Origin of the sequence: Enterococcus sp. AZ141 (genome assembly GCF_051714385.1) — a bacterium.
GTDB classification, from domain to species: domain Bacteria; phylum Bacillota; class Bacilli; order Lactobacillales; family Enterococcaceae; genus Enterococcus_D; species Enterococcus_D entomosocium.
On the sequence record NZ_JBIORT010000001.1, the window covers coordinates 3,436,201 to 3,493,871 of the forward strand.

Genomic DNA, 57,671 nt, shown 5'->3' on the forward strand with positions numbered 1-57,671 from the left:
TATCATGCATTGGAATTGCTTGCGGAAACGGAAGAATAGATGGCTTCAACTCTCTTCGAAAAGCCATGCCTGCTCCGATGTACTTATTTTTAAGTAAATTTCGTAAAAATCCGACTTTCACATTCCGATAGGCAAAATAGGAGGGTTCAATCAGTTCAAGCTGCTCATCGACAATTCTCAAATCAGAAATGACTACCTGTGTCTCTTTTTTTTCATTAAATTTTGCTTTTGTATCAGCAACTTTATCGGGAAGCCACACATCGTCTTGGTCGGCCAAAAAAATCAGATCGCCTGAAGCCTGGTTAATTGCGTGTTCAAAATTTTTGATAATGCCTTTTTGCGGTCCTTCCAAAAGTTTGATTCGGGGATCTGCGCGATAAGAATCGAGGATATTTCTTGTCTTGTCAGTAGAGAAGTCATCCGAAATAATCAGCTCATCATCAGGTGCAAGTTGAATTAGAATGCTGTCCAGCTGTTCTTGAAGATACTTTTCTCCGTTATAAGTGGCTACACATACTGATATCATAAATGATCCTTCCTAAATGACAAGTATTCTTTCCATGTTCTTCGACTGAATCGGCACATTTTGGGTGAAAGTGCTTGTTTTATTGTTCGAAAAAAAAGCTGTTTTTCATGTTCCTTTTTCTTTTCTTTATCGAAATCCCTATAGAATTTCGATTCACTGGTAAGAATCTGATCATATCTTTCCCTAGTCATCGTTTTATAATGCATGACTGAAAGATCATGATTCAGCTTTTGGTTTGCAATCAAAAACCGAAAGCCTTCTTGATGTAAGCGAAGAAAAAGCCAATGATCTAAAAAATCCAGTGGAAAAGCATCATTGAATCCGCCGATTTTTTTTATAGCCGCGAGAGTGACTGCGGTGCCGGAATTGATTGCCATAATCCGCTGTTTTTGCTCACCAATAGCAGGATATGCCAGATTTCGATTGATGTAACGATCAGCTAAGACCGGCGATACCTGTGTTGTGCCACTGTAAATCAGCGGCACAACAGCACCTATTTCAGTTCCGATCGTCTCAGCCATAAGAAAGTTTAGGTAGGCTTCTGTCAGCTCCGTATCTTGGTCCAAGAGAAGCAGCAAATCAAAATCGCCCCTAGACGCAGACTTAAACCCTTTATTGTATGCTTTGGAGAGACCGGGATTGGCTGGATCATGGAAATAGGTCACTAATGGATGCTGAAAAAAAGGCTCATCATGACTTTGTGGACTGTTATCATAAACCAGCAATTGGATCTGCTGGTTCTTCACCGCTTTTTCCAAAAGCGGTGAAGCCGACGCTTCTTGCCAGCTTCTTTCATACATTACGATCGTCACAAATAAACGGTTCATCAAAACAGCCTCCAACCCCATTTATTAAAAAATTTCATCATCGAATGCATAAACACCAAAAAGAGTTTTGCACTTCTATGAGCTCCTTTACCGTATAAGTGCACGACTTTTTCAAAGGGCGTATACAAAATGCGGTACCCCGCTTTTTCATATCTCAAACACAAATCATTGTCTTCAAAATACATAAAGAACTGTTCGTCAAAGCCGCCGATTTCTTTAAAGTGAGCGATTTCTACCAACATAAAACAACCAGAGCCCATTCGGATATAACTGGTTTGATCTTGTGGAAGGTCACGGCACTCATAAGCAGACAGTCTTTTTTTAAATACTTTTTTTACCCAATGAAACGGAATAAATCGCAAGAAATAATCGAATACAGCTAATCGTTTTCTTACTAAATACTGAATAGAGCCATCTTCGTTCAAAACCTGAGGAACTACGACAGCTGCTTCATTCTCTTGAATTCTTTTTAATAATCCTTCAATTGATTCTTTCGTGACAAGAATATCAGGATTGCAAATAAATCCGTATTCTTGCGTTGCATTCATTAATAATTGATTGTGTCCATGACCAAATCCAAGATTTTCATTGGCTGAGATGACAGTGACAAATGGATAGTCTTGCATTTTAGCAATGTATTCTGCTTTCGAATTATTATCAAATATTTTCACTTCAAAGCGTGGATCCTCTCCTATCTCTTTCTCCAGATGATCCAATGTTTTGAATATATCACGACTATTATGTGTCACAATACTGATGATTATTTTATTCGTTTTTCTATTATCCATAGTGTATTGTCCTTAATGTTATAAAATGAGAGATACTAGTCAATTTGTTATTATATCACATCCCCGCGCGTAAAAAAAGCACACTCGGCAAGCAAAGCGATTTCTTCTGTTCAGTCCCAGCCGCCCGTTGGATTGCTGCTTGCTTCTTTTCTGAAGTAATCCCTCATCATCAAGAGCAGATAAAAACACCAGCCCCGCTAGAGACTTTCTAGCAAGGGATGGTGTGATGAGTGAATCGTTTACGCTTTTGCACAAAATCTTTTTAAATTACGGATAAATCCGATTCAACAACCGTGGAAACGGAATGGATTCTCTTACGTGCTCGATTCCTGATAACCAGGTAACGGTCCGTTCTAGTCCAAGTCCAAAGCCGGTGTGAGGAACTGAGCCGTACTTGCGTAGGTCTAAATACCATGAGTATTCGTTTTCGTCTAAGCCGTGGGCGCGGATTTGTTCTAGCAGGTATTCATGATCGATAGCACGTTCAGAACCGCCTATGATCTCGCCATAGCCTTCTGGTGCGATCATATCGGCACAGATCACGACATCTTCTCTCGTTGGATGTGGCTTCATATAGAAGGGTTTGATGGCTTTTGGATAGTTTAAGATAAAGACGGGCTGATCGAATGAATTGGCAATAAAGGTCTCATGTGGTGAGCCAAAGTCATCGCCCCATTGAATATCATCAAAGCCGTTCTTTTGTAATAATTCCACTGCATCATCGTAAGAGATTCGTGGGAATGGTAATTTGGTGTATTTTTTCAAGACTTCACGGTCACGACCTAAGACGTCTAACGCATAGTCACAGTTATCGAGCACATTTTGCACTAAGAATGCCACGTACTGCTCTTGGACTTCTAAACTTTCTTCTTGGTGCATAAAGGCCATTTCTGGTTCAATCATCCAAAATTCAATCAAGTGACGACGTGTCTTTGATTTTTCGGCACGGAAGGTTGGTCCAAAAGAAAAGACTTTGCCAAACGCCATAGCGGCAGCTTCCATGTACAATTGACCGGACTGAGATAGATATGCTTTTTGATCGAAATAGTTGGTTTCAAATAAATCGGTCGTTCCTTCTGGTGCTGATCCGGTTAGGATCGGTGGATCGATTTTGATGAAGCCATTCTTGTTGAAGAATTCATACGTTGCCCGGATGATTTCGTTTCTGATTTGCATGATGGCGTGTTGTTTTGAGGAACGCAACCATAAATGACGATGGTCCATCAAGAAATCTGTTCCGTGTTCTTTTGGTGTGATTGGGTAATCATGGCTTTCCCCAACAACTTCTAAACCAGAAATGCCAATTTCATAGCCAAATTTTGAGCGGCTGTCTTCCCTGATTTCCCCAGTGACCAGTACGGCAGTTTCCTGATTTAAATTTTTCGCTAATTGGAAAACTTCTTCCCCTACTTCACTTTTCACAACGATTCCTTGGAAATACGCTGTTCCGTCGCGAAGTTGTAAGAAGGCGATCTTGCCGCTGGAACGTTTGTTAGCAACCCATGCGCCGATTTGAACGGTTTCGCCAACGTGTTTTTTTGCATCTAAAATTTGAATAGATTCCACTTGATTCTCTCCTATCTAATTAATAAAGGCACCATAGAGCATTTTAAGCTTTTTGGCGCTTCTTTTCAACAAAATCATGGATTCGTTTGGTAGCTTCCGCTAACGTGTCCCAATCAGTTGCATAGCTGATTCGTAAATAATCCGGTGTGCCAAAACCAGCACCAGTCACTACTGCCACGTGGGCTTCCATTAGTAAAGCTTCTACGAAGGCATCAATGGTTTGATAGCCGCACATTGTCATGGCTTCTTTGACATTTGGGAACAAGTAAAACGCGCCTTGGGGTTTCGTCACCTGAAAACCAGGAATAGCGGCAATTAGCGGATATAGTTTGTTCAAGCGTTCTTCGAAGGCCTGACGCATCACTTCGATCGATTCTTGATTACCAGTCAGTGCCTCAACTGCAGCGTATTGGCTAGCAGCCGGCGGGTTGCTGGTAGCTTGGGAAGCGATATCGACCATCGCTTTGATGATTTTTGCATCGCCGACAGCAAATCCGATCCGCCACCCAGTCATAGAATAGGTTTTAGAAACGCCGTTGATCACGATGGTTTGTTTGCGGATCTCTTCTGATAGACTAGCGATTGATGTAAAGGTATTGCCGTTATAAACCAAACGACCATAGATATCATCCGCTATGATCCAAATATTATTTTCCACTGCCCAGTTGCCGATTGCCGTTAATTCTTCTTTTGAGTATATCGCCCCTGTTGGGTTGGCAGGCGAGTTTAAAATGATGGCTTTCGTTTGCTCTGTACGAGCGGCTTCTAATTGAGCAACAGAAACTTTAAAATCTGCTGATTGCTTAGCTTCAACAAACACAGGTGTCCCTTCTGCTAAACGGACTTGTTCCGCATAACTGACCCAGTAAGGAACTGGAATAAGTACTTCATCCTCTTCATCAAGAAGCGCTTGAAACAACGTATACAAAGCAAATTTCGCGCCATCTGTCACGATCACTTGGTTTGAATCATAGTCAGCACCATAAAACTCTTTCATATAAGCAAGAATCGCCTGTTTTAGCTCTGGAATCCCAGCAGTTGCTGTATAAAAACTAGCTTTGCCGCTCTCAATCGCTGCAATCGCTGCTTGGCGAATGTTCTTCGGGGTAATAAAGTCGGGCTCACCGACGGTTAGACTTAATACGTCTACACCTTGGTCTGCTAATGCTTTTGCCTTAGCAGATGCCGCTAACGTAGCGGAGGGTTCTAATTTTTCTGCTCTTTTTGAAAGTACCATGTTTATCATCCTTCCTACGATCCAAATTTCTGTCTATCAAAAGCGCCTTTTTATAGTTCAGTGACCGCTTTGATTTCTTCTCCATCTTTGAAACCAATCAAATAATAGTTCAAGCGGCCTTGGTCGTCTTTAGTCATGACTTCCCAAGCGGGCTCGCCTTTAAAAATACCCAATGCTGCTTTTTGGATTTCCTGCCCTTGATGGTTGTCGCGAACGAAGGCCTTGGCCTGTGCTTCCGTCAATCCATCCCCTTGATTAAAAACGGAAACCTTTTCGCCGCTTTTAGGAATGATCACGACGATCTCATTGTTATTCGTATCTTTTCCAACAATGCTAAAAGATGTTTCCTCACGGGTGAACCAATAAAATTGTTCGACCTCTGCTAAATCGGTGTATCTTTCTGCTATTTCGATCGCTTCGTTTCTTGCTTGCCGCATTGGACGAGAAGAACGGAGATAGAAAATAGAAGCGAAGAGAATAACGACCAGTAAAACCGTGATCGCACTCAGCAAAATAATCACTCGCCGATGTTCTTTGTCTTTTGTTTTCACACTTCGTACTCCAATCTTAAATAAAACTCATTATATCAGATGTTCGACTCATTTTTCAAAATCAACCGCCGCTTTTTCCTCTTGCGCAAAAAAATGTTGAATATCTTCGGCAATTTCGGTTGGACTAGCTTCAATCAGAGGTAAGTTTTTAGGTAGACCTTTGACCATCCGTTTGCCATACTTCGTTGATAACAAGCGTCGATCAAGGACGACCATCACGCCTGTATCCTCTTCAGAACGGATCAAGCGCCCCAACGCTTGGCGTAGCCGTAGAATCGCTTTAGGTAAGGCATCTTCTTTGAAAGAATCGATGCCTTCTGCTTCCAAGAAGGCATGCCGTGCTTGGACCATTGGTTGCTTAGGATTCTCAAAAGGTAAGCGAGTCACCACAGCGATCTTCAAGGCCTGACCTGGTAGGTCGACCCCTTCCCAAAAACTGCTAGTCCCTAATAAGATGCCATTTTCCGCTAATAAAAATTTCTTTAAGATTTTCTCACGGGTTCCGCCAGTTCCTTGAGCAACGATTTCTCTGCCATAATGCAGGGCTTTTTTATTCAATCGATCATAGACATTTTTCAAAGTTTCGTGCGCCGTAAACAACACAAGCGCTGGTTGCGGATTGTCAAACAAAATTGGGACTAACGCTTCGACTAAATAATCCGCGTATTCAGCAGCTGATGCTTGTTGGATCGAGAGTCCTTTTTTAACTACATAGAGTCGAGTTTGTTTGCTGTAGTCATAAAAAGCGGGGATCGTTTTGACTGGCACATCGGTCAAGCCGATCTGATGGGCAAAATATTCTTTTTTTCCTGGGATCTTCAATGTCCCCCCAAGATAAATGATGTGCTGATAGCGTTGATACCACGTGCTTTCCACGATCGAATGCCCTTCTAGATCAGCTAATTCAATCACAGCATTTCCTGACTGGGGATGCTTTTTCAACCAATGAACGTAACGAGGATGCCACCAAGTCAACCATGCGGTCACCGTTTGTTCCTGGGTTTCCATTTGACCAAAGAAATCAAACAAACGAGCAATCACGATTCGTTGTCTTGCATACCACCGATCATTGGTCAACTCGAATCGCTGACGCAACTGTTGTTGGATCTCATTGATTTCTTGATAGTAAAGGCTCAATTTCTGATGCAGCTTGTCTTGTTCTAACGTGCCATCATAGAGGTCGTCATGGTGCACGACTTGTAGCTCTGGCGCATCGATCGACAAACTGCGAAAATACTGTTCTTGTGTTTCGACCAAGATCGACAACGCGTTTCGATACAACGAGAACATCCGTTGCAGAAAGTCATCCTCGGTAATGATTTGGGCAATTTCTTCAAATAGGCCTTCTTCATTTAGCTGTAAAAACTGCCGCTTGAAGTGAGCAGAGTCAAAGACATGTTGACTAAAGCCTTCTGCTTGCTGCGGCAACTGTTGGGCTTCATCAATCAATAAGTAATCACTCGTTGGCAACAGTGGCTGCGCTCGCCGGTTTTCCTGCATCAAAAAGGCATGGTTGACGATCAAAACATTGCTTTGCGCCATCCGCTTATATAAATGTCGAACAAAATCTTGTTCATAGAAGGGTTGATCTTTGGCTAAAAAAGCAACGCCGCGATGGCGGATGTCGGTAAATAAAGGATGATCAAGTCGAACCAAGTTCAATTCATCGAAATCCCCCGTTTCTGTTTTAGTCAGCCAAACTAAGATCCCCATTTGGTATTGCGCATATTGCTTTTGCTCTATCGGTTGATCAAGGGTCGCTTTAAAACGCTGCAAATCAATGTAATGACGATGACTTTTGACCAAAACTGCTTGCAAAGGTTGCTGCAGTACTTGGTTTACCAAAGGAATGTCTTTGTTGATGATTTGATTTTGCAATAGAATTGAAGAGGTACTAACGATCAACGGATTTTCTGGTGTCACTAAATAGGCGGCTGGAAACAAGTAACCAATGGTTTTCCCCATGCCTGTTTCTGCTTCAATGATCAGATTTTTCTCTGGCTGGGTGTAATGCGTATACACTGCATTCATCAAGCGTGCTTGTTGTTTCCGATAGACTAAGTGCTGGCCAAAGCGCTGTTCTTTTTCCGTTTTAACTTTCGGATACGTTTCTTGAAAATGCGTAGATTCAAAAAGCGGGACGGTCTTTTTCCGCAATACGATACCGTCGATCACTTCTAAATCTTCTGCCAACTCTGGGCCTTTTTCTTTTAAGATTCCATGGATATAGTCACTCGTTTGCATGCCCATTTGACCGCTTAAAAGCGCAATTTGTTTAAGGGTCGTTCGGGGCAGTTCTCGCATGATCGCTTCGATATACAAAAATAAAGCTGCGGTCACTTCTGCATCACTATCAGCTTGATGCGGGTTATCATGACGAAAGCCGATGCTATCTGCCAGATCGCCTAAACGAAAGCTGCTTTCTGTTGGTAGAAACACTTGCGCCAATTCCACCGTATCGATTCCGGGAAGTGATAAAGGCGGTAGCCCGCAACGCACAAATTCATTGCTTAAAAAATGATAATCAAAATAAATATTATGCGCCACAAAAATCGTGTTGCTGAGTAAGTTATAGATCGTATCAGCTACGTCTTCGAAATATGGCGCTTTGCTTACTTGTTGGTTTGTGATGTGTGTCAATCGTTGAATTTGCTTAGAAATTCTGCGGTCAGGGTTGATATCTGCGGCAAAACGATTGATGATCTTGCCATCTTGGACTAAGACACAGCCAAATTGAATAATTCGATCAATCGTCGAATCGGTTCCTGTTGTTTCAAGATCCACCACAGCGTATATGGGTTTCATTGTATTCCTCCTTGCACACTGTCTGCATTATACTACAAAATCAATGGCGATTACATCTGTTTTCCCACTAGATAAGAGGGTTCTCGGGAGGTAAAATTAGAAAACCAACCATTGGCGTTTCCTAGCTGAAGAAGTTTGTTGCTGTTCGCTGATCGCTTTTTTCGACAAAAAAAGGGATCTTTTTTATAATTTACTGTAAGGAGGCGAAAAAAATGAATGATTTCAAAAACAAACGAGTGATTATAACGGGGGCTGCTTCAGGGATTGGAAAAGCGGTGGCAGAACAATTTCTAGCACAGGGCGCACTTGTTGGGTTAATTGATCGCAACGAAGAAGAGCTGCAGGAGTTTCTTGCTGACTATCAAGCACAAGCCCATTATCGAGCGGTTGACGTCACTGAAGCGGATAAGCTGCAAGAAGCAATGAGTGGTCTTGTAGAAGAACTAGGCGGTCTCGATGTACTCCATGTCAATGCCGGCATCAACGGTACCTGGACACCGATCGAAGAGCTGACAGTGGCAGAATGGGATCAGACGATCAACACAAACTTACGTAGTACCTTTATTACCGTCAAAGCAGCCATTCCCTTTATGAAAACGAACGGTGGCAGCATTGTCATTACGAGTTCAGTCAATGGAAACCGCATCTTCAGCAATTTTGGTGCGACTGCTTACAGTACGTCTAAGGCAGGTCAAGTCGCCTTTACAAAAATGGCTGCGCTGGAACTTTCTGGTTATAATATTCGGGTCAATGCCATCTGCCCTGGGGCGATCGCGACGAATATCGATGCCAGCACAGAAATTGAAGAAGAGGTTGCTCGCGTTGAGATCCCCGTCAAATATCCAGAACGTTCTCGACCATTAAAGCAAGAAACAGGCGTGCCAGAACAAGTCGCCAACCTTGTGCTTTTTCTATCTTCAGAGGCTGCCGGCAATATTTCTGGAACGGAAGTCTATATTGATGGAGCAGAATCTTTGCTTTAATCCAACAAAAAAACGAAAAATCAAACCTGATCCCCTCACTTGTTTCATTGAAGCCCTTGAGATGGATCATTTCTTGATTTTTCGTTTTTTCGTTTGGGTTATTTTTCCACCAAAGCCGCGATTTCTTCTAGAAAAGCAGTCTTGCCATAAAAATCTGCATTTAGTAACTCTGGAAAAATGGCTTCAAAGAAATAAGTGACACACGGACGATGCTGAAACTCTTTGACGGTTAAAACGGCCTCTCGAAACATTTCTTTGTATACTTTATCTGGGTTGCTTTTTGAGATCTCTTCAAAAGATTCATACAAAAGATCGATCTTATCCGCAATTGCTAATAGCTGCCCTTCAAGGCTGTTGTCTTTGCCATCCGCTAAGCGTCTGCGATACGTTGCTTGAAAGCTTCCTGGAATTTCTTCTTCGATGAAGGCATCGGTCATTTTTTCTTCAACGGTTGATAACATTGCCCGCAATTCTTTGTTCGCATATTTGACCGGCGTTTTGATATCACCGATGAAACGTTCAGTGTAATCATGATTCAAGGCTTTTTCGTAGAGAATTTGCCAATTGACTTGATTCCCCGCCTTTTCTTCGATATCAGCTAAGGTCTGGGCAATCATCGTTACTCGAAATGAATGAGCAGCTACACTGTGCTCAGTAAACTTAAAAAAACCCGGCGCTCGTTGGATCTTCTCTAAATTAGCCAATCCGAGAATAAATTCATTCAATCCCATAAATGTGCCTCCTTTTTTTAAGAGTATAACAACTCCTTTGTCTGCAAGCAACTATCTCGCGCACAAAAAAAGAGCAGCTAAGCTGCTCTTAAAAGGCATTCACTAATTATGCTTTGTTAACGTTAGTCGCTTGAGGGCCACGTTGTCCGTCTTCGATATCGAAAGTCACTGCTTGACCTTCTTCTAAAGTTTTGAAGCCTTCGCCTTGGATAGCTGAGAAATGAACGAATACATCGTTACCGTTTTCTGCAGTGATGAATCCAAAACCTTTGTCTGAGTTAAACCATTTAACTGTACCTGTTTCCATAATAAAAATCCTCCTTGTGTTTATACACATATTTTGCAATTACTTGTATAAGGTGAAAATGTGGAAGATGTTTAAGATGAAACAAGCTACCATAATTTACCGTAACAAAAACTACACTTTGTATTATAGCACATTATCTTCATTATGACTAATAGAAAATCAAAAAAAATGAAAACGCCTTTATTTTTTTATAATTCGCAAAAAGACTGCTGCATTAAAGATCTGCAACAGCCTTCTCTTTTTTGGAAACGATTTATTGGCTAACGACGCAACTGCGTTTAGTAGCGCAAAATCGCCGTCAAACTTTTTTCTCCAGGGGCATCTTTTTGTTCCAAGATAGATACCTCACCGCCGTTCTCTAAAACATCGATTGCCAGTGTATTTAACACTTGCCGCCGATCGTACTCTGTATCAGGATCTTCTCCAAAACCATCGGCGAGATTTGAGGTAGCCACAAACAGATAGGCGATCCGGCCTTCTTTGGCTGCAGGCACGATATCAACCAATTGGTCAATAAATTTTCGATCCAACAGCTTGCCGTATTCCCCAACTTCTTTTTGTGTCAACTCCGCAATCAGCTTTTGCGTACACGTTTGGATCTCTTTCAAGGATAACGATGCTGGGGAAGAGGAAATACTTGGTTCTGCTTTGAAAAAGTTCGTTTTTGCCACTTTTTTAAACAGCGTTTGATTTTCTGGTAATGCAAACAGATACATTGGTAAATGCTCTTCATTTGAAAAATCATTCTTGAAAAATGCATCAACTGCTTGGTAGTAGTTGACGTGATCGATCTCGACTTCTTCATCTTTGGCACTAAAGCCGTGATAAGCAACGCCTTCTCCCCCTGAGTTAGGGCCACCTTGAGCACTGTAATTAAAGTTACCACCACCAGTGACTTCTTCCCCCAGCGCTTTTTCAATCGTCGTCGGTGCCTCTTCTGGCAACTCGACTTCACGCACTTGATTGTTTTCAACTTGATAGACTTGCATTGAATCGCGATTCAACGCTAAGAGATAAAATGGGTAATTAAATTGTGCATTTTTGATGACAGCTAATACATAAGGGGTTTCCCCTACGTAATATTGATCATCCACACGAATACTTAACCGATGGACCAGTACCTCTTCTGGGGTGATAATCACCGCCACACTTGTTGTACTGTTGCGCCAAAATGATTGATCTGCAAGCAGTTCATCAATTTTCATTTGAAAAAGATCCCAAGAATGTTCTGGGTATTTCTTTTCAAAGCGGCGCTTCGCATCTTTGGCAAAGTTCTTAAATTTGATTTGATCCTTTTCGACATTCTGGTGGCCGACATGCGTATTGAGCATGATCGTGACAAATGGTCCTTTGATTCCGTCAGATATTACCTGCGATAAAAAACTTTTTCCAAATTTTCCCATTCCACATTACCTCCTGCTTAATCAAATACAAATAAAGTGTACCATGCTTATTTTCTTCCATAAAGTAAAACGATTGCACGCGTTTATTTCCTCATTCGTTTTTCTGATGACTCACTATACTGGCTATTTTTCAGCGGATCAGCCAATGTATTTCTGGTGGCCCATAGAAAGCCTCGTTTGGTCCAAGTCTGAATGGTCGGCTCTTTCAGCTCTTTTAGACTGTGTCCAACGGATTGGAAAAAGACTCTGCCCTTGCCCCATTTTTTGATCCACATCATTGGCAGTATGACTTCTTGGTTAGCTGCATTCGGATGATCTTTAGCGGCAAATGTTGAGGTAGCTAACACAGTGACGGCTGGATCAACCAAGCAATAGTATTGCTCCGTCGTCAACTGAGGGATCGATTGCGTATTTGCCGTAATATAGTGATCTGTCGTAAGATCGATGCTATAGGTCGTTTCCAAGCCACCAGGATGTGCCAAAAAACAGCCACCAGTCAGAAACAACCAGCCTTTACTGGCTTGAAAAGCCGAAGCAAAGCCGCCATGAACTCCTGCTAATCCTAATCCTTCTGCTACAGCCTGAGTAACATTTTGCAGCGGCTCATCAGGCAATTCTCCTCGCGTCCAATTCATGATCAACAGATCCAGCCTTTTTAATTCTTCTTTATGATAGAGAGGTTCAAAATCTGAGGCGAGTGTCACCTGATATCCTTCTGACTCCAGCAACGTTTGGTAAAACTGACTGGTCTCTTTTGGGGCGTGTCCTTCCCAACCTCCATAAATGATCAATGCTTGTTTCATTTTGTGTTCCCTCCTTTCTTTCTAACTTAGCGAAAAAAATGCAAAAAGCGAAGCAGAACGATTCTTCGCTTTCCTTCGCTAGTATTTTTTTCTGATTTAACGGTTGATTGAACGCCCGACACGATTGATCGTATGGCGCATGCCTCTAATCGCAACCGATGTTTCAAAAATATTTTCGGTCGGTGCCATGCCGCCATAGCCGGCATCACCGATATGCTGCAGATCGACCCCACAGGTTTTGTTGATAATGGCTAATTGCCACAACGTTTCTGGACGTGCGCTTTCTTGACTCGTTCCGATCGCTGACATCGTCAATAAGTCATATTGTTTGGCAATTTGAACAGCTTCAATCAGATCCTTTTCTAGAAAGCCTTGAATCGAGCCAACGGAAGGCAGTAACAAAATATCTGCCCCAGCTTCAGCGTAAGAAATGATGGCTTCTCGATCAACCACAGGCTCATCTGAGCCGGCACTGTGCATTTTTCCAGCGATGATCAACCCAGAGAAATGTTCTTTTGCCAATTTTACTGCTTTAGCGATTTCTCGGTTGGTCACACCTGTTCCAGGATTGCCTGTAAAGCAGAGAAAGTCCACCCCGAGTTCTTGGGCTTTTTTGATGGTGTCAACCGAACTTGTTCGGCCTTGACTGATGCTGATCTTTTCACTCATCATCTCCGTCGTAGCTGGGATCGGCTCAAGATTGATGCCGACAGGTCGTCCAATCAGTTGTTTTAGTTGAGGAATCGGGTTTTCAATCGGTTGTTTAGGATCAAGCAGCTGCTCCAATGTGATACCAGGCATCCCAAAAATAGCTGGGCGATAACAATCAAACCCATTCAACAAAATTAAGTCAGCCCCAAAAGCTGCCGCGACTTCTGCGTTGGTGATATCGCCAGCTTGCGGCATGGTTTGAACCACCGTTTCACAGACGATTACTCGTCCTTCGCTCGCTTTAATGGATTGTTTCAATTCTTGCGCCGACATTTCTTTGATTTCACTATAGTTTGCACTTATCAATCGTTTGACCATGTTTTTCTTCCTTTCTTTTCCTTCTCATCTTGCGAGAAACACGAATAACAGGTAAAATATAGCTATTGTGTTCCCTTAGTTAAATGGATATAACAAGTCCCTCCTAAGGATTAGTTGCTGGTTCGATTCCGGCAGGGAACGTTTTTTGAAGAAAAAGATTCCTTATTTTTAAGGAATCTTTTTTTGTTAGAAAGTGAATGCGTCTGTGTCGATTTGCTTAGAAATAGTCTTCCAATAGTGGTTTTCCTGTTGGCAAGTTTTCCTGAATCAACACTGCAGCTTCCTGGTCCGTTTCCATTTGCTGGAAAAAGACCAGAGAATCGAGGGATTGTGCCTGCAAGAACAGCTGCACAAAACGCTGAATCGACAAGGTTGCTTTTGGCAGCTTGGTGGCCGTCGTTTTCGTGACCTGATGCTGAGCGTTTTCGATTGTCACTTCATAACACCCATTATTCCATGGGGCATATTCATCCCCTTGAATTTCTATGGCAAAACGACCAGCTTTTTTCATCGTAAATGGATAACTTTTTAGAAACCCTTCCACATCGATGACGCGCGCCATCATGTCCGGGCGCACTTGGTAGTGAGACAATGGTTTGGCCGCGTTTGCTTGTAGGACTTCCCCATCAAACCCTGGTCGATAGTTAATCTGTGCTACTGAATCTGCATGGGAGACGATAAACCGATTAAATCCTTGGTAAGCATTCGCAGTCAAATAGCCCCACTCTTGAATATCGAAACGTCCTCCCTCGATAAAGTAAATCAAGTAGCCTTCAGGGACCCCTGCTTCATTGCGATAAATCGCAAACGTATACGGTCGGCGCAAAACAAACTTGATTTCTTCCCACCAGGGTTGGCGAATCAGTCCGCCCTTTTGATGGCGCGGCAATTGATGATAAATCTCGTGAATGATCGGCTGTGCTTCCTCCCAATTCATGCGTTGAATCGTTCCATTCACTTTCTTGCCATCGGGCCATTGATGCGCATCGACTTCATAAACCGCCCGTTCAAAAGTATACTCATACCCATATCTGCGATAAAACGCAAAGGAGAAAGGTGCCAGATAGGAAAGAACGATTTTTTGTTCATAGCAGTCCTTAATGATTTGTTTCATGATCCGATCGATCCGACCTTGGCTGCGATACTCTGGATACGAAGCCACAAAACCGATCCCTGCCATCGGATAACTCGTTCCATGAAAGTTCACATCAAAAATCGTTGCCATGATTTGGCTCGCCAATTTTCCATTCCCATCGTAGGAACCATAATTCCAAGAATTTTCCGCAAGCTTGCGATAGCGCTTGATATTTGTTTCATTCAATTCCCACTGAAAGGCATAAGAAACCAAGTCCAGTCCTTCTTGCGAACCAAATTCGGTCATTTTTTTGACATCTGTCATTCCTTCATCTCCTCTACTTGAAAACACGCAAGAAACGCAAAAAAGGCGTCAGTCGACCCCTTAATATGCTTCTTCCATCATACTCAACATTTTTTTAAATTGCTTGCGTTTGAAATATCCTAGAATCGTACCTAAGAGCATGTCATTTAATTGCTGAATCATGCCTTCAGAAGTCATTTTTTCTTCATAATGCAAGTTGCAGTGCGACTCGTCTATCGCTTCGATCTGATAGTGTACACGGAAGGTATTTTTTTTCGTCGCCGTTTGGAACGCATAGGCTTGATTCTTCTTGACCGTTTCGATTGTTATGGTGGCATTACTATCTTTATAAAACTGTTTAAGATAGCTGTATCCTTCTAATTGCTCTTCAGTAAGTGTTTGATCTGTCGCTTGTTTAATATCATGTAAAACGGAATCGATGATCGTCTTATATAAAAAGTCAGCGGGTACATTCATTTTTTTAGTGATTTCCATCTTGCGCCTCCTTGTCTTTCTTGTTGCGTTTGTGTCCAATTGAAGCCATGATTCCTCCAATAGCCATTAGAATGACTGACGTGATGAGATTCACCCAGTGGTATTCACCTGACTGCGCGTTAGCGCTGTATATAAATAACATACTACCGATGCTTATAAAAAACAATCCATTTTTAAACATGATATCACCTCACTATTGACTAACGACGTTAAAGTATAGTACTCGACCCCAATCAGTATTTTTGATTGCGTCTTTGGCAAGTTTCGCTGCTTTTTCTTTGTCTTCTGCCGTTGTTTCAAAAATCAACTGAATCCCTTTTTTTTCTTTAAAGGTATACTTGATCTCACCTTCTGTCAAAGACTCAAGTAATGCTTTGATGTTGTCTTGTTGCATCGCGGAATTTACAATAATCATTTTTTCTCCTCCTAAAAAAGATAGCTAGATGGGTGAAGCCACCCATCTAGTTTATTTGATTAGTTCTCTTGGTCTGCTGGATTGATTTTGTTGGCAGCAATAATAAATGGTGCCCAGATCAATAAAGCTACAGCCAAATTAATAATTGTCAAGATGATCGCACGCCAGTCTCCACCGGTAGCTAAGAAGCCACTTAGGATCGTTGGCATTACCCAAATCACATTTACCACAACTGGTGCAACTAACCCTAAAGTTGTTGCAAAGTAAGCAATCGTTGCTGTAACTAACGGTGCAACAATAAATGGAATGATAAACAATGGGTTTAACACGATTGGTAGACCAAACATTACTGGTTCATTGATATTGAACAACCCAGGTCCAATCCCTAGTTTACCAACTGTCTTATAGTCGGCACGTTTAGAGAATAGCAAGATTGCGATCAAGAGCATTAAAGTCACACCTGCTCCACCAGGCCAAACAAATGCTTCGAATGAACCTGCTACCCATTTATAAGGAACAGCTTCCCCTAATTGATAAGCATTAGTATTTTCAACCATTGCCACACCATAGATCGATTGTAGAACAGGTCCCATGATATTTGTTCCATGTAATCCAAAGAACCACAAGACATGGACAAGTAAAACAATGATAAATACGGCAAAGTACCCTTGAGAGAGACCCAATAATGGTTTTTGGATCGATTCGGAGATCCAGTCAATTATCGGCATACCGACAAAGCGTTCAAATAGATAGTAAATCAAACCTGAAGCATATAGTCCGGCAATCCCAGGGATAATCGCTGCAAAGGCACGGGAAACTGCTGGTGGCACTGAATCTGGCATTTTGATAATAATATTTTTTTGCATCAATTTTGCAAAGATAATAACTGAAACGAAACCAAAGATGATTGCCGTGAACAATCCAGAGCCACCCATATAGGCGCTAAATGGGAAGTAGCCCCAGCCTGCAGCGCTGATCGTTGAACCATCTGCTGCAAATCCTGATGTAGCACTTGTACTGTTGATCATGTCTACCACGTTTGCTGGTAGTGCTTCTTCTAACGCTAAAGAAAGAGAAGCAGATTGTGGAATACCCATAATAAATGCTGCTAAAGAGACCAACGCACCTGATAGTGCATCAACATTGTAAGCCTTCGCTAAATTATAACCGAATGAAGCTGAGAAGATAACCGCCATAATTGCTAAGGTACCTGTCCAAACTAAACCATTGACTGCGATCACTGGCGTGAAAAATTTCGTGATTGCATTGTCCGCACCAAGATAAGTGTTTGGAAAATCACGCATGAAGGCGTTCAATAATACTGCAATTGCCCCAGCCATCGTTGCTGGCATCATTCCGATAAAAGCATCCCGCAAGGCAACCAAATGCTTTTGCGCACCAATCTTAGCTGCAACCGGGAGAATGTGTCTCTCCATCCAACTTGTTAATCCATCCATTCTTAATTCCTCCTATAAGTTCTATTCGTCAAAGAAGATTTTTTGATTCATCGACAATAACTACTTCTATCCGTTCAAAGATTATTCGTTATTTAGACGTCGATAGACATCAATGATTTCTTTCGCTAAATCGGTAAATGCGATTGATGTCATTAGGTGATCTTGTGAATGCACGGTCAACAATGTCACGGTCATATGATTGCCTTGCGCTTCTTGTGTCAACAATCCTGTTTGCGAATGATGCGCTTCCACAAGAGATGCTTCAGCATCTTTGATTTTTTGGTCAGCTAATTCGAAGTTCCCTTCTTTTGCTGCCGCGATTGCTTCCATTGCGTCACTTTTTGCATTACCACCATACATGATCAATCCCATAATGGCTTCCAAATTTTGCTCATCCATCTTTAAAAATCCTCCTTACACTTCGATCCTAAAAAATCTTAGTTCATTAATGTTTCTGCTTGTTGCAATACTTTTTCGCCGTTCATCATGCCATAGTCTGCCATGTTGATCACGTCCAAAGGAATGCCTTTTGGTGCTAATTTTTGTTCAAATTGTGATTTCATGAAACGTACTTGTGGTCCTAACAATAGAACATCGACTGGTTTTGACTCCAAATGTTGGTCGGCTTCTGAAGCTGAAACAGCAAAGATATCTGCTTCCATTCCTTTAGCTTCGGCTGCTTTTTGCATTTTTGTCACCAATAGACTGGTACTCATTCCTGCTGAACAAACCAGCATAATCGTTTTTTTCGCCATCGCGCATCTGCTCCTTTCTGTTGTAAGTTACACTTTACTATAAAGCAAAAAGCGTGCCAAAAAAAAATAAGTTCAGACCTTTATTTATCAATGGTCTGAACCAATTTCTCATTTACACACTCGCAGTTTTTTCATTACACACTAAAATTGTGTGCGGATTCATCATAATTTTTGATTTTGTTTTCTAAAAACATTTGGGTTAAATAGGCGATCTCATCTTCAGAAAATTTGATTTGATAATTTTTTTCAATTTGTAATAAATGGGTTCGTAAAACATCCATTTCAATTCGGTACCGTTTTTGGAAAGTAGCTAAGTTGACGAAAGTACGGGAAGGCTCCTTCTTCAATAAACTTTCTACCAAAAAGGCTAAATGAATGACTAATCCTGCATCGACGGTTGGTTCTACAATCACATGCAATTGATTTTGAATCTGATGAACGATTCGTTGCAGGCTTTCGATCAGATGATAGACGGACCCAACATGAGTTATCGTATTTTCCAATGAACGCACGATCTTTTCGATCGGCACTTCATCTGAAGCGATTCGTTTTAGCACATTCAAGCGATTGTCATCAAAAACATCATAGGCGGAGAAAAACGGAATGTTTTGATAATCGATCTCGACGGTGCCGGCAATAGCTTTGATCTCATATTCTTCTAGCAAGCCGTCAATATGTTTTTTGAAGGTTTCTTTTTCAATAAATTGCATTTGGATGATCTCGACTTTTGATTGATCGACGACGGGATAAATTCGTTGATAAAGTTTGGCAGCGACACCTTCCCCAGTAAAGCAAGTAACGATGACTGCCTTTTTATTTCCTTTTGCTTCACGAACCGTACGGAACTGTTCTTGTACGATGGTTTCAAAAGAACGCTGAATGTTTTGGTAGATATCTTCTAAACTGCGCCCACTCTCTGCCATCCGCAAAGCTTCTAAAACAATCATCGTGCTGACCATCGAAATAGCTTTCGTACGAATCCCCGTCTCTTCGGAAATCAAATTCGCAAATGAATTGAGGGAGCCCATATCGGTTAAAAGCAATAAGCCATTGCTCATCTTCTCTTTGTTTTCATTGATATAATTCAACAGCTGGTCATACATTTGCCCGACTTCCATATCCAAAGACATATTCATTGCCTTGCCATGGTCGGTCTCCAGCAGCTCTTGGGCTGTCTCCAGCATACTGCTGGCAGTTGCCTTGCCATGCATCAAGACAATGATCTCGATTTTTTCAAGGGGCAATGGCGAAGGCTGTTTGACTTGAATCGCTAAAAACATACTGATAAAGCCGATTTCATCAAATGGGATCTCGACATGACGTTCCTCTTCAATGATCGTCGATAAATCCATTGCCACTTGAAATTCGGATTTTAAGTTTTTTCTAATCGTGTTCAAATCCGGATGAACGATCATATGTCCCTCTTTAACACGTTCCAGCGTACTTTGCAAATGCAACGCAAAGGCAAAACGGGCTTTTTCACTATAAGTTCGATCTAACCTCTGACCTGCCAAGTCATAAAGAACATTGGTCAGTTTCCAAATGTCTTCTGGAATCAACTCTTTATGAACAGGGTTTTGGATCAATTCTTCGACATATTTTTCAAAGTAGGCATCCACATCCTTAGAGATCAAGTTTTCTAAATCAACATTGGCTACACCGGTTTCAATCAGTGTGCTGACTTTTTCTTCGATCTCATTGTACACCTGCATATTCCGTTGCGGATCACGAGACCAGACAACATCTGGGTCGCCGGGTTCGAAACTCAGAAAGTCGCCTTTGCCATCTAAAAACCGATCCAAGCGTTCTGACATTTCTTTGATCTTCAACAGCCCTTTTTGAACTTGCAGTGAGCAATCGCCTTTTCGAATCAGGAGGTGTTTTTTCCCATAGGTCCGATAATGTAAGAATGCCTTCGCACAGACGAGTTTCAGGTCTCGCTTGATTTGACCGATGTTGCCTTCTGCATCATAGAGCATAAAGGCCAATATCGCATCTCGCTCGACATCGATCCGCTGATTTAGACGGGTCGCCTCTTGCTTGATAAACAAGGAAATGATTTCATACCGTTCATCTAGCGAACGACTTTCCACATTTGGCAAAGTAATAGCCATGGGAATTCGCCGATTGAAGGTCGTCAAAAAGGTTTCTGATGATTCAGTGGTGGCACCAATGATCTGCACGGCGGCTTCATGAACTTGGTTGCTTTCCCCTAATGGGCGGTAGATCCCTTTGTCAATGAAGGTAAAGAGCATTTCTTGGCCTTCTGGCGGCAGTCGATGGATCTCATCCAAGAACAATATGCCGCCATCGGCTTTTGCCATAAGTCCTGGACTATCTTCTGCAGCACCTGTGTAGGCCCCTTTTTTGATGCCAAAGATGTGACCAAACAACAACTGCGGATTTTGTGCATAATCCGCACAATTAAACGATACGAAAGGAGCATCTTTTTCTAACATATTTGATTCAACCGCAAAGTGATACATACATTCGGCAAATAAGGATTTACCGGTACCTGTCTCTCCAAAAATAATGGTATGGAGTCCTCTAGGCGGATATAAAATTGCTGCTTTGGCTTGCTGGATACTTACTTTTAAAGAAGCTTGAACCCCAACAAGACTTTCAAAACTCACTTCAGAGGAAACATCCACATGCACCGTTTCTTCTAATGGCTCATAAACGACCGGACGGCCGGAACGTTTGCCGATTTTCTTTTCTTTATAAAGCTCACTGAGATAACGGCTTGCATTGCTGCGATCGATTTGTAAGATTTTAGCGACGTCAACTGCGGTCAACCCTTGCTTATGCAGTTCGATCGTTTGAAAAATCTCTTCTTTTCGCGAATTCATTCGATAGCCTCCTCATTTTTTTACACACTAATAATAAACAACGTTAATGGTAACACAAAAAGACGCTCAATGGCGTCTTTTTCCTTTGTCTTTTTGCTTTTTCGTCTTTTTCTTGGTCTTTTTAACAGGAGTGTGTAATTTTTCAGATGTTTTCTTGGAAATTTTCTGCACACTTACTATTTTCGTTTCTTTCTTGCTTTCCTTTTCGATAACAGGTGCTTCTGTGTGTAATTGTCCCCCATGCAGATAGACTTCCTTGAGTTCTATGGACAATTGATTCGCGATTTTTTTCAAATCCTTCAACGAATGGTCTTGAACGATCGTGACGACGGTTCCTTCTTTGCCCATTCGTCCAACACGTCCTGCCCGGTGCAGATAGGATTCTTTTTCTAACGGGACTTCCGTATTGATGACATAAGGCAAATCCACCACATCTAAGCCGCGAGAGGCGACATCGGTCGTCAATAATTCTACTAGTTTTCCTTGACGGAAGCTCTCCAGTGCGCCTTTTCGGGCAAGTTTGTTTTGGTCAGATGCTAATGATGCCACCGGCAAGCCGTGAAACAGCAGTTTTTCTTCTGCATTTCCCATTGCGCTTAATTCATTGAAGAAAACCAAGGCTTGAAAGCTTGGTAAATGAGCAAAGCGCCTTAAAGCATCCACGATTCGTCGTTGCGGATAATTCAAATAGTAGTGATGGATCACGCCTTTGCTCTGATCTTCTTGGGTAACATCAATGATCAGCGGCTCTTTTGTCACCAATGGTCGAATCTCATCAATCACTTCGTTAGCGGTTGCTGAAAAGAAACTACGCTGGATTTGTTTTGGCAATGTTTGATTGATCTTGGCAGCCAGTGTGAAGGCCCCTTCTTTCAATAATTGGTCAACCTCATCTAATACCAACGATTGCAACTGCTGGGTCTTGATTTTTTTTGCTTTGATCAATTCTAACACTCGGCCTGGGGTGCCAATCAAGACCTCGGGCTTGTCTTTCAGTTTTTCCACTTGGCGTTTTGTACTTGCGCCACCAATTAGGGGCAGAACGGTCAAACCAATGGCTTGGGCCCATTCCCGGGCCACTTCTGTGACTTGCATCGCTAATTCTTGTGAAGAAGTCAAAATCAACAACTGATTGCCTTGCTTTACCTCGACTTTTGTTAACAGTGGCAAGAGGTACGCCAATGTTTTACCAGAACCGGTCGGTGAGACTCCAATGACAGACTCACCATCTTTTAAAGGGCCAAAGGTTTTCTCTTGGATCAGGGACGGTGCGTGATACCCTGCCGCTTGCCATTTTTCCTGCCAGATGTCTGGCAATTGTGTCAATTCAAATACTGTCATAAATGTTCCATTCCTTATTTTTTATCTGCATCAAAAATGATGCCTGCTTGTTTACGCATAAGAGCGATGGTTTCATTGACACTGCGAGCAAGTTCCACCCATTCCTCATACCGTTGTCCTTGTTGGGGATCATTTTTGTTTTCGATGATGTCTGCAAAGTCTTGTGCTTCTTCGATCATCGGGTTTTCTAAAGCACTTACTGCTAATGCCTGGGTTTGTTTTGTTTTTCGCTCATAAAACGCGGCTTCTTCGATGGCATTGACGGCATTTAGGTCTAATGTACCGTCTTCAAAATAGATTTCTGAACGCAACTCTGAATCAGCAATTTTTCCTGTTTGGATTGTGACATCAAAGTCAGCATAGCGCAACACTGCGGTCCCGATACCATCTACACCAGTCGGTAATTTACGAGCAAAATAATGAACATCTTGCGGTTTGCCAAACCAAGCGACCGCCGCATAAATCGGATAGACGCCCAAATCCGCTAAGGCACCGCCAGAAAAATGTGGAGAAAAAATATTTGGTTCCTCCCCAGCTAGTACAGCGTCATAACGAGACGAATATTTCATATAAGAAAAGGTCGCCCCAAGAATGACACCGCGTGTCGGTAAGAATTCGGCTACAGTAGAAAAACTTGCTTCATGGATGTTGCGAGCTGCTTCAAAGAATAATACCTGTTGCTGATTTGCCAATTCGATGATCTCCGCCATTTCCTCAGGCGTTGAAAAGGCTGGCTTCTCCACAATGACATTTTTTCCTGCTAAAATACCTTGCTTGGCTTGTTCAAAGTGCAAACTATTCGGAGACGCGATGTAGACCGTGTCCATATGAGCTAAGCCAAAAAAAGTGTCCAGATCGGTCGCATATTCGATGTCCCCATATTTTTCTCCAAAACGTTGTGCCGTTGCTAACTTTCTTGAGTATACGGCAACCAATTGATAGCGTTTGGTTTCGTGGGCTGCTTGTACAAATTGATCGGTGATCCAATTTGTGCCGATAATCCCTAAATGAATCATGTTTTTTCCTTCTTTCTTCTATAGATTAGGGTCGTCAAAGACGACATTCAAATCAAAAGGGATTGGTTCTTTGACCGTGATCATCCCTTGGTTTACTTGGCAATTATAGGCAAACACTTCGACACCCTTGCTTTGCGCTTCAGCGATTTTAGTGGCCAGATCCGGTTGCATCTGTCGATGGATCGTGGCGATTTGCACCGCTTCAAATTGGATCATAAACAAAACCGCCGCATAATAGCCAGCTTCTTTGGCATGGATCAATTCATTGACGTGTTTCAAGCCACGAATGGTTGGTGCATCTGGAAAAGCACCGACTTGCTTGTTTTCAAGGGTCATTCCCTTGATTTCTAAAAAGCCTTTTTCTTGTTCATCTGTTTCAAAATAAAGGTCGAATTTTGATGTCCCATAGACAACTTCCCTTCGCAAAAGCGCGATTCTCCCTTTGATATTTGGCAACTGGATCGTGCCATCCAAGAGGCCTTCATAGCCTAAACGATTCGGTACTTGACTATCGATGTTGATCCATTGGTCTTGTTTCTTGACTGAGATCAAGTCGTAATTGGTTTTGCGTTTCGGATTGTCCCAATATTGCAGGGTAACAAGCGCACCTTTGTGCAAGAGCTCTTTTCCTCGTCCGGTATTTTTTACATGGACGATTACTTCTTGACCGTCAACGAGACATCGGGCAATGAACCGGTTGTCTCGCACGAGAAACGTGGCTAAAAGGGTATTCGGATAATTCATTTTCTCACCTGCTCTTTTGAATCATAGCATATTTTGATAAAAACTTCTAAACTTCAAACTAAAGTACCATGCTTTTTTACCTTCTCATGGTATACTTATGGCAATTATTTTCTAGTGCGAAAAAGTGGACACCTGTCCACAAGGCACAACTTGATGAATCCTAAATGATAGGACGTGTATAAATGAAGAAAAGGTCTATTTTGATTGGTTTATCTCTTGCAACGGGCGTGGTCAGCTCCTTGCTGTTGCGAAAAGAAAAACAAAAAAATGAGAATCGCCAGAATTTCATTGGTAATTGGCGTTTTACTTCCAAGACAAAAGAAGATGTCACGATAGAAATAGCCAATGATTATTCATTGACCATCGAAGGCAAGCCTTTGACTGCTTCCATCGTTGAATTGACTCCGATGCGGTTAGTTTTACTGGACACATTTGGCTATCATTTAGTTCTTGAACAAAAAGGCTCCGTCATTACTTTATATGATGAAGCAGAAGATTGCCACTATTCTTTGACAAAAATCATCTAAAATCGCTGAGAAAGCCAAGTTCATGTTTTCTTCACATTTTCTTCGGTCAATTCTCAGACTTTTTATCAGCATTTCTTGGCAATCCATGCTATCATTAACTTAACAAGTGGTTGAACAAGGTGTTCCGTTGAGTGATGTTTGATCGTTCATAGATTAAGGTGTAGGTTCGATTCCTACCTTCCACATTTATTTTAAATAGAAAGAAGGGATTTTTATGTTAACGACCTTTATTTCACTCTTTTCCATCTTTGCTTTAGCTGCATTGTTAGCTGGGACATTCTTTTTAGCAAAATTGGCTATGCAACAAGAAACGAAGGCGGTGAAAGTTCCCGTCAGAGTCCAAAACCAAAACCCGAGAATCCATTCCAATCGTCGCTAAGTGAATCAGTTTGACCCTATGTCAATTCACAAAAACTTGCCTTCTATTTTATAGGAAGGTAAGTTTTTTTGTTAGCTATTATTTACAGTAAACAACCTTAGTCACGTAACGTCTCAATTTGTCTACTGAGGGATCGGTCTTACGCAATTAAATGCTAAGTTTTCTCTTAGAGTATTGCAACGGTGGATACTCTTTGTTAAAATTTTTGCTTAGATACAACTTTAAAGGAGCTACTACATATATGCAGAAAATAACCAAGTTCGGGTATTCCATCGTTGCTGCTTTGGCAATCCTCTTTGCTGCTGCCGGCTTACCCGTCGTTTCGTATGCTGATGATACAGCTATGAGCGCCGAAGAGATCCAAGATTTTTCAGTCGATGCAAAAGCCGCTTATTCCATTGATTTTGACACAGGCAAAGTGTTGTATGATCAAGATGGTGAGACCGCCATGGGCATCGCCTCCATCACCAAGATCATCAGTCTCTACCTTGTAGCTGAGCAAGTAGAGCAAGGAACCATCGCTTGGGATGATCCTGTCCCTATTTCAGATTATGCCGCGAATCTCAGCGTGTCGCCAAACTTATCGAATGTCCCTTTGCATCAAGACGTTACCTATACAGTAAAAGATTTGTATGATGCCAGTTATATCCAATCTGCAAATGCTGCAATCGTAGCGCTCGCGGAGCTGATTGCTGGGTCTGAAAGTGCCTTTGTTGATCAAATGCAAGAAAAAGTGCAATCATGGGGCATTACCGATGCAAAGATCGTTAATGCTTCTGGCTTGAACAATACTTATTTAGGGGACAATATCTATCCCGGGTCAACTTCCACTGACGAAAACGAACTATCCGCAAAAGATGTCGCCCTGATTGCTCGCCATTTGCTGCAAGACTTTCCAGACGTTTTAGAAGTAACAAGTCTTTCCACCAAACAATTTGGCGAAGGTTCCTATTCGCCTGTCGAGATGGTCAATTGGAACTGGATGCTTCCAGGTTTTACGAATACTAAAGATGGTGTTGACGGTCTTAAGACTGGTACGACAGATATGGCAGGCGCCTGCTTTGTCGGAACCGCCGTCAAGGATGGTCAACGAATTATCACCGTCGTGCTAAACGTCAATGGTCATGCGGAAAATCCAAGCGTACGTTTTATCGAAACAGGTCGGTTGATGGACTACTCCTTCGATGCTTGGGAACAAGTAGAAATTCTACCAGAAAATGCACAGTTAGAAGATACACAGACGGTGTCAGTCAAAGATGGGAAAGAATTGAGTGTTCCCGTTGCCTTAAATCAAGGTTTGACCTTATGGGTACGTGGAGATATGGATGCAACAGCCTTTGAAACAACCATTGACTTTAATGAGCATTATCGTGATTCTGCCCTGCAAGCGCCATTGACTGAGGGCACAGAAGTCGGTACTGTAAGTGCTTCGATTCCAGCTGATACGCTTGGTTATATTGATGCTTCTGATCATGACGAAACTGCAGGATTGGTCACAACACAAACGGTAGAAAAAGCCAACATCTTTGTTCGTGCTTGGCGCGGTGTGTCTACCTTTTTCGAGAATCTTTTTTAATCCAAACCAAAGAAAAAATCTGTCCTGAGCAAAGATTGCTTCTCGGACAGATTTTTTTTATTCTACCGTTTCCACCGTTGCTGCTGCCAAAGGCTCAACAGGGAAAAACAATTCAACTTCCCCTTCTTTAAAATGAGGAAGATATCTTTCTTGGATCGCTGCTGACAAGTGGACGTTATTTTCTGGTAAAACTTCCATCAACATTTTTTCAGTCATCATGGTCAAGTTTTTTTCATCCGTTTTTACAACGAGATAGGTCATTGCGGGCATTTCCCAACGGACCCAACCGACGGGAGGAAAATTTTCTGTATGGACTTGAACGCCTGCCAAATAACGGCCGGTTTCTTGCCAAGGCTCTAACCAATTGGTGCCATCACTCATTAAGCCCCAAAATTCCAGTTCTTCTGCCTTTTGATCGCTCACTAGAAATTCGATCTCTTCAAAATCCTTTGTTGCAAGTTCCCATAGCGCTGGTACCCAAGAAGCTCCTTCTTCCGCTAATCCCTTGCCTTCTTTTCCGATCACATAAAAAGCGGGCCGTTCAACGCGAATCACTTCACCTAATTGCATGTTCCTTCCTCCTTCTTTTCTTCATTTTAGCGAATTGCAAGAAATTCAGCAACTTTGACCTTAGCAACAAGCAATTTTTGTCATTTTTCGGTATACTAGGTGTATCGTTAAAGGAGTGAAAAACATGGATTTTACGCAATTGCTGATTTTTGCCATCAGCTATTTGACGGGTGTGATCGTCGTTCAAAAGTGGCGCAAGAGTAAAGATGAGCCAGATATTTTCTTTTTTGAGTGCTGTTGGACGATTTTAGCCCTGCTGATTTATTTAGCCGTCTCAGAATTACGGACAGGCAGTTTCTTTATTCTAATACCAGTCGCCTTCGCCGGCCTTTTTTTATTTTCTTATCGGCGCAACAAGCACCGACTCGTAAATGGCTTGCTCTTTAATTTGTTTGTCTTAGCATTTGGTGGCTACCTAGTCATTAATCTATACCGAACACAAGATATTCTTGTAGGTGGTCTATTGGCTGTTTTGCTAGCGATCTTCTTTGCTGTATTATTATTCGGCTTAGCCATTCTCGTGGTCTTTCTTTACTGGAATTCCATTATTGTTTTACGAAGAGAGTCGCGATCAATCGCCAATCTATTGACCCTGATCTTAGCAGTGGTTTTGACCGTTTTATTATTTTCAGATACCCTTTTGCACTTTTTCCCGGATTGGATCCGAACCTTATTCGGCGTTGTTCCCCTAAGTCTGATGTATCTATTTGTGGTCTTTTTGAACTTTTTATCGATTTCAGTCATTTATCAGTTCAATCATCCTCGTTACAATCAAGATTTTATCATCGTCTTAGGAGCAGGTCTTTTGAATGGCACCACGGTCTCCCCTTTATTGGCCAAGCGTATCAATAAAGCAATCTCGTTCTACGAAGCGCAATTTAAAGCGAAAAAAACCGCTCCTCGGTTACTGATGTCAGGCGGCCAAGGAAGCGATGAAAAGCTGCCAGAAGCTGTCGCGATGAAAGAATATGCAGTTGCGCAAGGAGTGCCCGAAGGAGAGATTTTAGTAGAAACAAATTCCACGACTACTTATGAAAACATGAAGTTTTCGAAAGAAATCATGGATTCCTTAAAGCCAAATGGCTACAAAGTTATTTTTTCCTCCAACAATTACCATATTTTTCGTGCCGGTCTCTATGCAGATCAAGCACAACTTAAAGCGGATGGTATCGGAGCACCCACCGCCTTTTACTATTTACCAAATGCCTTCTTACGAGAATTCGTAGCGATCCTTTTTATGCACAAAAGACGACACTTAATGGTATTGATCACCTTACTGATCCTTTATGTAGGCGCAGCGATCCTCCAACTTATTTTTGGCTAAGCAAACAAAAAAAGTTCTTTGAACCGGCTGGTTCGAAGAACTTTTTTCTTATTGAATCGTACGATGTTTCTTCCAGAAACGTTGTTGCCATTTTTCTTTCATACTTTCTGTAAGTGGTTCTGATGCTTCTTTGATCGCACAATATTTGTCAACCATTGTGACAATATAGCTTTCTTTATAACGTGGCGGCGCAATCGTTGCTCCCCACATATGTTTCAAGATGATATCTTTTTCTAGATCACTTAGTTCAGTGATTTTTTCAGCATTTTTTACTGCAATTCGTGGATGCATATACGCATGGGTACCTTCATCAAACTTTGTGGTACGCCAGTCATAGTAGAATAAATCATGAAGGAGTCCTGCACGAGCTGTTGCACGAGCATCACCGCCCCATTTCTTGGCCAATTTGTAACTATAATAAGAGACGCTGATCGAATGTTCCAAACGTGTGGAGTTCATATGCTGCACAAAGTTGGCTAATTTTTTTACAGCTTCTGTTTCTAACAGGTCAGCCACGTAAGACATATATTCGCTATCTTCTTGCCATTTTTCTGTCATAAATTTTTGTCTGCCACCTTTTTTTGATCTGCTTGATTGTTACAAGACAAAGTATAGCACCTATTCATCGAAGATTCTAGGTGAGGTGCAATAGATTCAAATAGTTTAACAGTTCCTTAAAAATCTATCTGACAGAAAAATACATCAAAATTCCGGCTGCAATGGCGACGTTCAATGATTCCGCCTGACCATAGAGGGGAATATACACATTTTTGTCAGTCAAAGCCAACAGTTCTGGGTGAACCCCTTGTCCCTCGTTACCTAAAATGAAGGCAGTTGTTTGTTCTTTAGGAAGCTCGGTATAAGGAACGGCTTCTTTATTTAATTCGGTGCCATAAATCGTCACGCCAGCTGAGCGTAGCTGCTTTAGAAATGGCGGGATCGCTCCTTCTAAAATCGGCAAATGATAGTTGCTTCCTTGCATGCTGCGTAAGACTTTTGTGCTGTAAAGATCTGCTGTTCCTTCGCCGAGAAACACCCCGCTAAATCCAGCAGCATCCGCTGTTCGAATCATGGTACCAACGTTCCCGGGATCTTGCACATTATCTAAAATCAACCAATTACCCGTCAGTGTCTGTAAGTTTTGCTCTTGCTTTTCCACCACGGCAAAAATTCCTTGTGGTGTTGGTAAATCAGAAAGCATCGCTGCGATCTCCTCTGTGATCAAATAGCTTTCTTCCTGATAATCATCGAGCTGCCCGTTGGCTTCGCTTAACCCTCGCGGTGTCACCAACAACGCTTTGATAGGTACTTTGGCCTGCAGCGCTTCTTGCACTAAATGCCAGCCATCGATCAAATACGTATTGGTCTGTGTACGGTGTTTTTTTTGTGTTAGTTTTTTGATTTCCTTGATAAAGGTATTTTTTTTCGATTGAATTTCTTTCATGTGGTCACCTCGATTTATTATAGCATGAGTCAATCGATCTAACTTGTTCTTTTACTGAAAAAACGCTATCATTATAAGCAGAGGAGGGATTGTCCATGAAGAAACTACGAATCCATGTTCAAGGGCGTGTCCAAGGTGTCGGCTTTCGTTATACCACGAAAATGCTTGCCGATCAGTTAGGGGTCACAGGATCTGTAAAAAATGAGGCAGATGGTTCTGTTTCGATTGAAGCAATGGGAGATGAAAAAATCATCGATGCCTTTGTTGCCGGAGTGAAAGATTCTCCTTCTCCCGCTGGAAAAGTGAACCAAATCGACATCCAACCAGACGATACCATTAAAGAACGTACTAGCTTTGATGTAGTCTATTATTGATAATTGAATGTTTTCTAAGTCGAAAGATTGATTTTTCAATGAATTTCTCTTTGTACATTGAAATAGTCGGTCTTTTTTAGTATAGTTATTTTTGTCTAAATTTATTGTGAAGAGGAAGAATAGAATGTCTAAAATGAATAAATGGCTGCTTTCATCAGGATTATTTGGCCTGTTATTAGCATTATCAGGCTGTGTCAGTACCAATGCTGATGGTACGCCGAAAGAAACAGGAATGATTTATCGCTTTTTGGTGAAACCTTTAGGTGATATGATCACGATGCTCGTTGAAAACTTCAACTGGTCTTACGGCTGGGCGATCATCGCCGTAACGATCGTTGTCCGCGTCATTATCTTACCATTAGGGATCCATCAGTCTCGAAAAACGATGATTCAAAGTGAAAAAATGCAGTTTCTGAAACCTCAAGTGGATATTGCACAAGCCAATTTGAAGAAAGCAACCACTCGGGAAGAACAAATGCAAGCGCAAGCGGAGATGCAAAAAATCTATTCTGAAAACAACGTCAGTATGTTTGGCGGTATCGGTTGTTTGCCTTTACTGATTCAGATGCCGATCTTCTCTGCCCTCTACTTCACCGCCCGTTACACACAAGGAATCCAAAACTCTGAGTTCTTTGGCGTATCATTAGGTGACCCCAGCATCCTCTTTGTGGCGATTGCTGGTATTTCCTACCTGGCACAAGGATACATCTCAACCATTGGGATTCCGGAAGAACAGAAAAAAACGATGAAAACCATGTTGATCGTTTCTCCATTGATGATCGTTTTCATGTCAATGAGTGCACCAGCTGGTGTGACGCTTTATTGGGTAGTCGGTGGGGTCTTCAGTTGTATCCAAACATTTATCACGAATGTCATCATGAAACCAAAAATTCGTGCCCAAGTCGAAGCAGAAATGAAAGCCAATCCGCCAAAAACGGTGGTTACGCCTCGCAAAGATGTAACTCCTGAAAAAACAGAAGCTGTCAAAAAAGCGTTGAACACGACAAAGCCTAGTGGAAAAGGTCGTAACGCAGGCAAGCAGCAACGTTAGTAATTCTTGACCAAATCGCTCAATGAGTGGTTTGGTTTTTTGTTGTTTTCAAATGGGAATCAGTTGCTTCTTCTTCTGCCTTTCGCTATAGTAAATGAGAGGTGAGCACATGTTTCAAGCATATATCAATATTTTTGTCATTTTCAGTCTCATGTTTATCGGTTATTGGTTGTCTTACAAACAATGGTTTTCTAATCGAACCGCCGATACGTTTTCAAAATTGGTATTAAATGTCTCATTACCAGCCAATATGTTTTTAACGATTATTAAAAATTTTACGAAAGATGAATTTCTTTCATTGGTTTCGGGGATGATCATCCCATTACTTTCCATGATGATCACTTACTTCGCTGGTTATTTATGGCGACGTTTCGCGCAAATTGAAGCCAAACACCAAGGCGCATTTTCCGCCATGTTTACCTTTTCCAATACGATCTTCATCGGCTTACCGATCAATTTAGCTATTTTTGGTGAAAAAGCCGTTCCTTATGTGTTGTTGTACTATATTGTAAATACGACATTATTTTGGACCATCGGTATTTTTGAGTTAGCAAAAGACAATCCTGATTTTGGTGAAGCCCGGATTTCCTTTCATCCATTGGTCATGCTAAAAAAGATTTTTTCACCAGCCTTGATTGGTTTCATCATCGGTTTAATCTGGATGCTATTCACCTTACCGCTGCCCTCATTTGTTGATGGCCTTGGAAGCTATCTAGCAGATTTGACGACACCCTTATCAATGTTTATTATCGGAATCATCGTCTACTTTGGGGGACTCAAAAATTTGCGAATGACGAAAGACATTGTCGGTGTTTTGTTTGGTCGTTTCGTTCTTTCGCCCCTCGTTGTGTGGCTGTTAAGCAGAATCATCCCTGTTCCTGAATTGATGCTTTCTGTGTTTATTATTCAAGCCTCTATGCCCGTCCAAAACTCTGTCCCGATCCTTGTACGAAACTACCAAGGGGATGAAGAATTTGCAACTTCATGTCTAGGCTATTCCGTCTTACTGTACATGGTGTATTTGCCTGTTTTGCTTTTTTTCTTTTTTTAGCTATTTAAAACTTTGTCGAAAAATACTCGTTACCAAAGGCATTCGCTTCTTTCGGTAACGAGTATTTTTCTCCTCTTTGTATGGTAAAGGTTCGATTGATTCGCTACCAAGGCTGGCCCCTATGATTTCCCACAATAGACCACGATCTTTCTGATTTTCGTCAGATTGTGGCTGCTTAGATCGATTTCACAAACAAGACAAAAAAGCACATCATGCAGAAACTAGCTATACTAGCCATTATGATGATGTGCTTTTTTTTATCTTAAGTGAACAGCCGGTGGTTTACAACATATCAAACAACGACAACTGATTTTCATCAGGTAAATCTTTTAGAACACCGTTATCCGTCATGTATTCAATCAAAGTCTTAGAAACTTTCCCGCGATTGGCGAGATCTTCTTTCGATAAGAAAGGACCATTTTTCCGTGCTTCCACGATTTGTTTCGCTACGTTTAGTCCCAAACTCGGTACTGCTCGAAATGGTGCGATCAATTTTTTTCCGTCGATCACGAAGTTTTCCGCATCCGATTTATACAGATCGATCATCCCAAATTCATAACCGCGCTCTAACATTTCATTGGCTAACTCCAGAACGGTTAACAGATTCTTTTCTTTCGTTGACGCATCCAATCCTTTGTCAGTGATTTCTTGCATCCGTTCTTTTACGGCGTCTTTTCCTTTTGACATGGCAATCAAATCAAAATCATCCGCCCGGACAGAGAAATAAGCACAGTAATAGAGAATTGGGAAGTACACTTTAAAGTAAGCCACCCGCAACGCCATCAAAACATACGCCGCCGCATGGGCTTTCGGGAACATGTACTTGATCTTCGAACAAGAATCGATATACCATTCAGGGACATTGTTCTCCCGCATCGCTTGCAAGTAAGTGTCCCGCAAGTCGTCAGGGATCTTGTTCCATTGCCCTTTACGAACCGTCTCCATGATTTTAAAGGCCATCCCGTCATCTAAGCCAGCATGGATCAAATACACCATGATATCATCCCGACAGCCGATTACTTCTGCTAGACTGGCATCTCCGCGACGAATCAGTTCTTCGGCATTACCCAACCATACATCGGTACCATGGGAAAGACCAGAGATCTGCAAGAGCTCTGCAAACGTCGATGGATGGGTTTGATCCAACATCCCCCGCACAAATCGGGTCCCAAATTCTGGGATGCCTAATGTACCTGTTTTGGAGTAGATCTGCTCTTCAGTCACACCTAGCACGTCCGTACCACCAAAAATACGCATCACTTCCGGATCATCCGTGGGGATCGTTTTAGGATCGATTCCTGATAAATCCTGCAGCATCCGAATCACCGTTGGGTCATCGTGTCCCAGGATATCCAGTTTTAAAATATTGTCATGAATGGAATGGAAATCAAAGTGGGTCGTTTTCCATTCTGAATTTTGATCATCTGCTGGGTATTGAATCGGCGTGAAATCATAGACATCCATATAGTCTGGAATAACGATGATTCCCCCCGGATGCTGACCAGTTGTCCGTTTGACGCCAGTTGCACCCTTAGCCAATCGATCGACTTCAGCTGCTCGATAATGGAGATTATGATCGCGCTCAAAGCCTTTTACGAAACCGAAGGCTGTTTTATCGGCTACTGTACCGATCGTTCCGGCACGATAGACATATTCTTCGCCGAAGAGCACTTTCGTATAGTTATGGGCCTCTGGCTGATATTCCCCAGAGAAGTTCAAATCGATATCGGGGACTTTATCGCCATGGAAACCAAGGAAGGTTTCAAAAGGAATATCATGGCCATCTTTGTTCAGACGTGTGCCGCATTTTGGACATTTTTTCTCTGGCATATCATAACCAGAACCATACGAGCCGTCTTCGTAAAACTCAGAATACTGGCAATCGGGACAATAATAATGAGGGGCTAATGGATTGACCTCAGTGATCCCAGTCATCGTTGCTACGAAACTAGAACCGACTGATCCCCGTGACCCTACTAAGTAGCCGTCTTGATTGCTTTTATGAACCAGTTTTTGTGAGATCAAATAGATCACGGAAAACCCATTCCCAATGATCGAATCAAGCTCTTTTTTCAAACGTTTTTCCACAATTTCTGGTAATGGATCACCGTATAGCTCTTTGGCACGGTTGTAACTCAAGTCGGTGATCTCTTGTTCAGATCCGGGAATCTTTGGTGTATACAGATCATCTTTTACCGGAATGACTTTTTCACAGAGATCAGCGATTTTATTTGGGTTCGTCACCACAATTTCTTTCGCTACTTCCGGACCTAAAAACTGAAAAGCGGTCAGCATCTCATCGGTTGTTCGGAAGTGTACATCCGGTAAACTATGTCGATTCAAGGGATTGGCGCCCCCCATCGAATTGATCAAGACCTTACGATAAATGGCATCTTCTTCGTTCAGGTAGTGGGCATTCCCAGTAGCAACAACGATTTTCCCTAACTCCTCACCCATTTGGATCAAATTCCGAATAATGTCTTCTAGGTCTTTTTCGCTTTTCACGAGCTCCGTTTCTAGGAGATGGGCATAAACTGCTTTGGGCATGACTTCGATATAGTCATAAAACTTAGCAAGTTCCCGCGCTGCATCAACCCCTTTTTGCATCATTGCGACAAAGACTTCCCCTTTATCACAAGCGGTTCCGACTAACAATCCTTCCCGCAATTTCACCAATTCTGAGCGCGGGATCCGCGGGACTTTATCATGGAAGTACTTCACATTCGACATCGAGATCAGCTTGAATAAATTCTTCAATCCCGCCTGTGTTCGGGCTAAGATCGTGGCATGAAAAGGCCGAGCTGCTTTATAGGAGTTCTCGCCCCCAACGTGTCGGTTCAAATCTTCGTGCAGCAGCATGTCATGTTTTTCCATCGCTTCTTTGACAAAGATCCACGCTAAATGACCGGTTGCCTCGGCATCGTAGATCGCTCGGTGATGTTGCTCCAAACTAACGCCGAATTTTTTGGAAAGGACACCTAAACCGAATCGCTTAAACTCTGGATACAAATAACGAGCGAGTTCCAATGTATCAATGACGGGATTTTCTGCTTCTGGAATACCGTATTTTCGATAACTTGTATTTAAGAAGCCCATATCAAATGACGCATTGTGGGCAACTAGAATGGCTCCTTCAGAAAACTCACGGAACAAACGTAAGACTTCTTCTTCCGATTTTGACCCCCGAACCATTTCATCGGTGATCCCCGTCAATTCTACGGTCGTTCGTGATAAAGGATGGCCAGGATCGATGAATTCATCAAAGGAGCCTTCCACGTTGCCTTTATGCATCCGCACAGCGGCCAATTCAATGATGGTGTCGTACACTGCAGACAATCCGGTGGTCTCCACGTCAAACACGATATAAGTGGCATCAGTCAGTGGGACAGGCTTCGGATTATAGGCAACCGCTACCCCGTCATCCACGATATTGGCTTCCACACCGTAAAGAATTTTTACCCCGGCTTTTTCTCCGGCGTGATGGGCATCAGGAAACCCTTGTGCGCCGCCATGATCGGTGATCGCAATCGCCTTATGGCCCCACTTGCCAGCTTGAGCGACAAAGTCTGCCACATTGTTGGTTGCATCCATCGTACTCATATTGGAATGCAGGTGAAGTTCGACCCGTTTTTCGCCTTCAGGTGCATAATCTTTGCGGGCCTCGTGTTTGACTTCCAGCAAATCTTGCGCATTCATAACGAGATCTCGCATAAAAGTATCTTCTTGAACACTACCACGCACTTTGACCCAACTACCTTTAGCAATGGCATCAAAGACTTGTTCATCTTTTTCATTATTGGAGAATTTTTTCACACTAAACGACGACGTATAGTCGGTGATTTTCAAAATCAAAATCTTCCGTTTTGAACGCAATTCTCGAACTTCTTTATCAAAGACATACCCTTGGATCGTAACTCTGCGTTCTTCCTCAATGATATTGATCATCGGTGTCACAGGTTCATCGGCAGGAATATTACGTCCCAAGGCAATTGGTCCGTCAAATTCGACTGTTTTGACTTCTTTTTTGCGTTGCTCGTGGGCCATTAAGTTCTCAGCGGCTTGCAATTGGAAGGCTGCCGTTTGTTCTTCTTTTCGTGCTTCAAGTTCTTTCAAGGCTGCCTCAGCCTGTTCTTTGTCTAGCTGCGGCAAGATCCGAAATTTTTGAAACCCGAAAGTCCCATAATTTTCCTCAATGATCGGTAAGTACTGTTGCTGCAAAATCGTGATGACCGCATCATTGTTGACGGGTAAAATCACTTTGTTCTCTTGAATCATAGGCATTTGATTTTTAATCACTTGATGAACTAACGGCCGATCACAATTTTGATTGGCTAACGCTAATGGCCAGTATTCTTGAATGAACTGCTCATCGAAGGAACCATCTTGAGCTTCAATGACAATGCGAACTTCCGCGATCTCTTTAAACGCTAGTTCAATGTGTTGTTTAAAGGATTGATACACCATCACCGGTAATAAACGTTCAAATTGGAAATAAAACGTCCACGCTTTTGATTGTCGATGCACGGTTACTTGTCTGATTTGGGCAGTCTGCATCAACGGATGCTGCCGAAGATTTGGGGCAGCTGCAATTTGGTCTAATAATATCTCAAAGGTCTCTCTTTCTTTTGACAATTGAAGATCCTCCTTTTCTCAGTACTCACTAGTATACCTCTTTTTGTCTTCACTTTCATTAAAAAATCGAGAAAGGATTTCCTCTCTCGATCTACCATTTGTTCCGATTTATTCTTGGTTGGCTAATAAAATCGTCAAGGTCGAAGCGACTTCTTCTTTCCTCACTTCAACGGTTGCGCCAGTATGCTTGATTTTGATCTCCACGATGCCTTCTACGGCTTTTTTACCGATGGTCAAGCGAATCGGACAACCAATCAAATCGGCATCTGCAAATTTGACCCCTGCACGTTCATTGCGGTCATCCACCAATACTTGATAGCCGACTTGGTTCATCATTTCTTCTACTTCTTCACTTAAGGCATTTTGATAGCTATCTTCAATCGACGTTTGGATGATATGCACATCAAATGGGGCAATTTCTTGGGGCCAATCGATCCCAAACTCATTGCCGTATTGTTCGACGATTGTTGAAAGCAGCCGAGAAACGCCCAGACCATAACAGCCCATGATGATTGGTTGTTCATCGCCATTTTCATCGACAACCGTCGCTTCTTGGGCCTCGCTGTACTTGGTTCCTAACTTGAAGATATGCCCAACTTCGATTCCTCGCGTAAAGGTTAAGGTTCCTTTTCCATCTGGGGAAGGATCGCCTTCTTGAACCAAGCGAAAATCGGCAAAGGCTAGTGGTTGAAAATCACGGCCTACATTTGCATTGAGAAAATAGCTCTGTTTTTCTGCAGCTGGTACGATCAGATTCGCCATATCTTGGACATGCTGATCCGCATACAATTGGATCGAATCAGCAAGCTCAATGGGGCTGCGAAGTTGTGTGTCACTGGTCAGATAGGACTCGGCTTCTTCAGCAGTCAGGACCTTCACTTGATCAGCCGCTAAAAAATGCTTGATTTTTGTTTCATTGAGACTGTGATCACCTCGAAGCAATACCATAATGACTTGCTCGTCAACGAGCAGCAAAAATACTTGAACGATTTTTTGCAAATCCGTATCGTGTGTTTTCGCCAGTTCCTCTAACGATAATGATTCTTTATGAACGACTTTTTGTAACTCTAAGTAGGTCTCATGAGATTTTTTAGCGATATACTGACTAGTTGCTAGTTTCCAATTGGCGACATAGTCGCTTTCAGTCGAATAACAGATCAGCTCTTCGCCGATTCCAGACAATGCCAAAAACTCTTTTGAATCTCGGCCACCCATCAAGCCATTATCCCCGACCACTGCCCGATACTCGATCCCACAGCGTTTCAATATGGCATGGTAAGCCATTTCGTAGCGATTATAGGTTTGATCTAAGCTGGCTTCATCGGCGTGAAAAGAATAGCCATCTTGCATGATAAATTCACGGCTGCGAATCAATCCAAAACGCGGCCGCTGTTCGTCCCGATATTTCGTTTGGATCTGATATAAGCTCAAAGGCAGTCGCTTATAAGACGTGATCTCGTTTTTGATCAATGTCGTGAACGGCTCTTCGTGAGTGGGCCCTAAAACGATCTCTCGTTCGTTTCGATCTGTCAACCGATACAAAGACTCACCATACAGTGAGGCCCGTCCAGACTCCTTCCATGGTTCATACGGAAGCAAAGAAGGCATCGCCATCTCCACAGCATCGATTTCTGCCAGCTCCTCACGAATGACCCGTTTGATCTTTTCTAACACCCTTTGTGCTAATGGCAAGTAGACATAGATGCCTGCCGCCACTTGTCGAATATACCCTGCCCTAACTAACAGTTGATGACTTAACGTCTCCGCATCGCTGGGGGTTTCCCTCAATGTCGGAATCAAACATTTTGACTGTTTCATTTTTTTCTCCTTTGCTACAAAAAATCATGTTCACCCGATCAACAATTGATTTGCTTGTGCGTCTTATTTTTAAAAGAAGAAACGTTGGATATCATTCCAGGTAACGAGAACCATCAGCAGCATCAAAAACCCAAACCCAATCAGGGTAATGATGCCTTCTTTTTCTTGACTGATTGGCTTGCCTCGCACACCTTCTAAAATATTTAAAACCAGTTTCCCACCATCTAATCCAGGAATCGGCAATAAATTAAAGATCCCCAAATTGATGGAAATCATCGCCATCATGGCGATCACCGTTGTGACACCTTGCGATGCGGCTTGAGAAGACAGTTGGAAAATCGCTACCGGTCCGCCCAATTTATTGATATCTGGTTGGGCGATCAAGTTGCCGACTGCTCTAAAAATAACCAGCGAATTGTCAATGGTCGTTTGTAAGCCACCCAGTAAGATGTCTCCGATCCCAGTTTTTAACGAAGCCGTGATCCCTAAGAAACCGATCGTGGTCTCCCCTGATTCTTGACTCGCAGGAGTTGCTGTCAAATCAAGTGTTTCCGCTCCTCGTTTGACTTCTAGAGTAATCTGAGTAGCTGGGTACTTTTGGATCTCTGTCGTCAATTCTGACCAGTTGGAAACATCGACGCCTTCAACTGCTAGGATTTCGTCGCCATTTTGCAGCCCGGCTTCAGCAGCCGGGGTTCCTGCTTCGATTCCTGTCACGACGGTTGCATCTTGATTCGCGACACCACCTTGCGCAAACACCAACCCAGTGAATAAAACCAAGGATAAAATAAAGTTATTCATCGGTCCTGCAAAATTCGTCAGCATTCGTTGCCACAGCTTTGCAGACTGGAATTGAACGTCTTTTGGTGCGATCCGAACTTCAACGCCATCTTCATGAATGATCGTTGCGTCATGATCCACAGCGTACGTAACCGCTTCTTGTTCATTGCCGTTGATGAAGCCAGTGATCGTCAACTTCTCCTCCAAGTCAAAGTCGGTCACTTCCATGGGGATCGCTTGCGGCAATTGGATCTTTTTGCTTGTATTGATTTTGGTGACTTTGCCAGTTGCATCTTGAACCAAGGAGACTGGCATGCCAGGCGTTAATTCGGTCTCATCTTCGCCCCAGCCTGCCATTTGGACATACCCGCCTAATGGCAGCATCCGAATCGTGTAGGTCGTCCCATCTTTCGCTTGATGCGCGAACAATTTAGGCCCCATACCGATGGCAAACTCTCTTACTAAAATACCTGCCCGTTTTGCAAAGAAGTAGTGTCCAAATTCGTGAATCACTACCACCACGGAAAAGATAATGATAAATACAAGTATCGTTTTCATGCTCGTTCCTCTCTTTCACAGCATCCCTCTCATTCAGGGCAGCCTTTCCTTATTTTATCACACCGGTTCCCGTTGAGGAACTCACATTCCCGTTGTAACAAGAATTTAAAAAAAGAAGCGCAAGCCAAGCCTGCACTTCTTAAAAATTTTCTAAAAGACACCGAATAAATACATGATTGGAAACACAAACAACATGCTGTCGAAGCGATCTAAGATTCCTCCGTGACCTGGCAGGATATTCCCTGAATCCTTCACGCCATAGTGACGTTTGATCGCGGATTCCACTAAATCACCAAATTGCCCAGCGATCGAAAAGAGGACCGTCAATAAAATCATGATGGCACTACCGTGTCCAAAATAATCTTTCCCAGGAAATGCTAATAGATACAAACCAGCTACGACCACCGCAGCAGCAATCCCGCCTAGGGCCCCTTCGATGGTTTTATTAGGAGAAATCTCCGGCCATAATTTTCGTTGGCCGTAACGCCGTCCCACCATGTAAGCCCCAATATCCGTTGCCCACACGATAAACAGCCCGAAAACTAAAACAACTAATCCATCCGTTGCTGACCGTGCCGTCAAGAAACGTTCAAACCCGACACCGGTATATAAGCTAACGATCACCGGAAACCCAGCTTCATCGATGGTATACGTATTTTTCGAAATAACCGCGATCCCTAGTAACAAAAGAACGATCAGATAGTACAAGGCACTTTTATCTGTCCCCTCTGGCAAAAAGAAAAACCAGCGTTCTTGAGGCAAAACTAAGATCACCGCTCCGAGGATTGAAAGAATTCCTTCAAAACTGAAAATAGCTAGTCCTTTCATCCGAAATAATTCATAAACACCAATTCCTGCCATTGCTGCTGCCAGCAATTCGACGGCAATGCCGCCAACATAAATAATTGGCAGGAAAAAGGCTAATGCGACGACCGCAGTGATTACACGTTGTCTCACTCTTCTTCCTCCTCTGTTTTCAAACCGCCAAAACGCCGGTTTCGTTGTTGAAAGCTCCCAATCGCGTCCTCTAATAACGCAGCATCGAAATCAGGCCAGAGCGCCTTCGTAAAGAATAACTCGCTGTATGCAATCTGCCATAACAAGAAATTACTGACACGTTCCTCACCACTCGTTCGAATCACCAATTCAGGATCCCGCAAAGGGCTTGGTAAAAAACCAGTCATCAAATGCGTCCCCAGCATGTCTTCCGTGAGCTCTGGTAGGGCTTCGCCGGAAGCCGAGAGTTCTTCATAAAGCGCTTGGACAGCTGTCAAAATTTCTGCGCGGCTGCCATAATTCAAAGCAAAATTCAAGATCATTCCCGTATTGTCTTTGGTTTGGTCGATCGCTCGCTTGACCGCTTCTTGCGTGTGTAGGGGTAAAGAATCCGTGAACCCCATCACTTTGACTTGAACATTTTCTTTGATTAGCTCAGGAACAAAGGTGTCGAAAAAGTCGACTGGTAGTTGCATCAAAAAGTCTACTTCCTCGTTCGGCCGTTTCCAATTCTCTGTCGAAAATGCATAAAGCGTCAATACCTTCACACCTAAGTGTGAAGCGTGTTTCGTGATTTTCTTTACCGTCTCCATGCCTTCTTTGTGGCCAGCTACTCTTGGCAAGCGCCGATTTTGCGCCCATCTGCCGTTACCATCCATAATGATCGCGATGTGTTGGGGAATCGGCAGTGATGGATCAAATTCATGTTCAGCCGCTTCTTTGATATATTTGTCTTTTTGTGGAAAAAAACGCAGCATCGTATTCGCTCCTCTTCCAATTCTTGAAATTCATCTTTTACATTATAACAATAATCAGATTTCTTGCCTATGAAAACCAAGAAAAGATTTCCATATTAAGAAAAAACAAAAAAACAGCTGTCATATTCAAGTACATGAGATAGTTTCGCCCATAAAAAAAGAGCCGCTGAAGCGACTCTTCGTCATTCCTTTTAAACTTCAAGTAATTCTTGTTCTTTTTCAGCTGCGATGGCATCGATTTCTTTGATGCTGTTATCTGTAGCAGTCTGCACTTCTTTTTCAGATTCCCGCAAATCATCTTCTGTGATGTCGCCAGCTTTTTCTTGTTTCTTGTAAGCTTCCATGGCATCCCGACGAATGTTACGGACGGCGATTTTCGCATTTTCAGCTTCTTTTTTCACGTCTTTTGCTAATTCTTTACGGCGTTCTTCCGTTAATTGAGGAATCACCAAACGAATCACTGTTCCGTCATTGGCAGGCGTGATACCAATATCACTTTGCATGATGGCTTTTTCAACTTCTTGGATCATTGTTTTGTCAAAAGGTGTGATCATCAAAATTCTTGCTTCTGGAATCGTAATTGAAGCCATTTGGTTCAAGGGTGTTGGTACACCATAGTAAGTAACCATTACGCGGTCTAAGATGCTCGCGTTCGCGCGGCCAGCACGGATTTGTCCTAGTTCCCGCTGCAAGTTTTCTGCTGCTTTTTTCATTTTGTCTTTTGCTTCTGTTAAAATTTTGTCAGCCATGTTATTTCCCCCTTACTGTCGTTCCAATATGTTCACCTAAAATGGCGCGGCGAATGTTTCCATGCTCATTCAAGTTGAATACGACTAATGGAATATCGTTGTCCATACTTAATGAACTTGCGGTTGAATCCATTACTTGCAATCCTTTGGAAATGACTTCTAAATGAGTCAATTCTTCAAATTTCACAGCACTTTGATCCGTTTTAGGATCTGCTGAGTAGACGCCATCAACATTGTTTTTTGCCATCAAAATGACATCGGCGTTGATTTCAGCTGCCCGTAAGGCTGCGGTCGTATCAGTTGAGAAATAAGGATTCCCGGTTCCGCCAGCAAAAATGACGACCCGTCCTTTTTCTAAGTGGCGTTCTGCTCTACGACGAATATAAGGCTCAGCGATTTGACGCATCTCGATTGAAGTTTGGACACGCGTTGGTACACCAGCGTTTTCTAGTGTATCTTGTAATGCTAAAGCATTCATCACAGTCGCTAGCATGCCCATGTAATCAGCTTGGGCTCTTTCCATCCCCATTTGCGCACCGATTTGTCCACGCCAAATGTTTCCGCCGCCGACCACGATCGCCATCTGTACACCTAATTCGTGGACTTCCTTGATCTCTTTAACGATCTCCTGGATGGTCGGTGGTTTGATCCCAAAGCCTTCGTCACCCGCTAATGCTTCACCACTTAATTTTAATACAACACGTTGATATTTTGGTTTGCCCATCATGATTCCTCCGTACATTCTCCAATACTATTGTAGCATATTGGTGCTCTTTCGTTGAAAATTATCTACACTATTTCTTCAAAAACCGTTTTTGCTTAAAAAAAGGGAGCGCACTTCCATGCGTTCCCATCTGTTCGAGGAACAGAATTATTTTTTCACTTGGCTCATTACTTCTTCAACGAAGTTGTCTTCGCGTTTTTCGATACCTTCGCCGACTTCAAAGCGGACAAAAGATTTCACAGTTGCGCCTTTTGATGCAACATATTTTTCAACTGTCATATCTGGGTCTTTAACGAATGGTTGGTCAACCAAAGCGATTTCTGCTTTAAATTTCTTCAAGCGTCCTTCAACCATTTTTTCAACGATGTTCGCTGGTTTGCCTTCGTTCAATGCTTGTTCTGTCAAGACTTGTTTTTCATGATCCAATTCTTCTTGAGAGATTTGTGCTTCGTTCACGTAGCGAGGGTTGATCGCTGCAACGTGCATTGCAACATCTTTCGCAACTGATTCGTCAGTTGTTCCTTCAAGAACAGTCAACACCGCAATACGTCCGCCCATGTGTAGGTAACCGCCGAAAGCAGCATTGTCATCTTTTTCAACAACTTCAAAACGACGGAAGCTGATTTTTTCTCCGATTACTTGTGTTGCTTCGATCAACGCAGCATCCATTGTGCCTTTAGAGGTTTCTAATTTTAAAGCAGCATCCATATCAGCTGGTTTGTTTGCTGCGATTACTTCAGCGATTTCTTTTACTAAGTCTTGGAACATTTCGTTTTTAGAAACGAAGTCAGTTTCTGAGTTCACTTCAACGATTGCTGCTGTGTTGCCGTTGATTGCTACAGATGCTAAACCTTCAGCAGCAATACGGTCGTTTTTCTTCGCAGCTTTTGCCATACCTTTTTCACGTAATAAGTCAACGGCTTTTTCGATGTCGCCTTCTACTTCAACTAATGCACGTTTTGCGTCCATCATTCCTACACCAGTCATATCGCGTAATTCTTTTACTAATTTAGCTGTTACTTCTGCCATTTTTTGTTTCCTCCTAAATGTTTTTAAACAAGATTGCTTGTCTTTAAAAAAAGCTGTTTCAAAGGAGAGTGAGGCTTGGCGCCTAGCCTTTGAAACAGCTCCATCATTTATTATTCAGCTGATGCGTTGTCGCCTTCGACAACATCAACGATTTCTTCGATTGAAGTTGCGTTTTCTGTTGATTCAGCAGCAAAATCTTCTTCTGCTACTTGGTCTTCGCCTTGGTTACCTTCGATGAAAGCATCTGCCATTTTCGCAGTGATCAATTTAACGGCACGAATAGCGTCATCATTTGATGGGATAACAACATCGATTTCGTCTGGATCACAGTTTGTATCGACCATCGCTACGATCGGGATATTTAATTTGCGTGCTTCTTGAATCGCGATACGTTCTTTACGTGGGTCAACAACGTACATTACATCTGGAATTCTTGGCATATCAGCAATACCGCCTAAGAATTTTTCAAGACGTTCGCGCTCTTTGTTCAAGCCAACGACTTCTTTTTTAGGAAGAACAGCAAATGTACCATCTTCTTCCATTTTGTTGATTTGTTTCAAACGAGCAACACGTTTTTGGATTGTTTCCCAGTTTGTCAATGTTCCACCTAACCAACGATGGTTAACATAGTATTGACCTGAACGGATTGCTTCTTCTTTGATTGCTTCTTGTGCTTGTTTTTTAGTACCTACGAACAATGCAACGCCGCCTTCTTCAGCAACATTTTTCATGTAGTCGTAAGCTGCGTCTACTAATTTCACTGTTTTTTGCAAATCAATGATGTAGATGCCGTTTCTTTCTGTGAAGATATATTTCTTCATTTTTGGGTTCCAGCGACGAGTTTGGTGACCAAAGTGTACGCCGGCTTCTAGTAATTGTTTCATTGAGATTACTGCCATGTTGTGTTTCCTCCAATTTGGTTTTTTGTTTTCCTCTCTTGCTCTTTTACTCCTTGAAGAACTGAATCGATCAGCACCGCTTCGCAGATGGAACAAGATGTGGGATTGACGTGAAAAACTCACGCCTTAAACAGTATACAGTAGCTAAAAAAGAAATGCAACTGATTCAAATGAAAAACTACGATTCGTGGTCCCGCTTTTTTTTAACGTTCTAATTCTTTTCTTATTATATCTAGGTTTTTTCGGCTTTATCTGCTATGATAAGGCTGACTTAATCAATCATGCTTAAAGGAGTTTACCTATGCGAAAAGCTGATCGCCATTTACTTATTAGACAAATCATTACTGAACATACTGTACGCACGCAAGAAGAATTATTGCAGCAATTGGAAGTCCAAGGCGTCTCCGCCACGCAAGCGACTATTTCTCGCGATATTCGTGATTTGAAAATCGTGAAAGTGCCCGATGAGTCAGGTCAGACAAAGTTTGTCATTTTTCAAGGAATGCAAGCTTCTGAGGATGAAAAAGAAGAAGAGCAGCGTTTGATACAGATGATCGAAGACGTTGTCACTAAAGTAGATCGTGTGCAATTCATGACCTTGATCCATACCGTTGCGGACAATGCGCCTTTGCTTTCGGCAGCGATCGATGAAGTGACCATGCCAGAAAAAGTTTGCTCGTTGGCGGGCTTTGATACAGTAGCGGTGATTTCCCGCAGCGACGAAGACGCTGAAACTTTTTATCAATTTATCAGAAACCACGCGGTCTTATAGCGCAAAAACAGCTATAGGATCTAGCTGCATTCTTCACTACAAAAAAGCTGTGCCCTTGTCGAAACAAGAAGCACAGCTTTTTTTGTTACATTTTGTCGGGTGCGTGTAAACCAAGCAACCGTAAATCTTCTTTCAATAGTGTAGTTACTGCATAAACAAGAGCTAGACGTGCGTCTTTTTCCGTATCTTCGGCTAAGATTTTGACATTGGCATAATACTTGTTAAAGGCTTGTGCCAACTTGATGGCATGTTTGGCAATGACGGATGGTTCATATTTTTCCGCCGCTTGCATGACCGTTTCTGGGTAGCGCTGAATCAATTTGATAACTTCCCAGCTCTCAGCGTCTGCCAACGCCAGACTGCTGACAGCAGCGGGATCAAAGTTGGCTTTTTCAAGAATGCTCATGGCACGGGCATGAGAGTATTGCACGTATGGTCCGGTCTCTCCTTCAAAACGGACGACTTCTTCTAGCGTAAAGTCGAAATTATTCAAACGGTCATTTTTCAAATCGTGGAAAACGACTGCCCCGACACCGACTTGTTTTGCTACTTCTTCTTTGTTTTCAAGTGTTGGGTTCTTTTCAGTGATTTGTTCTTTCGCTGAATCGATCGCTTCATTCAATACTTCTTCCAAAAGAACAATCTTGCCTTTTCTTGTAGACAGTTTTTTCCCATCTTTGGTGATCAACCCAAATGGTACGTGGGTCATATCATCTGCCCACTCAAAGCCCATTTCCTTCAAAACAGCTTTTAATTGTTTGAAGTGATAACTTTGTTCATTCCCTACCACGTACAATGATTTTGCAAAATTGTAGGTCCGTTTGCGGTAAAGCGCTGCAGCCATATCCCGTGTGATGTAAAGGGTCGCACCATCGGACTTACGGATCAACGCCGGATTTAAGTCATAGGCAGCCAAATCAACGATTTCTGCCCCTTGGTCTTCTTTTAGCAAGTGTTTTTCTTCTAATAATTCCACGACTTCTGTCATTTTATCATTATAGAAAGCTTCGCCATTCAATGAATCAAAGGAAACTTCCAACATATCATAGATTTTATTGAATTCTTTTAATGATTCATCACGGAACCATTGCCACAAATCCATTGCTTCTTGGTCACCATCTTCTAGTTTCTTGAACCAAGCTCTCGCATCATCTTCTAATTGCTTATCTGTCTCGGCTGCTTCATGAAAATCAACATACAAACGTAATAGTTCGTTGATTGGTTCCGCTTTGACCGCTTCTTCTGACCCCCACTTCTTATAGGCAACGATCAATTTCCCAAATTGTGTGCCCCAGTCGCCTAAATGGTTGATGCGAATTGGCTGATAACCGATTTTTTCTAAAATAAAGCCGATCGAGTTACCAATCACAGTGGAACGCAAATGCCCCATTGAGATGGGTTTGGCAATATTTGGTGAAGACATATCGATCGGTACTGCTTGCTGATTGCCGATGGTTTGATCGCCAAAATGATTTTTTTCTTTGAGAACCAGCTCTAAGACATGGGCAGAGATTGCTTTTTTATCCATAAAGAAGTTTAAATACGGACCGACCACTTCAATTTTTTCAAAAGACGCTTGATCGATTTTTTCTGCTAAGTCTGCGGCAATTTGCTGCGGCGCTTTCCGATAGACTTTTGCTAGCGAGAAGGCTGGGAATGCCACATCCCCATGGTCGGCTGACTTTGGATTTTCCAGTAATTGCTGAACTTGTTCGATCGATAGATCTTCTTTTACTACTTGATGGATCGCTTGTGCGACGATTTCTTTGTTATTCATAGTATCCCTCCTATAATGACTGAACCCATTTTTTGATGAAACGTTGTTTGAAGCAAGCAAACAGTTGTATGTTTTTCATGCAAGAAATGATTGATAAAAACAAAAAAGCCTCTAGCGCATAACTTGCACTAGAGACGAGATTTCCCGCGGTACCACTCTGATTGTCCTATTCGGACCCACTTTTTTCTGATAACGGCAGAATTCCGTTTGCTTAGCAAATTCTCACAAGTGCGTTTCACAATCTGATCAATTCGGCTTCCACCACCCCGAACTCGCTAACTGATACTCGAATCGCTACTTCTCTTGTTTCATCAAATCAAGGCTATTTACTTCCCAGAAAGTATAGCAAAGAAATGTTTGTTTGGCTAGCGAGATTCTGGCATTTTTCAAAAATTTTATTTTTATACTTTAGGAATAAATAGATCCCCGGCAGTCACTGCCATGATCGCTTTGATTGAGTGCAAACGATTTTCGGCTTGATCAAATTGACGAGCATACTTGCTACGAAAGACCTCGTCAGTGACTTCCATCTCAGAAATCCCATACGCCTGCGCTGCTTTTTTGCCATAAATAGTTTGTTCATCATGAAAAGCCGGTAAACAGTGCATAAAAATCACTTGGTCATTTTGCGTTTTTTCCATCAACGATTGGTTTACTTGATAAGGCAGCAGCTGTTCGATCCGCTCTTGAAATTTTTCTTCTTCGCCCATTGAAACCCAAACATCGGTATACACGACATCAGCGCCTAAAACACCTTGATCCACGTCATCCGTCACCAGGATCTTTGCGCCAGAGTGCTGAGCATAGGCTTGTGCTTGTTCGATAATGTTTGCTTCTGGCTGCAAGGCCTTCGGGGTGACGACATGAATATTGACCCCTAAAATCGCACTCGTCACTAACAAAGAATTGGCGACATTGTTGCGCCCATCCCCACAGTATGCGATCGTCAAGCCAGTCAGCTCACCAAAGTTTTCTTGAATAGTCAAAAAATCAGCGATCATTTGTGTTGGATGCCAGTCATCCGTTAAGCCATTCCAAACAGGCACGCCTGAATAGTTGGCCAGATCTTCGACGACCTGTTGGCTAAAGCCGCGAAACTCGATCCCGTCAAACATGCGTCCGAATACTTTGGCGGTATCTTCAACGGATTCTTTAGACCCCAACTGAATATCATTGGCCCCTAAAAATTCCGGATGCGCCCCCAAATCCACCGCTGCAACCGTAAAGGCCGCTCGCGTCCGTGTTGAATTCTTTTCAAACAAAAGTGCAATATTTTTTCCTTCTAAGTAGCGATGTGGTTGATTGTTGGCTTTCATCCCTTTTAAGTGCTGGGAAAAATCAATTAAATATTGCAGTTCTTCTTTTGTGAAATCTTTCTCTGCTAAAAAACTGCGTCCTTTAAAAACTGATGTCATTGCATACCCGCCTCTCAAATAATTAATAAATATACATCAGAATATCAAATAATGAAATATAATACAACTATATCTTCTGTTTGCTCATAAATGAAGCAAAAAAAAACACCTAAGAACGGATCTTAGGTGCAATCATCTTAAGAAATCCTATGGGCAAAGCTGACACTTGGATCAGCATTCAATGAAAGGTCTGCTAGGTGCTGCTTTTTCAACGCAACATGGGCATAGGCACCAATCATGGCCGCATTATCTCCGCAAAGGCGCAACGGTGGAATCAACAGTTCTACCTCCGGCAATTCCTGCATTGCTTTTTGTAAAGCGTCACGCAAGCCTTGATTCGCGGCGACCCCGCCAGCGACGATCAGTTGTTTTACCGGATAGGCTTGGCATGCCCGCACTGTTTTGTGAACCAATACTTCGACTACGCTGGCTTGAAAACTGGCTGCTAGATTTTCTACTGACAATGCTTCCTCTCTTTGCTGTGCATTATGCACAAAGTTGATAAAGGAACTCTTCAAGCCACTGAAACTAAAATCAAAATTATCTTCTTGCATCATTGCTCGAGGAAAGTGATACGTATCACTACCTAGATGTGCAAGGCGATCAATTTCTTTCCCACTAGGATAAGGCAAACCGAGAACTCGACCAACTTTGTCATAGGCTTCACCAGCGGCATCATCTCTCGTTTCTCCGATGATCTCAAAAGAGCCATCTTCTGCCATATACACCAATTCGGTGTGGCCGCCGCTGACCAATAATGCCATTAAAGGAAAAACCAATGGCTTCACTAGGCGAGCTGCATAAATATGTCCTGCCATGTGATTGACCGGAATCAGCGGTAAGCTGTGGGCCCACGCAAAGGCTTTCGCTGCAGAGAGCCCAATCAACAGTGCCCCAACCAACCCTGGACCATAGGTGACAGCCACGGCTGATAATTCTTCTGGTTGTGTGTTGGCTTGGGTCAATGCTTCGTCGATGCACAAAGTAATCTGTTCGACATGGTGACGACTAGCGACTTCTGGTACGACACCGCCGAAGCGCTGGTGGCTCTTGATCTGCGAAGCAACAATGTTACTTAAAATGGTGTCGCCGTTTTTAATCACTGCCACACTGGTTTCATCACAACTGCTTTCAATGGCTAAAATCAATTCATTCATTTGATTTTTTTCCGCCTACTTTCTTTTCCATAATCAACGCATCCTCTTCAGGATGACTGTAATATTTTTTTCTACGACCGATGACCGTATAGCCCATGCGCAAATAAAGGGCCTGTGCTTGTAAATTCGACACACGTACTTCAAGATAGATCCGCCGACCATCGGTTTGTTCCACGAGCGATTCCATTTGTTTCAACAATTCTTTCGCCAAACCATGCCCTTGATATGCTGGTAAAACCGCTACATTAAACAGCTCTGCTTCATCCAGCACTTGCTGAAAACAGAGAAACCCAATCAGCTCTTGGTTGGTTTTTCCATAACGAAACAAATAGCGACTGTTGCTGTTTTGCAAATCTTGCTGAAATTGCTGCAGATTCCAAGGCGAGCCAAAGGGATAGCTCTGATCCGCCAATGACCAGAGCATTTGCGGTGTCGGGATCGTTTGATCTGCTTGTTCGTTAATCATTTAAAAATTTCACCATATCCAATGCGTCTTCATTGCCTTCAGTGTAATACGCCGTTTTGATCGCCTGTGAAACAAACCCGAGGGTCCGATACAAACGTTGCGCATCACGATTGCCCAGGCGAACTTCTAATGTCAAACGGTCGCATTTGTTTTTCCTTGCATAACGTTCGATCTCTCCTAGCAAGAAAGAACCGATCCCTTTTCCTTGATAATCAGGAATGATCGCGATATTGGTGATATGGGCATCAGCGCCTAAAATCCGCACCCCGATAAACCCAATCATCCGTTCATTATGCAAGATGCCCAAATAAAGATGTTTGACCCGTGAATAAAGTTCTGACAAAAAGGCGCTCTTGGTCCAAGGCAGTTCCCCAGCATACACGAGACGCTCCACCTGCAGCAGCTCTTTAATGTCATCACCGACTAATTCACGAACAACATACGTTTCCCCTCGTATCTCTTTTTTACGCTCTGGATATTGAATCTGACGGAAAAGAGCCAACTTTCCCGTCATCGTTTTAAATTTTTTCAACATAGGCATCCACTCCCGGTTCATGCGAGGCTAACCATTTTTCTTCGGCTTCAACTAATTTTAAATAGTCCGGTACAAAATCATGGATCGAAGCCACCGGCGCTTCTTCTTTCGCAATAGCAGCTAAAACAACGCCATTCGGGTAATTCCAAAACGACACTTGATTGATATGGGCTGTCGGCAGTTCCGCCTCGATCATGTCTTTAAATTTGACGGTATCGGCGCCGACAAATAGCACTTCTTGACCATCAACTGCTTTTAGCTGGGTCAATAACTCAGAAAGTGAGATATGCTGGTCTTTGATCCTTGTTTCTAAGGTCCCATTATGCCATTGGTAGGCACCTGCGTAGACATTTTGACGGCGAGCGTCAAACAACGGGACGATCACTTGCGATACGCCCACGCAATTGGCAGCGACTGCTTTCAAACTAGAAACACCAATCAGCGGGATGTTCAATGTTTGTGCCAGCGTTTTTGCTGTTGTGACACCGATGCGCAAACCCGTATACGAACCAGGACCTTTCGCAACAACGATTTGCTCCAGCTCTTTAGGGGCCATCCCCACTGCTTGCATCAATCCATCGATGGCAGGCATCAATGCTGTGCTGTGGTTTTTGATCGCCATCGTCTGGCTTTGTCCCAACACTTCTTGACCATCGACCACCGCAACCGCCAGTGTCTGGTTTGAGGTATCAATCGCTAATGTTTTCATCTATCTTCTCCCCATTCAAAAAACTCTCTCATATTCTACCATATTCTAATCAAATGCCCAACCAAGTCTCCAAAAAGATGCCTGTGTTAAGAAAAAAAGCAATAGGACAACAATACCCGAACCTTTGAAAAAAGCAAGCGCGGTTGCAGCTGCAAACCAGCGGGGCTGTTTAAAGGTTCGGGTAAGGCGATATTCATTTTTTTGTTATTTCATTAAAACTCAGTTGACGTGTGTAACGGTATCCTCCGATGATTCAACTGGTTGCTAAGAAGATTGGCGCGTAATCAGCTCCGTTGCGATCGTAACTTTTCGAGGAACGGGTGCTGCATTCGTAATGATATCCAGCAAGGTCGTCACTGCCAGCTCCCCCAGCCATTCCGTATGAACTTTGATGGTTGACAGAGTCGGAAAGACGTACTTTGCGACACTGACATCATTGAAGCCGATAATTGCGATCTCATCTGGAATCTTGATGTTTTTTTCTTGCAAAGCACGCATAGCGCCAATCGCTAAGGCATCACTGGAAGAAAATAAGGCACTTGGCAACTCTTTGTTTTGCTGCAAATACTCTTTCATCGCCTCATAACCGCCCTCTACTGTAAACGGTGCGCTGAGATGATATTGCGGGTGGTGCAACTTCAACCGACGAAGCCGTTCCTCAAAAATCCGGCGCCGAGGGTCTTCGATTTCTTGGTGATGGTCCTTGGTAAACTCAACGCCTGATAACAAGCCGATCCTTTGGTGGCCTTTTGCAATAAAGTCATCGATCACTAAATCGACCGCTTGTTGAAAGTCCACCACCAGAGAATTGACGCCCTGGGCCAATGCGTCAAAATCGACCATCAACAAATTGGATTGGCTTTTTTTCAATTGACGAATCTGGTGATCATCGAATTTCCCTAGCGCGATCGTTCCATCGACGGCGGTATCAGACAATCCTTCATAGGGTTCTTTCAGCAAACGGATCCCTAATTCTTCGGTTTTGTTTTCAATCCCGATACGGATCGCTAAATAGTAAAGATCCGCTAATTCTTCCTCGGTATCAAACCATTGGATCAAGCGCATACTACTGGTTTCTGGCTGACTCTTTTTTTTATGTTTTGTGTAATTGAGTGCTTCTGCGGCCTTAAAAATTTTTTCTTTGGTTTCAGAGCTGACCGATAATTCTGAATCGTAATTCAGCACCCGTGATACAGTGGCTGGCGAGACGCCAGCCTGTTGTGCAATATCTTTGATCGTTGCCATCTTCCAGCCTCCTTTTTTTGCGGGGAACTTTTTTATAAAGTAGCTATAAAGCGAGCAAAGGCCGTTTGCCCTGTCTGGTCTCGTTTAAAGACGCCCGCATGCGTCAATACTTGCGTAAAGACTTCTCCTAATGCATTGCGCAAAATCTGCGACACGTTTTCGGCATTGCATTCTGGGTGCTGGGCTTTGATCGCATCTGCCCACGGTATATGGTAAGCCGCGATCTGATTGGGCTGATCCAATAGATAAGCAGTCACTTCTTCTAGTTCCGGAGCTAAACGCGGTGGGAGAACTGCCAAACCCATGACTTCAATCAATCCGATATTTTCTTTTTTGATATGCTGCACTTCTTGATGTGGATGAAAAATGCCGTCAGGATGTTCTTTGGAAACATTATTATCCCGCAAGACTAAGTCCATTTCAAACAGCTCTCCTTGCTTGCGGGCGATCGGTGTCACCGTATGATGCGCCGTCCCATCTTCTGAAAAAGCATGGATCGAAACACTTGGATCTGAGTACTGTTGCCATTGGGCTAACACATATTGGCAAGCGGCGGCTAATTTTTGTTTGTTTTTCGCTTGTAATCGTATCACCGACATTGGCCACTTCACGATCCCCGCAGCGACATCAGGAAACCCAGTCAAAGAAAAGTGTTGTTCGATTGGCGCTTTTGCCATGGCAAACGTATGCCGCCCTCCTTGGTAATGGTCATGGGACAAGATCGAACCCCCAACGATCGGCAGATCGGCATTGGACCCGACAAAATAATGCGGCATCACTTCAATGATCTGCAACAAGCGAGCGAAGGTTTGCAAATTGATTTTCATAGGCCGATGGTCTAAAGAAAGAAAAATCGAATGCTCATTGTAATAGGCGTAAGGAGAATATTGGAAGCCCCACGCTTCATTATCCAAATTCATACGAATGATCCGATGATTGGTCCGCGCTGGGTAATTGACTCTTCCTTGGTAGCCTTCATTTTCCAAACACAACATACATTTCGGATAATCTACAGAAGTAGCGGTACCTTCTTGGGCAATTTGCTTCGGATCTTTTTCAGGTTTTGATAAATTGATCGTGATCTCGATCTCCCCATACTCCGTATCAACAGGAAAGACGATATTTTTAGCGATAGCCCGAGTCTTGATGTAATCATTTTGACGGCACAGCTCAAAGAAATAATCCGTCGCTTCTTTAGGATCATTGGCATAATGCTGCGCAAAAAAAGCATTGACTACTGAAGGCGGTGGCGTCAAAAAGTCCATCAACTGGGCTTCAAAGATTTCTCTTTCTGCGTGAGAATCGCCAATTTGCTGATTGCTCAATGCACATGCCACCAGTTCGTCCATCAATTCAATCGAGGAACGAGCAACAGAACGAATTTCGCTGGGCTCAAAAACAGCTTCCCCGATCATAGCTAGTACTCGGTTTTGCAAATAAATACGATCCATTTCCATCCAGCCGCCAGCCTTGATTGCTAAAGTGACGAAATCGCTGATTGTTTGGCTGATCGTCATTGGTTATTCCTCCTGCCCTTGATACCCATTTGGATGGCTGACATGCCAATTCCAAGCAGTCTCGATGATTGCTTCGACGTCGGTATAGACTGGTTTCCAGCCTAAAACCTTTCGTGCTTTTTCACTCGATGCCACTAAGGTACTTGGATCACCGGCACGGCGAGGCGCCACTCTGGCTGGGATCTCTTTTTTCGTTACATTGCGGGCCGCTTCCACCATTTCTTTCACAGAGTACCCATGATTGCTGCCTAAATTGAAGACATTGCTCTCATTGCCTTTTTGTAAATATTCTAATGCCAACAGGTGAGCAGCGATCAGATCTTCGACATGGACATAATCACGAACACAAGTCCCATCTGGAGTATCGTAATCCTCCCCAAAAATCGCGACTTCTTTTCGTTGTCCTAAAGCAGCTTGTAAGATGATCGGTACTAAGTGTGTTTCTGGATCATGGTCTTCACCGATCGAAGCATCCGACTTCGCGCCAGCCACATTGAAATAACGCAATGCGACATACTTCATACCATAGGCTTCATCGCACCAACGCATCATTTTTTCCATGATCAACTTGCTTTCGCCATAAGGATTTTTAGGATTTGTTGGGGTTTCTTCCGTGATTGGACTATGATCAGGTTCCCCATAGGTTGCTGCTGTAGAAGAAAAGACAATATGTTTCACTTGATGTTCCTTCATCACTTCTAAGAGGACCTGCATCCCATACACATTATTGTTGAAATATTTCAATGGTTTTTCTACGGATTCCCCCACCAAAGAGCTGGCAGCAAAGTGAATCACGCCGTCGATCGTTTCTTTTTCAAAAACCGATTGTAAAAATGCTTTGTCGCGAATATCCCCTTCATAAAAGGTTGCTGCTGGATGGATCGCTTGGCGATGTCCTGTCAGCAAATTGTCAACGACAACGACTTGTTTTCCTTGTCCGATCAATTGATCGACTGCATGAGAACCGATATAGCCGGCTCCTCCTAATACTAAAATCGCCATATTTTCAGCCTTCTTTCTAAATTCCTTCATCATTTCTTATTCTACAGTTTTCGTGCACCATCATCAATACTTGCTTGATAAATGTCGGTTGCGTAGCCGATTTCTGCTAAATAGGTTGCTTTGACGGACGCTTCAAAATCAGCCCATTCACTTGCTTTGACCAATGCGATCCCGCAGCCGCCAAAGCCCGCACCAGTCATCCGCGCACCTAAAACAGCAGGATGCGCTTGAGCAGCTGCGACTAATGTATCTAGTTCACGCCCTGTCACTTCATAATCATCCCGCAATGAAGCATGCGAAGCATTTAACAACTGGCCGAATTCTTCAAGATCACCAGCAGTCAAAGCAGCTTTTGCTTTTAATGTCCGTTGGTTTTCCGTCACTGCATGTTTCGCCCGTTTGATCAAGCGTGGATCATCGATCAATGCTGTATTTGCAAAAAAGGTTGCTTCGTCTAATGCACCCAATGAATCAACGGCTAATGATTTTTGCAAACGAGCTAATGCTTCTTCACATTCTGCACGTCGTTCATTGTATTTAGAATCAGCCAATTCGCGGCGCTTATTGGTATTCATGATCGCTACGACATAATCACCAAATGCCGCTGGTACGACTTCATAATTTAAAGTGTTCGTATCTAAAAGCAATGCATGGTCTTTTTGACCCATTCCGATCGCAAATTGATCCATGATCCCTGAGTTAACGCCAATAAACTCATTTTCGACTTTTTTGCCGATTTTAACTAAGTCCAAGGTCTTCAAAGTTAAATCAAAGAGATCTTTTAGACAAACCCCCGTCAGCAATTCAATCGATGCAGAAGAAGAAAGACCTGCGCCATTCGGAATGTTGCCATAAAAAGCGATGTCAAAGCCACGATCGATCCCTTGCCCCGCTTCTTTTAGGAAACGAACGACCCCTTTCGGATAGTTTGTCCAATCATCTTCTTTTCGGTAATCTAGCTCATCTAACTGAAAGGAGATCACGCCTTTTTCTGGAAAATTCTCTGAATAGAGTTGGATCAACTGGTCTTCACGTTTTCGTGCTACTGCATACGTCCCTAATGTGATTGCCGCCGGGAAAACATAACCGCCATTGTAATCTGTGTGTTCACCGATCAAGTTGATTCTCCCTGGCGCAAAATACATGCCTGTGCCTGCTGTTCCAAATTTATCAATAAATATCTGTTGCAATTGCTCCATTTCTCTCACTCCCACTTTCTTTTTAGTAAACTTATTGTAAATTATTTACTAAATTATTTCAAGCGTTTTCAATCCTAAAAGTGATTTTTTTTGATATTTTTTCCGTTTTCATTCATAATGAACCTATAACTAAAGGCGAGGTGTTTAATGATGAAACGATTTCTTTCAGGATTTTTAGTAGGAACAGTCGCAACGGTTGCTGCAGCTGCAAGTGTTGTTATGACGGTCAAGAAACAAGTGATTGATCCAATTGACGAACAACAAGCAGATCATGATGAAAAACGGAAACGCGCGATGCGTAAAAGCGTTGCCCGCTAATCATTTGCTACAAAAGAGCCGTCAGCCTTCAATAGGCTGGCGGCTCTTTTAGGTAATCATTCTGCCTTCTCCAGTAAGTCCTGCAAAATCACGGCTTGATTTTGTTCTTCATTTTTCGCTCCGTATAGTAAGGTCACGGTCTGTTGTTCAGCAACCAACGCTTTTAACCGTGCCAAGGCATCTTTAGCTGGCGCTTTCTCTAATTCTTGTAGATAGCAGCCTTTAAAGGCATCAAAACGTTCAGGATCATGCCCAAACCATTTGCGCAATTCAGTACTTGGTGCGACTGCTTTGAGCCATAGATCGATCTGGGC

The 57,671-nt window shown here is 42.7% G+C and carries 55 protein-coding genes, 1 tRNA gene and 1 other annotated feature (2 of these 57 only partly in view); of the genes, 11 read left to right on the forward strand and 45 right to left on the reverse strand.

The annotated features are described in order from the left end of the window. The 7 genes from IGI89_RS15795 to IGI89_RS15825 all read right to left on the reverse strand — a co-directional run. Positions 1–526: the 5' portion of a glycosyltransferase family 2 protein gene (locus IGI89_RS15795; RefSeq protein ID WP_400451202.1), read on the reverse strand. Its footprint begins 179 nt before the window's first position; only the first 526 of its 705 coding nucleotides appear in the window; the start codon lies at positions 524–526; its stop codon lies off the left edge, out of view. Beyond that, a complete protein-coding gene (locus IGI89_RS15800) occupies positions 523–1,353 on the reverse strand; it encodes a glycosyltransferase (RefSeq protein ID WP_438735833.1) in 831 nt (276 codons plus the stop codon). Before IGI89_RS15800 ends, IGI89_RS15795 begins: the two co-directional genes overlap by 4 nt. Continuing rightward, positions 1,353–2,141, reverse strand: a complete 789-nt coding sequence (locus IGI89_RS15805) for a glycosyltransferase family 2 protein (RefSeq protein WP_400451206.1) — start codon at positions 2,139–2,141, stop codon at positions 1,353–1,355. The genes IGI89_RS15800 and IGI89_RS15805 overlap by 1 nt, the downstream gene beginning before the upstream one ends. A gap of 267 nt (positions 2,142–2,408) precedes the next feature. Continuing rightward, a complete protein-coding gene (gene asnS, locus IGI89_RS15810; protein ID WP_005236932.1) occupies positions 2,409–3,707 on the reverse strand; it encodes an asparagine--tRNA ligase in 1,299 nt (432 codons plus the stop codon). A gap of 43 nt (positions 3,708–3,750) precedes the next feature. After that, a complete protein-coding gene (locus IGI89_RS15815) occupies positions 3,751–4,944 on the reverse strand; it encodes a pyridoxal phosphate-dependent aminotransferase (RefSeq protein WP_008381156.1) in 1,194 nt (397 codons plus the stop codon). Between the two features lie 50 nt (positions 4,945–4,994). Beyond that, positions 4,995–5,495 carry a cell wall elongation regulator TseB-like domain-containing protein gene (locus IGI89_RS15820; RefSeq protein WP_005236934.1) on the reverse strand — a complete coding sequence of 167 codons (501 nt, stop codon included), beginning with the start codon at positions 5,493–5,495 and terminating at the stop codon, positions 4,995–4,997. A 48-nt stretch (positions 5,496–5,543) separates the two neighbouring features. Then, a complete protein-coding gene (locus tag IGI89_RS15825; protein WP_430601524.1) occupies positions 5,544–8,300 on the reverse strand; it encodes a helicase C-terminal domain-containing protein in 2,757 nt (918 codons plus the stop codon). A gap of 212 nt (positions 8,301–8,512) precedes the next feature. Between IGI89_RS15825 and IGI89_RS15830 the strand changes: the two genes are divergently transcribed. Further along, on the forward strand, positions 8,513–9,283 hold the full coding sequence (locus IGI89_RS15830) for an SDR family oxidoreductase (RefSeq protein ID WP_430601523.1): 771 nt from the start codon (positions 8,513–8,515) through the stop codon (positions 9,281–9,283). A 98-nt stretch (positions 9,284–9,381) separates the two neighbouring features. Here the strand turns inward: IGI89_RS15830 and IGI89_RS15835 are convergent, their stop codons facing one another. From IGI89_RS15835 to IGI89_RS15855, 5 genes are all read right to left on the reverse strand, one after another. After that, complete coding sequence (locus IGI89_RS15835) at positions 9,382–10,014, reverse strand: YfbR-like 5'-deoxynucleotidase (RefSeq protein WP_008381147.1); 633 nt, start codon at positions 10,012–10,014, stop codon at positions 9,382–9,384. A gap of 106 nt (positions 10,015–10,120) precedes the next feature. Beyond that, a complete protein-coding gene (locus IGI89_RS15840) occupies positions 10,121–10,321 on the reverse strand; it encodes a cold-shock protein (protein WP_003126918.1) in 201 nt (66 codons plus the stop codon). Between the two features lie 278 nt (positions 10,322–10,599). Continuing rightward, positions 10,600–11,724: a baeRF6 domain-containing protein gene (locus tag IGI89_RS15845; protein WP_430601522.1), complete on the reverse strand. Its 1,125-nt coding sequence runs from the start codon at positions 11,722–11,724 to the stop codon at positions 10,600–10,602. Positions 11,725–11,807: 83 nt separating this feature from the next. After that, entirely contained in the window at positions 11,808–12,527 is a 720-nt protein-coding gene (locus IGI89_RS15850; RefSeq protein ID WP_016621256.1) for a ThuA domain-containing protein, read from the reverse strand. 96 nt (positions 12,528–12,623) lie between these two features. Continuing rightward, positions 12,624–13,556 (reverse strand): DUF7916 family protein, encoded by a 933-nt coding sequence (locus tag IGI89_RS15855; protein ID WP_438735834.1) that lies wholly within the window; start codon positions 13,554–13,556, stop codon positions 12,624–12,626. A 69-nt stretch (positions 13,557–13,625) separates the two neighbouring features. On the opposite strand from IGI89_RS15855, the gene IGI89_RS15860 reads away from it, so the two are divergent. Beyond that, positions 13,626–13,697 (forward strand) — tRNA-Arg (locus IGI89_RS15860). Positions 13,698–13,773: 76 nt separating this feature from the next. On the opposite strand, the gene IGI89_RS15865 is transcribed toward IGI89_RS15860, so the two are convergent. The 10 genes from IGI89_RS15865 to sfsA all read right to left on the reverse strand — a co-directional run bounded on the left by IGI89_RS15865 (position 13,774) and on the right by sfsA (position 24,006). Continuing rightward, entirely contained in the window at positions 13,774–14,955 is a 1,182-nt protein-coding gene (locus IGI89_RS15865) for a GNAT family N-acetyltransferase (protein WP_438735835.1), read from the reverse strand. A 60-nt stretch (positions 14,956–15,015) separates the two neighbouring features. Next, the gene (locus tag IGI89_RS15870) at positions 15,016–15,429 is read right to left on the reverse strand and encodes a DUF3284 domain-containing protein (protein ID WP_016613180.1); all 414 of its coding nucleotides are present in this window, start codon (positions 15,427–15,429) and stop codon (positions 15,016–15,018) included. Positions 15,430–15,622: 193 nt separating this feature from the next. Continuing rightward, positions 15,623–15,844 (reverse strand): hypothetical protein, encoded by a 222-nt coding sequence (locus IGI89_RS15875; RefSeq protein ID WP_005236947.1) that lies wholly within the window; start codon positions 15,842–15,844, stop codon positions 15,623–15,625. Positions 15,845–15,903: 59 nt separating this feature from the next. Further along, positions 15,904–17,301: a PTS sugar transporter subunit IIC gene (locus tag IGI89_RS15880; protein WP_005236948.1), complete on the reverse strand. Its 1,398-nt coding sequence runs from the start codon at positions 17,299–17,301 to the stop codon at positions 15,904–15,906. 81 nt (positions 17,302–17,382) lie between these two features. Then, on the reverse strand, positions 17,383–17,700 hold the full coding sequence (locus IGI89_RS15885) for a PTS lactose/cellobiose transporter subunit IIA (protein WP_005236949.1): 318 nt from the start codon (positions 17,698–17,700) through the stop codon (positions 17,383–17,385). Between the two features lie 38 nt (positions 17,701–17,738). Continuing rightward, the gene (locus IGI89_RS15890) at positions 17,739–18,056 is read right to left on the reverse strand and encodes a PTS sugar transporter subunit IIB (RefSeq protein WP_005229471.1); all 318 of its coding nucleotides are present in this window, start codon (positions 18,054–18,056) and stop codon (positions 17,739–17,741) included. 134 nt (positions 18,057–18,190) lie between these two features. After that, on the reverse strand, positions 18,191–20,905 hold the full coding sequence (locus IGI89_RS15895) for a sigma 54-interacting transcriptional regulator (RefSeq protein ID WP_016613177.1): 2,715 nt from the start codon (positions 20,903–20,905) through the stop codon (positions 18,191–18,193). Positions 20,906–20,971: 66 nt separating this feature from the next. Then, a complete protein-coding gene (locus IGI89_RS15900) occupies positions 20,972–22,246 on the reverse strand; it encodes a DEAD/DEAH box helicase (RefSeq protein WP_016621253.1) in 1,275 nt (424 codons plus the stop codon). A 14-nt stretch (positions 22,247–22,260) separates the two neighbouring features. Then, on the reverse strand, positions 22,261–23,262 hold the full coding sequence (locus IGI89_RS15905) for a Gfo/Idh/MocA family protein (protein ID WP_438735836.1): 1,002 nt from the start codon (positions 23,260–23,262) through the stop codon (positions 22,261–22,263). An 18-nt stretch (positions 23,263–23,280) separates the two neighbouring features. Further along, positions 23,281–24,006, reverse strand: coding sequence for a DNA/RNA nuclease SfsA (gene sfsA, locus IGI89_RS15910; RefSeq protein ID WP_016613175.1), 726 nt, complete (start codon positions 24,004–24,006; stop codon positions 23,281–23,283). Positions 24,007–24,188: 182 nt separating this feature from the next. On the opposite strand from sfsA, the gene IGI89_RS15915 reads away from it, so the two are divergent. From IGI89_RS15915 to IGI89_RS15925, 3 genes are all read left to right on the forward strand, one after another. Then, positions 24,189–24,533, forward strand: coding sequence for a DUF4828 domain-containing protein (locus IGI89_RS15915; protein WP_008381130.1), 345 nt, complete (start codon positions 24,189–24,191; stop codon positions 24,531–24,533). 214 nt (positions 24,534–24,747) lie between these two features. Beyond that, entirely contained in the window at positions 24,748–24,912 is a 165-nt protein-coding gene (locus tag IGI89_RS15920; RefSeq protein ID WP_008381128.1) for a hypothetical protein, read from the forward strand. A gap of 241 nt (positions 24,913–25,153) precedes the next feature. Further along, positions 25,154–26,488 carry a serine hydrolase gene (locus IGI89_RS15925; RefSeq protein ID WP_008381126.1) on the forward strand — a complete coding sequence of 445 codons (1,335 nt, stop codon included), beginning with the start codon at positions 25,154–25,156 and terminating at the stop codon, positions 26,486–26,488. Positions 26,489–26,545: 57 nt separating this feature from the next. Here the strand turns inward: IGI89_RS15925 and IGI89_RS15930 are convergent, their stop codons facing one another. Then, the gene (locus tag IGI89_RS15930) at positions 26,546–27,058 is read right to left on the reverse strand and encodes a GyrI-like domain-containing protein (RefSeq protein ID WP_008381124.1); all 513 of its coding nucleotides are present in this window, start codon (positions 27,056–27,058) and stop codon (positions 26,546–26,548) included. Positions 27,059–27,182: 124 nt separating this feature from the next. Between IGI89_RS15930 and IGI89_RS15935 the strand changes: the two genes are divergently transcribed. Then, positions 27,183–28,382, forward strand: a complete 1,200-nt coding sequence (locus tag IGI89_RS15935) for a YdcF family protein (RefSeq protein ID WP_008381122.1) — start codon at positions 27,183–27,185, stop codon at positions 28,380–28,382. A gap of 48 nt (positions 28,383–28,430) precedes the next feature. Here IGI89_RS15935 and IGI89_RS15940 read toward each other — a convergent pair whose 3' ends face one another. Together IGI89_RS15940 and IGI89_RS15945 are read right to left on the reverse strand one after the other, a co-directional pair. Next, positions 28,431–28,940: an HD domain-containing protein gene (locus tag IGI89_RS15940; protein ID WP_005236965.1), complete on the reverse strand. Its 510-nt coding sequence runs from the start codon at positions 28,938–28,940 to the stop codon at positions 28,431–28,433. 124 nt (positions 28,941–29,064) lie between these two features. Then, the gene (locus tag IGI89_RS15945) at positions 29,065–29,826 is read right to left on the reverse strand and encodes a TrmH family RNA methyltransferase (protein WP_008381120.1); all 762 of its coding nucleotides are present in this window, start codon (positions 29,824–29,826) and stop codon (positions 29,065–29,067) included. 95 nt (positions 29,827–29,921) lie between these two features. Here IGI89_RS15945 and IGI89_RS15950 point away from each other — a divergent pair, with 95 nt between their 5' ends. The 3 genes from IGI89_RS15950 to IGI89_RS15960 all read left to right on the forward strand — a co-directional run bounded on the left by IGI89_RS15950 (position 29,922) and on the right by IGI89_RS15960 (position 32,302). After that, positions 29,922–30,200, forward strand: a complete 279-nt coding sequence (locus tag IGI89_RS15950; RefSeq protein ID WP_005236969.1) for an acylphosphatase — start codon at positions 29,922–29,924, stop codon at positions 30,198–30,200. A gap of 124 nt (positions 30,201–30,324) precedes the next feature. Further along, the gene (gene yidC / locus IGI89_RS15955; protein WP_086299625.1) at positions 30,325–31,251 is read left to right on the forward strand and encodes a membrane protein insertase YidC; all 927 of its coding nucleotides are present in this window, start codon (positions 30,325–30,327) and stop codon (positions 31,249–31,251) included. A gap of 109 nt (positions 31,252–31,360) precedes the next feature. Beyond that, positions 31,361–32,302: an AEC family transporter gene (locus IGI89_RS15960; protein WP_061053921.1), complete on the forward strand. Its 942-nt coding sequence runs from the start codon at positions 31,361–31,363 to the stop codon at positions 32,300–32,302. A gap of 282 nt (positions 32,303–32,584) precedes the next feature. Here IGI89_RS15960 and IGI89_RS15965 read toward each other — a convergent pair whose 3' ends face one another. The 9 genes from IGI89_RS15965 to rpsB form a co-directional block, all read right to left on the reverse strand. Beyond that, the gene (locus IGI89_RS15965; RefSeq protein WP_005236975.1) at positions 32,585–36,934 is read right to left on the reverse strand and encodes a PolC-type DNA polymerase III; all 4,350 of its coding nucleotides are present in this window, start codon (positions 36,932–36,934) and stop codon (positions 32,585–32,587) included. A gap of 108 nt (positions 36,935–37,042) precedes the next feature. Then, positions 37,043–38,752: a proline--tRNA ligase gene (locus IGI89_RS15970; RefSeq protein ID WP_008381112.1), complete on the reverse strand. Its 1,710-nt coding sequence runs from the start codon at positions 38,750–38,752 to the stop codon at positions 37,043–37,045. Between the two features lie 69 nt (positions 38,753–38,821). Next, positions 38,822–40,090: an RIP metalloprotease RseP gene (rseP, locus tag IGI89_RS15975; protein ID WP_005236991.1), complete on the reverse strand. Its 1,269-nt coding sequence runs from the start codon at positions 40,088–40,090 to the stop codon at positions 38,822–38,824. A 150-nt stretch (positions 40,091–40,240) separates the two neighbouring features. Further along, complete coding sequence (locus tag IGI89_RS15980; protein ID WP_005236992.1) at positions 40,241–41,047, reverse strand: phosphatidate cytidylyltransferase; 807 nt, start codon at positions 41,045–41,047, stop codon at positions 40,241–40,243. Beyond that, positions 41,044–41,844 carry an isoprenyl transferase gene (locus IGI89_RS15985; RefSeq protein ID WP_005236994.1) on the reverse strand — a complete coding sequence of 267 codons (801 nt, stop codon included), beginning with the start codon at positions 41,842–41,844 and terminating at the stop codon, positions 41,044–41,046. The genes IGI89_RS15980 and IGI89_RS15985 overlap by 4 nt, the downstream gene beginning before the upstream one ends. Before the next feature lie 191 nt (positions 41,845–42,035). Then, the gene (frr, locus tag IGI89_RS15990; protein WP_005229434.1) at positions 42,036–42,593 is read right to left on the reverse strand and encodes a ribosome recycling factor; all 558 of its coding nucleotides are present in this window, start codon (positions 42,591–42,593) and stop codon (positions 42,036–42,038) included. A 1-nt stretch (position 42,594) separates the two neighbouring features. Then, on the reverse strand, positions 42,595–43,317 hold the full coding sequence (gene pyrH, locus IGI89_RS15995; protein WP_005229433.1) for a UMP kinase: 723 nt from the start codon (positions 43,315–43,317) through the stop codon (positions 42,595–42,597). Between the two features lie 147 nt (positions 43,318–43,464). Beyond that, positions 43,465–44,346, reverse strand: a complete 882-nt coding sequence (gene tsf, locus IGI89_RS16000) for a translation elongation factor Ts (protein WP_005229432.1) — start codon at positions 44,344–44,346, stop codon at positions 43,465–43,467. Between the two features lie 110 nt (positions 44,347–44,456). Beyond that, positions 44,457–45,245 (reverse strand): 30S ribosomal protein S2, encoded by a 789-nt coding sequence (gene rpsB, locus IGI89_RS16005; RefSeq protein ID WP_005229426.1) that lies wholly within the window; start codon positions 45,243–45,245, stop codon positions 44,457–44,459. 301 nt (positions 45,246–45,546) lie between these two features. On the opposite strand from rpsB, the gene IGI89_RS16010 reads away from it, so the two are divergent. Continuing rightward, complete coding sequence (locus IGI89_RS16010; protein ID WP_005236999.1) at positions 45,547–46,017, forward strand: arginine repressor; 471 nt, start codon at positions 45,547–45,549, stop codon at positions 46,015–46,017. An 85-nt stretch (positions 46,018–46,102) separates the two neighbouring features. Here IGI89_RS16010 and argS read toward each other — a convergent pair whose 3' ends face one another. From argS to IGI89_RS16060, 10 genes are all read right to left on the reverse strand, one after another. Then, the gene (gene argS, locus IGI89_RS16015; protein WP_005237000.1) at positions 46,103–47,794 is read right to left on the reverse strand and encodes an arginine--tRNA ligase; all 1,692 of its coding nucleotides are present in this window, start codon (positions 47,792–47,794) and stop codon (positions 46,103–46,105) included. 127 nt (positions 47,795–47,921) lie between these two features. After that, positions 47,922–48,115: a binding site (T-box leader), on the reverse strand. Between the two features lie 80 nt (positions 48,116–48,195). Further along, complete coding sequence (argF, locus tag IGI89_RS16020) at positions 48,196–49,209, reverse strand: ornithine carbamoyltransferase (protein ID WP_005237003.1); 1,014 nt, start codon at positions 49,207–49,209, stop codon at positions 48,196–48,198. A gap of 137 nt (positions 49,210–49,346) precedes the next feature. Then, a complete protein-coding gene (tsaD, locus tag IGI89_RS16025) occupies positions 49,347–50,366 on the reverse strand; it encodes a tRNA (adenosine(37)-N6)-threonylcarbamoyltransferase complex transferase subunit TsaD (RefSeq protein ID WP_016621244.1) in 1,020 nt (339 codons plus the stop codon). After that, complete coding sequence (gene rimI, locus IGI89_RS16030; protein ID WP_005237006.1) at positions 50,359–50,832, reverse strand: ribosomal protein S18-alanine N-acetyltransferase; 474 nt, start codon at positions 50,830–50,832, stop codon at positions 50,359–50,361. Before rimI (IGI89_RS16030) ends, tsaD begins: the two co-directional genes overlap by 8 nt. Further along, positions 50,825–51,367, reverse strand: coding sequence for a ribosomal protein S18-alanine N-acetyltransferase (gene rimI, locus IGI89_RS16035; protein WP_005237007.1), 543 nt, complete (start codon positions 51,365–51,367; stop codon positions 50,825–50,827). Before rimI (IGI89_RS16035) ends, rimI (IGI89_RS16030) begins: the two co-directional genes overlap by 8 nt. Continuing rightward, positions 51,351–52,076: a tRNA (adenosine(37)-N6)-threonylcarbamoyltransferase complex dimerization subunit type 1 TsaB gene (gene tsaB, locus IGI89_RS16040; RefSeq protein ID WP_005237009.1), complete on the reverse strand. Its 726-nt coding sequence runs from the start codon at positions 52,074–52,076 to the stop codon at positions 51,351–51,353. The genes rimI (IGI89_RS16035) and tsaB overlap by 17 nt, the downstream gene beginning before the upstream one ends. A gap of 264 nt (positions 52,077–52,340) precedes the next feature. Further along, positions 52,341–53,321: a LacI family DNA-binding transcriptional regulator gene (locus IGI89_RS16045; protein ID WP_061053918.1), complete on the reverse strand. Its 981-nt coding sequence runs from the start codon at positions 53,319–53,321 to the stop codon at positions 52,341–52,343. A gap of 32 nt (positions 53,322–53,353) precedes the next feature. After that, entirely contained in the window at positions 53,354–54,838 is a 1,485-nt protein-coding gene (galT, locus tag IGI89_RS16050) for a UDP-glucose--hexose-1-phosphate uridylyltransferase (RefSeq protein WP_005237015.1), read from the reverse strand. A gap of 3 nt (positions 54,839–54,841) precedes the next feature. Continuing rightward, positions 54,842–55,840, reverse strand: a complete 999-nt coding sequence (gene galE, locus IGI89_RS16055) for a UDP-glucose 4-epimerase GalE (protein WP_081118772.1) — start codon at positions 55,838–55,840, stop codon at positions 54,842–54,844. 41 nt (positions 55,841–55,881) lie between these two features. Next, complete coding sequence (locus IGI89_RS16060) at positions 55,882–57,039, reverse strand: galactokinase (RefSeq protein ID WP_008381089.1); 1,158 nt, start codon at positions 57,037–57,039, stop codon at positions 55,882–55,884. A 150-nt stretch (positions 57,040–57,189) separates the two neighbouring features. Here IGI89_RS16060 and IGI89_RS16065 point away from each other — a divergent pair, with 150 nt between their 5' ends. Continuing rightward, entirely contained in the window at positions 57,190–57,357 is a 168-nt protein-coding gene (locus tag IGI89_RS16065) for a DUF3042 family protein (protein ID WP_017144401.1), read from the forward strand. 56 nt (positions 57,358–57,413) lie between these two features. Here the strand turns inward: IGI89_RS16065 and IGI89_RS16070 are convergent, their stop codons facing one another. Then, positions 57,414–57,671 carry the 3' portion of a DUF488 domain-containing protein gene (locus tag IGI89_RS16070; RefSeq protein WP_005237034.1) on the reverse strand. It continues 99 nt past the right edge of the window, so the window shows 258 of its 357 coding nt (coding positions 100–357); its start codon lies beyond the right edge, outside the window; its stop codon occupies positions 57,414–57,416.

Coding starts and splice junctions, on each gene's coding strand:
- IGI89_RS15800 (WP_438735833.1), bottom strand. CDS start 1,353: ATGAACCGTTTATTTGTGACGATCGTAATGTATGAAAGAAGCTGGCAA.
- IGI89_RS15805 (WP_400451206.1), bottom strand. CDS start 2,141: ATGGATAATAGAAAAACGAATAAAATAATCATCAGTATTGTGACACAT.
- IGI89_RS15815 (WP_008381156.1), bottom strand. CDS start 4,944: ATGGTACTTTCAAAAAGAGCAGAAAAATTAGAACCCTCCGCTACGTTA.
- IGI89_RS15825 (WP_430601524.1), bottom strand. CDS start 8,300: ATGAAACCCATATACGCTGTGGTGGATCTTGAAACAACAGGAACCGAT.
- IGI89_RS15830 (WP_430601523.1), top strand. CDS start 8,513: ATGAATGATTTCAAAAACAAACGAGTGATTATAACGGGGGCTGCTTCA.
- IGI89_RS15835 (WP_008381147.1), bottom strand. CDS start 10,014: ATGGGATTGAATGAATTTATTCTCGGATTGGCTAATTTAGAGAAGATC.
- IGI89_RS15840 (WP_003126918.1), bottom strand. CDS start 10,321: ATGGAAACAGGTACAGTTAAATGGTTTAACTCAGACAAAGGTTTTGGA.
- IGI89_RS15845 (WP_430601522.1), bottom strand. CDS start 11,724: ATGGGAAAATTTGGAAAAAGTTTTTTATCGCAGGTAATATCTGACGGA.
- IGI89_RS15850 (WP_016621256.1), bottom strand. CDS start 12,527: ATGAAACAAGCATTGATCATTTATGGAGGTTGGGAAGGACACGCCCCA.
- IGI89_RS15855 (WP_438735834.1), bottom strand. CDS start 13,556: ATGGTCAAACGATTGATAAGTGCAAACTATAGTGAAATCAAAGAAATG.
- IGI89_RS15865 (WP_438735835.1), bottom strand. CDS start 14,955: ATGACAGATGTCAAAAAAATGACCGAATTTGGTTCGCAAGAAGGACTG.
- IGI89_RS15870 (WP_016613180.1), bottom strand. CDS start 15,429: ATGGAAATCACTAAAAAAATGAATGTACCCGCTGACTTTTTATATAAG.
- IGI89_RS15875 (WP_005236947.1), bottom strand. CDS start 15,844: ATGATTATTGTAAATTCCGCGATGCAACAAGACAACATCAAAGCATTA.
- IGI89_RS15880 (WP_005236948.1), bottom strand. CDS start 17,301: ATGGATGGATTAACAAGTTGGATGGAGAGACACATTCTCCCGGTTGCA.
- IGI89_RS15885 (WP_005236949.1), bottom strand. CDS start 17,700: ATGGATGAGCAAAATTTGGAAGCCATTATGGGATTGATCATGTATGGT.
- IGI89_RS15890 (WP_005229471.1), bottom strand. CDS start 18,056: ATGGCGAAAAAAACGATTATGCTGGTTTGTTCAGCAGGAATGAGTACC.
- IGI89_RS15895 (WP_016613177.1), bottom strand. CDS start 20,905: ATGAATTCGCGAAAAGAAGAGATTTTTCAAACGATCGAACTGCATAAG.
- IGI89_RS15900 (WP_016621253.1), bottom strand. CDS start 22,246: ATGACAGTATTTGAATTGACACAATTGCCAGACATCTGGCAGGAAAAA.
- IGI89_RS15905 (WP_438735836.1), bottom strand. CDS start 23,262: ATGATTCATTTAGGGATTATCGGCACAAATTGGATCACCGATCAATTT.
- sfsA (WP_016613175.1), bottom strand. CDS start 24,006: ATGAATTATCCGAATACCCTTTTAGCCACGTTTCTCGTGCGAGACAAC.
- IGI89_RS15915 (WP_008381130.1), top strand. CDS start 24,189: ATGAAGAAAAGGTCTATTTTGATTGGTTTATCTCTTGCAACGGGCGTG.
- IGI89_RS15920 (WP_008381128.1), top strand. CDS start 24,748: ATGTTAACGACCTTTATTTCACTCTTTTCCATCTTTGCTTTAGCTGCA.
- IGI89_RS15925 (WP_008381126.1), top strand. CDS start 25,154: ATGCAGAAAATAACCAAGTTCGGGTATTCCATCGTTGCTGCTTTGGCA.
- IGI89_RS15930 (WP_008381124.1), bottom strand. CDS start 27,058: ATGCAATTAGGTGAAGTGATTCGCGTTGAACGGCCCGCTTTTTATGTG.
- IGI89_RS15935 (WP_008381122.1), top strand. CDS start 27,183: ATGGATTTTACGCAATTGCTGATTTTTGCCATCAGCTATTTGACGGGT.
- IGI89_RS15940 (WP_005236965.1), bottom strand. CDS start 28,940: ATGACAGAAAAATGGCAAGAAGATAGCGAATATATGTCTTACGTGGCT.
- IGI89_RS15945 (WP_008381120.1), bottom strand. CDS start 29,826: ATGAAAGAAATTCAATCGAAAAAAAATACCTTTATCAAGGAAATCAAA.
- IGI89_RS15950 (WP_005236969.1), top strand. CDS start 29,922: ATGAAGAAACTACGAATCCATGTTCAAGGGCGTGTCCAAGGTGTCGGC.
- yidC (WP_086299625.1), top strand. CDS start 30,325: ATGTCTAAAATGAATAAATGGCTGCTTTCATCAGGATTATTTGGCCTG.
- IGI89_RS15960 (WP_061053921.1), top strand. CDS start 31,361: ATGTTTCAAGCATATATCAATATTTTTGTCATTTTCAGTCTCATGTTT.
- IGI89_RS15970 (WP_008381112.1), bottom strand. CDS start 38,752: ATGAAACAGTCAAAATGTTTGATTCCGACATTGAGGGAAACCCCCAGC.
- rseP (WP_005236991.1), bottom strand. CDS start 40,090: ATGAAAACGATACTTGTATTTATCATTATCTTTTCCGTGGTGGTAGTG.
- IGI89_RS15985 (WP_005236994.1), bottom strand. CDS start 41,844: ATGCTGCGTTTTTTTCCACAAAAAGACAAATATATCAAAGAAGCGGCT.
- frr (WP_005229434.1), bottom strand. CDS start 42,593: ATGGCTGACAAAATTTTAACAGAAGCAAAAGACAAAATGAAAAAAGCA.
- pyrH (WP_005229433.1), bottom strand. CDS start 43,317: ATGGGCAAACCAAAATATCAACGTGTTGTATTAAAATTAAGTGGTGAA.
- tsf (WP_005229432.1), bottom strand. CDS start 44,346: ATGGCAGAAGTAACAGCTAAATTAGTAAAAGAATTACGCGATATGACT.
- rpsB (WP_005229426.1), bottom strand. CDS start 45,245: ATGGCAGTAATCTCAATGAAACAATTACTAGAAGCCGGCGTACACTTT.
- IGI89_RS16010 (WP_005236999.1), top strand. CDS start 45,547: ATGCGAAAAGCTGATCGCCATTTACTTATTAGACAAATCATTACTGAA.
- argS (WP_005237000.1), bottom strand. CDS start 47,794: ATGAATAACAAAGAAATCGTCGCACAAGCGATCCATCAAGTAGTAAAA.
- argF (WP_005237003.1), bottom strand. CDS start 49,209: ATGACATCAGTTTTTAAAGGACGCAGTTTTTTAGCAGAGAAAGATTTC.
- tsaD (WP_016621244.1), bottom strand. CDS start 50,366: ATGAATGAATTGATTTTAGCCATTGAAAGCAGTTGTGATGAAACCAGT.
- rimI (WP_005237006.1), bottom strand. CDS start 50,832: ATGATTAACGAACAAGCAGATCAAACGATCCCGACACCGCAAATGCTC.
- rimI (WP_005237007.1), bottom strand. CDS start 51,367: ATGTTGAAAAAATTTAAAACGATGACGGGAAAGTTGGCTCTTTTCCGT.
- tsaB (WP_005237009.1), bottom strand. CDS start 52,076: ATGAAAACATTAGCGATTGATACCTCAAACCAGACACTGGCGGTTGCG.
- IGI89_RS16045 (WP_061053918.1), bottom strand. CDS start 53,321: ATGGCAACGATCAAAGATATTGCACAACAGGCTGGCGTCTCGCCAGCC.
- galT (WP_005237015.1), bottom strand. CDS start 54,838: ATGACGATCAGCCAAACAATCAGCGATTTCGTCACTTTAGCAATCAAG.
- galE (WP_081118772.1), bottom strand. CDS start 55,840: ATGGCGATTTTAGTATTAGGAGGAGCCGGCTATATCGGTTCTCATGCA.
- IGI89_RS16060 (WP_008381089.1), bottom strand. CDS start 57,039: ATGGAGCAATTGCAACAGATATTTATTGATAAATTTGGAACAGCAGGC.
- IGI89_RS16065 (WP_017144401.1), top strand. CDS start 57,190: ATGAAACGATTTCTTTCAGGATTTTTAGTAGGAACAGTCGCAACGGTT.